The sequence below is a fragment of the Bradyrhizobium sp. SZCCHNRI1009 genome, from assembly GCF_032487575.1.
Taxonomy (GTDB): Bacteria; Pseudomonadota; Alphaproteobacteria; order Rhizobiales; family Xanthobacteraceae; genus Bradyrhizobium.
On sequence record NZ_JAUEUL010000028.1, the window covers coordinates 1 to 57,671 of the forward strand.

The following is a 57,671-nucleotide window of genomic DNA, read 5'->3' on the forward strand; positions in this document are numbered from 1 at the left end:
CATTCAACGCCATCTCCAAGAGCCGCCAAGAAAACGAGAATACCAAGCGTTAATTTGGTAAGTTAGCGCCAATGGGGGTATCTCTCCGCGAGTGTCGCTCATAGAGAAAAACCCCTCACCCAACCGAGCTCGCCGCACTGTCCTACATGCCCTCTCCCGCAAAGGGAGAGGGCGCATTCACGTGCACTCGCCGCGCTCAATCCACCACCGGTGGCCGGGCCAGTTTGAAATGCCTGAGCATGTCGACCAGCGCTCCCAGCCGCTGCTCGCGATAGGCGGCGACGTCCATGCCGGAGTAGTCGAGGAAGCCCGAGCCGGTGCGCAGGCCGATGCGGCCCTCCGCCATGTTGCGCTCGATCACCTCCGGCGCGCGGTAGCGATCGCTACCCAGCGCGCCTTCGAGATAGCGGCTCGCGTAATAGAGGATGTCGCCGCCGCCCCAGTCGATGAATTCGAGCAGGCCGAGCACGGCGTAGCGGAAGCCGAAGCCGTAGCGGATCGCCTTGTCGATCTCCTCGGCGCTGGCGACGCCTTCGCCGACCATGCGCGCCGCCTCGTTCATGGCGAGCGCCTGGATGCGCGGCACGATGAAGCCCGGCGTCGCCGCGCAGACCACCGGCACCTTGCCGATGTCTTCCAGCAGAGCCTTCAGCCGCGCCGTGACGTCGGGATCTGTGGCCTTGCCCGGCGAGATCTCGACCAGCGGGATCAGATAGGCCGGGTTGAGCCAATGGGCATTGAGAAAGCGCTCGGGCCGCTCGACCGCACCGGAGAGATCATCGACCAGGATGGTCGACGTCGTCGAGGCGATGATCACGTCCGGCGCGACCGCGCGCGACGCCGCAGCCAAGACCTCGCGCTTGAGGTCGACGATCTCCGGCACGCCTTCGAAGACGAGCGTGGTCTGCACCAGCACGTCGCTGCTCGCGCCGGCCGGAGCCACGCTGATCTTCGCCATCAGTCTGTCGGCATCCGCGGCCTGCAGCATCCCGAGCCGCGTCAAGGTCGCGAACGTCGCGCTGATCTCGCCGAGCGCCTCGCGCCGCAGCCTGTCGAACTCGGCCGCCGTGCGCGGCTTGATGTCGATCATGGTCACGGGATGGCCGGCATAGGCGAAAGCCACCGCGATCCCGCGCCCCATGCGACCGGCGCCGAGGCAGGCAATATGACCGCGCGTGCTCATGCCGCGAACCCGTCGCGCAGCAGCGCCTGCAAGGCGGTTCGATCGAGACCGCTAAGGCCGAGGCTGGCGAGCGTGCGTCCCGTCGCCCAAAAATCCTCGCCGCAGATTGCGCCGCCGATGGCAAGGAAAGCGCGGGCAAGCGGCACCGGCGTGCCGCTCAGCTCGGCCGCCGAGATCAGGAACGACAGGCCGAGCCGGAGATCCTCGCGCATGTAGCGGTGCTGCGTCAGCACGAGCTGCTCGCGCCAATCGCCGGAATCGGTGAGCCGATCGTGCGAGCCGCGGCCATACATCCAGATCTCGCCCTCCTTGGCGTAGTGATGCGCCAGCGGGAAATGCGGCGCGCCATAGCCGAGCGCTTCGCGTACCGCAATCCGCTCCGCATCGAGCGCATCGGTAACGCGGCGGATCGACGGTTGCGTGCCCTCCTTGTGGATGTCCCAGCGTTCGAAGTGCTCGATCGGCCCTGCATTCATCACGATCAGCGGCGGATGAATGATGCAGCCGGCATTCATCAGTGCGCCCGACAGCGCATCGCCGCACGGCTCGATCACGCCGGGGAACGCCTTGCCGATCATGGCGAGCGCATGCTCGGCCGTCTTCAGCGGAAACACTCCGACGGGCAGCCGCTTGGCGCGAATGGTGATCGCGACCTCGAACGGTCCGTGCTTGCGGGTCAGCCAGGGCAGGGTGCCGGTCTCGGCGTAGCTGACACTGGCTTTGTTGCCGGCATCGCGCGCGGCTGCCGCGAAGATCATGGTGCCGAAGGTCGCCGGCGGCAGGAATACGACCTGGCCGTCGGTCAGATGCGGCGCCAGATGGCGCGCAATGTCGGCCTGTGCGAAGGCCGGCGCGGGGCAGAGGATCAGCTCGGCACCATGGACGGCCTCGCCGATGTCGGTCGTGACCAGCGCGAGCCTGGCCTCATGCCGGCCATTGACGTCCTTGACGACGATCGTCGAGCCCGCCGCTCGATGCTGCGCGACAGCGTCCGCATCGCGGCGCCACAGCCGGACCTCGTGACCTCCGAGCGCGAAATCGCCTGCCGCTGCAAAGGAGCCGTTGCCGCCGCCGAGCACTGCAATTTTCAAGAGCGCGTCTCCGTCTCGCTTATTTCGGGGTCATCGATCTGGCGCAGCAGATGGTGCTGCACCTTGCCGAGCGCGGTGCGCGGCAGGTCGTCGACGAAAACGATGTCCCGCGGCACCTTGAAGCGCGCGAGCTGCGACTGCAGATGCGCGCGCAGGGTCTCGGCGTCCAGCGCGCAGCCCTGGCGCCTGACGACGAAGGCGACCGGCACCTCGTCCCAGCGCGGATCGGGCCGGCCGATCACGCCGCAATCGACGACGTCGGGATGCTCGCTGAGCACACGCTCGATCTCGGCCGGATAGACGTTCTCGCCGCCGGAGATGATCATGTTGTTCTTGCGCTCGAGCACGAAGAAGTACCCCTCCGCATCGCGCTGGGCGATGTCGCCGGTGCGATACCAGCCGTCATGGATCGCCTGCTGCGTGGCTTTGGCGTTGCCCCAATATTCGAAGAACAGATTGGGCCCGCGCACGGCGATCTCGCCCGCTTTGCCCGCCGGAAGCTCGTCGCCGTCTTTGTCGATGATCTTGGCCTCGCAGCACAGCCCGGGCAGGCCGGTCGAGCCTGCGCGCGAGAGGTTGCCGCCGAGCCGCGTGTAGACCGCGATCGGACAGGTCTCGGTCGAGCCATAGACCTGCAGTACCGGCACACCGCGCGCCGTGATACGCGCGATCAGCGCCGGCGGCACGATGCTCGAGCCGGTGGCGACGGCCTTGAGCGACGACAGGTTCGCGGCGGCCCAGCCCGGATGCTCGGTGACGGCCTGGATCGTTGCAGGCACCAGCACGGTCAATGTCGGCCGGTCGCTGACGATCGCGGCCAGCGTCGAATCCGGGGTGAAGCGGGCGTGCAGCGTGACGGTGGCGCCGTGATGCAGCGCCGGCGTGGTCTGGATGTTGAGCCCGCCGACATGGAACAGCGGCAGCACCGTCAGCACGTGATCGTCGGAGGTCAGGCCATGCATGTGCTGGCTCATCACCCCGTTCCACAGCAGCGCCTCCTGCCGCAGCACTGCGCCCTTCGGCCGGCCCGTGGTCCCCGAGGTGTAGACGATCAGCAGCGGGCAGGAGAGATCGATGTGCGGGTTGCGATCGTCGCCGTGGCCACGCGCTAGGAGATCGTCGATCTGCAATCCGTTAGCCGGCGTGAAATCGATGCCGACCGGCACTGTCTCCGGGTGCTGCTCCGCTAGCACCGGCAGCACCGGCGCAAACGCCTGCTCGAGCACCAGCACCTTGGCCGCGGCATCGGAAAGAATGAAGACCTGCTCGGCCACCGCAAGCCGCCAGTTCAGCGGCACCAGGATCGCGCCAAGCCGCGCGCAAGCATAGAGCAGGACCAGATAGTCCGGCCGGTTGAGACTCAGGATCGCGACGCGGTCGCCGCGCCCGACGCCGAACTCCGATTTCAGCGCCCGCGCCGTCAGAGCGATGCGCGCGCTGAAATCGGCATAACTCAGCGTCACGCCTTCGAAGTGGATCGCCGGCTTGTCCGGCGTGAACGCCGCATTGCGCTCGATCAGGTTGCAGAGGTCCACGCTCAGTCGTCCGTCTCGCCGGGCTCGTACAGTGCCTCGCGGCCGATGCGGTCGAGGCACAATTCGGCGGTCCAGGGCAGCATCAGGGAGCCGCAACGGCTGTCGCGATAGATGCGCTCCAGCGGCAGCGTCTTGAGCATCGACTGTCCGCCGCAGGTGCGGATGGCGAGCGCCGCCAGGTCATTGGCCCCCTCCATCACCGAGTATTGCGCCGCATAGGCGCGCAGCACCTGCTCCTTGGTCGGATTGGCGCGCGCCTCGGTCACCGCCTGGAACCAGATGCCCTTGATCTGCTCCAGCTTGATCTGCATCTGCGCCACCGCGATCTGCTTGGTCGGATACATCCGCCGCTTGACCGGCGGCATGCCCGGCACCTCGCCGCGCAGATATTTGACGGTGAAGTCATAGGACGCCTGCGCCAGGCCCATATAGGTCGGCGACAGCGTCATGAACATGTGCGGCCAGCGCATGGCCGCCTGGAAGTAGACGCCGCGCGGCATCAAGGCGGCGTCTTCCGCGACGAAGACATCCTTGAACAGCAGCGTGCGTGACACCGTGCCGCGCATGCCCAGCGGATCCCAGTCGCCGACGACGGAGACGCCCTCCGTTTTCGCCGGCACCGCGAGATAGAGCGTGTTGCGGCGGGACGCCTTCTCGCCCTCGCTGACCTCGGTGCATAGCACACCATAATAATCCGCGTGTCCGGCAAGCGAGGCGAAGATCTTCTTGCCGTTGATCAGCCAGCCGCCATTGACCGGCTTGGCCTCGGTGCCGAAGGCGACGCCGCCCGCCGCGGCTGCGCCGCCTTCCGAGAACGGTTGCGAGTAGATCGCGCCGTCCTCGACGATGCGCTTGTAGTGGATCGCGCGCCGCCGCTCATGCTCGGCGCGGACGTCGTCCTCCATGTCGAGGTCGTCGGCGAGCGGTCCGGACCATAAGGTCGAGCAAACGTGCATGTTCCAGGTCAGCGCGGTCGCGCCGCAATAGCGGCCGATCTCGGCGGCGGTGAGTGCATAGGTCTGGTAGCCGGCGCCGAGGCCGCCGAGAGCCTTGGGAACGGAGATGCCGAGCAGGCCGGCGCGATGCAGGTCCTTGTAGTTCTCAGTCGGAAAGCTCGCCTCGCGATCCCAGGTCGCGGCGCGGCCCGCCAGCACGCTCTGTCCGAGTTGCCGAGCGCGAGTGATGATGTCGGCCTGCTCAGCGGTCAGCCGGTACGCGGCCGGATCGAACATCGGGGCGTCGAGCGCCTCACGGGATGCCGTCGCCGTCTTCTGGACCTGAATGGTCATTGTGCCTCCGCTGCCGTCGTTGTCGCGTGCGCCCTCAGAAAGGCGTCGAGCGCAGTGTTGAATTCGCCGGGCCGTTCGAGATTGACGAGATGGCCGGCGCCTTGGATCTCGACATAGCTCGACGCGGGAATGAAGCTCGCCATCTTCTCCATCATCGGCGCCGGTGCGTTGCGATCCTTCGATCCCGAGAGCACCAGCGTCGGCACCTTGATGTCCCTCAAGGTTTGTCGCCGGTCGAAACCGAGCAGGGCCAGCATGCTCGAGCGATAGCTTGCCTCGGGCACGCCGGCCATGCAGGAGGTTGCAATTTCAAGGCCGTGCGGATCGGGATCGTCGCCGACCAACTCCTCGACCAGGCCCGACGCCAGTGACGCCATCGTCGCTCCGCGATCCAGCGGGCCGAGGCGCGCCTCGATGAACGATTTCTGCCAGTCGCCGTCGGCCTTGCCGAAGGCCGGGCTGGTCTGAGCCAACACCACGGCCGACGCGGCCTGTGGATGCATCGTCAACCATTCCTGTACGATCATTCCGCCGATGGAATGACCAACGAGGATCGGCTGCTTGGCGCCGATCTGAATCAGGAAGTCTTGGAGCGCAGCAGCGAGCGTGGTGATGCTGACCATGTCGAGCCGGGCGGATCGGCCATAGCCCGGCATGTCCCAGGCCACCGCATGGCAGCGCTCGCCGAAATAATCGAGCTGACCACGCCAGGCGCGCGCGGCGCCACCGATGCCGTGCAGGAACACAACGCTCTGTTGCTCGGGCGTCCCCGATGCCTCGTAGCCGAAGCGGCCGTCCTTCGTGGTAACGATTTGCGACGCAGGCACGCAGACCTCCGAGATATGCCCGAGGCCGCTACGTTGCTCGCTCCAGGCCCTTGAACGCTAGTCGCGGTAAACGAGGTGTCAAGCCGCTTCCGGCGTGTTGTTGCAAAAATTTGAAGTTTAAAATAACTTCTCCGTCGAGACGAGCCAACGAAATCAGAGGAGGCGCACGCATGTCCGGACTTCCGCAAGCCGCGCATGCGATGGTGACCGGGGGCGGGCGCGGCATTGGCCGCGAAATCGCGCGCGCCTTGAAGCTTGCGGGCGCAACCGTGACGATCGTCGGTCGCAACCGCGCAACGCTCGATGAGGCCATCGCGGCCGGATGCGCAGATCACGCCGCAATCGCCGATGTTGCCGATCCGGCGGCGCTCAATGCCGCAGCCGCAAGCGCCGCCGCGCATCAGCCGATCGACATTCTGGTTGCCAATGCGGGAAGCGCAGAATCGGCGCCGTTCCTGAAATCCGACACCGCGCTGTTCCACCGCATGATGGACATCAACTTCATGGGCGTCGTACACGCCGTGCAGGCGGTGCTGCCGGCGATGAAGGGCAGGCCCTACGGCAGGATTGTCGCAGTGGCGTCTACCGCGGGCCTCAAGGGCTATCCCTATGTCAGCGCGTACACCGCGGCCAAGCATGCGGTCGTCGGCCTCACGCGATCGCTGGCGCTGGAGCTGGCCGCGACGCGCGTCACGGTCAATGCCGTGTGTCCCGGCTTTACCGATACCGATCTTGTCGCGGAAAGCGTCGACAACATCATGAAAAAGACCGGCCGCAGCCGGGAGCAAGCGATCGCCGAGCTTGCCAAGCACAATCCGCAGGGGCGTCTCATCATGCCGCAGGAGGTTGCCGACACTGTGCTGTGGCTGTGCGGCAGCGGTGCCGGTGCGATCACGGGGCAGGCGATCGCGGTTGCCGGCGGCGAAGTGTGAGCCGCAGCGCCCTGGCCTAACGAAAACAGTTGAACAGAGGGAACTTACATGTCGAGACCGGCCAACCCAGTCACCGTGCCGCTGGCGGACTACAAGCCCAGCCATTTCCTGCTTACGGTCAAGGATCGCGTCGCGACCGTGACGTTGAACCGGCCCGAGCGCAAGAATCCGCTGACGTTCGAGAGCTATCGCGAGCTGACCGATTTCTTCCGGGCCTGTGCCTTCGACGATGAGGTCAAGGCGGTGGTCGTGACCGGCGCCGGCGGCAACTTCTCGTCCGGCGGCGATGTGTTCGAGATCATCGGCCCGCTGGTGAAGATGGACACCAAGGGTCTCACCGCCTTCACCCGCATGACCGGCGACCTGGTCAAGGCGATGCGCGCCTGTCCGCAGCCGATCGTCGCCGCGGTCGAGGGCATCTGCGCCGGTGCCGGCGCCATCGTCGCGATGGCCTCCGACATTCGTCTCGCAGCGACCGGCGCCAAGGTCGCGTTCCTATTCAACAAGGTCGGTCTTGCCGGCTGCGACATGGGCGCCTGCGCGATCCTGCCGCGCATCATCGGCCAGTCGCGTGCGTCCGAACTGCTCTACACTGGCCGCTTCATGAGCGCGGACGAGGGCGAGCGCTGGGGCTTCTTCAGCCGCACCGTCGCGCCCGCCGACGTGCTGGGGCAGGCCGTGACACTGGCAACAGAGATCGCGAACGGCCCGACCTTTGCCAACACGATGACCAAGCGCATGCTGGCGATGGAATGGGCGATGTCGGTCGAGGAGGCGATCGAGGCGGAGGCAGTTGCCCAGGCCTTGTGCATGACGACAGAGGATTTCAACCGCGCCTTCGAAGCATTCGCCGCCAAGTCCAAACCGGTCTTCCAGGGCAATTGAGCGGCCGCGGGAACCAAAGGGACTTGCCAGGAGATATTTTAGGTCTAAAATAATTTTCATTGGCTCGGCTCTCCAGCGGAGGCGCTCATGAAGATCGCGATCATCGGCGGCGGACCTGCCGGTCTCTATGCGGCGATATTGCTCAAGAAGCAGCGGCCCAGCGCCGACATCGCGGTCTACGAGCGCAACCGTGCCGACGATACGTTCGGCTTCGGCGTGGTGTTCTCGGACGCCACGCTCGACAATTTCGAGAAGCACGATCTGCCGAGCTACCAGCGCATCACCCAGGAGTTCGCCTACTGGGATGATATCGCCGTGCACTTCCGCGGCACGGTGCATCGCGTCGGCGGCAACGGCTTCTGCGGCTGCTCGCGCCGCACGCTGCTGCGCATCCTGCAGGAGCGTGCCCACGAGCTGGGTGTCGCTCTGCACTTCGAGGTCGATCTCGAGGACGAGACGCAATTCGCTGATGCCGATCTCCTGATCCTGTCGGATGGCATCAACAGCCGCTTCCGCCAGAAGTATGTCGATCACTTCCAGCCCGAGGTCGACCTGCGCGCCAACAAGTTCGCGTGGATGGGCTCGACCAAGCCGCTCGATGCCTTCACCTTCATCTTCCAGGAGACGGAGTGGGGCCCGTTCATTGCGCACGCCTATCAGTATGAGGCGGGGCACTCGACCTGGATATTCGAGACGGATCCCGAGACCTTCGAGCGCGCCGGCCTGACCGGGCTCGACGAGCGGCAGTCCGCCGATCGCATGAAGGAGATCTTCGGCTGGTTCCTCGGCGACCATCCGCTGCTGATCAACCGCTCGATGTGGCGCAATTTCCCGATGATCCGCAACAAGCGCTGGGTCAGGGACAACATGGTGCTGCTCGGTGACGCCAAGTCGACCGCGCATTTCTCGATCGGTTCGGGCACCAAGCTTGCGATGGAGGACGCGATCGCGCTGGCCGACGCCATGCAGCGCGCGCCCAACATTCCAGCGGCGCTCGATCTTTACGAGCATGGCCGGCGCGAGGAGGTCGAGAAGACCCAGCACGCCGCCGACGTGTCGCTGGTCTGGTTCGAGCATGTCGACCGCTTCTGGGATTTCGATCCGGTTCAGTTCGCGTTCGGCGTGATGACGCGCTCGAAAGCGATCACCTACGACAATCTCACTCTGCGCGCGCCGGACTTCGTGGCCGAGGTTGACAAGGCCTTCGCGCGCCAGGTCCGCGCCAAGGGTTTTGATGTCGATGTCGAGAAGCCCTTGGCGCCGATGTTCCAGCCGCTCAAGCTGCGCGAGATGACAATCGTGAACCGCGCGGTGCTGTCGCCGATGTGCATGTACTCGGCGGAGGAAGGTGTCCCTGGCGATTTCCACTTGGTGCATTACGGCTCGCGCGCGATCGGCGGCGCGGGTCTGCTGTTCACCGAGATGACCTGCGTCAGCCGCGGTGCCCGCATCACGCCCGGCTGTGCCGGTCTGTGGAACGACGCCCAGGAGGCGGCGTGGACGCGCATCGTCGATTTCGTCCATGCGAACTCGCGGGCGAAGTTCGCGCTGCAGCTCGGCCACGCCGGCCGCAAAGGCGCGACCAAGCTGATGTGGGACGGCATCGACCGGCCGTTGGAGCAGGGCGGCTGGGACGTGGTGTCGGCGTCGCCATTGCCGTATTTCCCGGACAGCCAGGTGCCGCGCGAGCTCGACCGCCAGTCGATGGATGCGATCAAGACCGACTTCGTCGCTGCGGCCGAGCGCGGCAACCGCTGCGGATTCGACATGCTCGAACTGCACTGCGCCCACGGCTATCTGCTCGCGAGCTTCATCTCGCCGCTGACCAACAGGCGCACCGATGAGTACGGCGGCTCGCTGGAGAACCGGCTGCGCTTCCCGCTGGAAGTGTTCGCGGCGATGCGCGCGGCGTGGCCGGCGCACAAGCCGATGTCGGTACGCATCTCCGCCACCGACTGGGCCGAGGGCGGCATCACTGGTGACGACGCGGTGCTGATCGCCCGCGCCTTCGGCGAGGCGGGCGTCGATCTCGTCGACGTCTCGACCGGGCAGACCGTGCGCGAGGCCAAGCCGATCTACGGCCGCATGTTCCAGACGCCGTTCTCGGACCAGGTCCGCAATGAGGCTGATGTCGCCACCATGTGCGTCGGTAACATCACTTCGGCCGACCAGATCAATACCATCCTCGCCGCCGGCCGCGCCGATCTCGTCGCGCTCGGCCGTCCGCATCTGGTCGACCCCGCCTTCACGATGAAGGCCGCGGCCTGGTACGGCGCCGACATGTTCTGTCCGCCGCAATATCTGCCGGGCAAGGAGCAGATCTTCCGCAACAGCGTCCGCGACCGGCAGGATTTCGAGGAGCTGAAGATTAAGGCTAAGCCGAAAACGCGGGCCGAGCTGAAGGCCGAGGCTGCGAAGCCGCTTGCGGCGGAGTGAGCCGCTGTGCAACGCTGCCGCCCGGTATGCGAAGTACGAGTGGAGTAGGGAACGATGAAGGCGATCATCGTAGGCGGCGGTATCGGCGGATTGACCACGGCTCTGATGCTGCGGGCGCGCGGCATCGACTGTGAGCTGTTCGAGCAGGCGGATGCAATCCGCGAGCTCGGTGTCGGCATCAACACCCTGCCGCACGCGATCCGCGAGCTCGCCCAGCTCGGGCTGCTCGACCGGCTCGACGAGGTCGCCATCCGGACCTATGAGCTGTTCTACCTGACCCGGCGCGGCCAGGAGGTCTGGCACGAGACCCGCGGGCTCGATGCCGGCCATGACGTGCCGCAATTCTCGATTCACCGCGGCCGTCTGCAGAGCGTGATCCATCAGGCGGTGATGCAGCGGCTCGGGCCTGAGAAGGTCCACACCGGCTGCCGGCTCGGCGCCTTCACCCAGGATGAGGGCGGGGTCACCGCGTATTTCTTCGACCGCACCGGCGCCCATGTCCACACCGCCCGCGGCGACGTGCTGATCGGCGCCGACGGCATCCATTCCAAGGTCCGGCAGACGCTGTTCCCGAACGAGGGCGCGCCGTGCTGGAACGGCCTGATGCTGTGGCGCGGCGCCACCGACTGGCCGGTGTTCCTGACCGGGCGTTCGATGATCATCGCCGGCGGCCTCAACGCCAAGGCGGTGATCTACCCGATCGCCGAGGGCTCCAGCCCCGCGACCCGGCTCACCAACTGGGCGGTGCTGGTGCGCATCGGCGATGCCAACACCGCGCCGCCGCGGCGCGAGGACTGGTCGCGGCTCGGCAAGGCCGACGAGCTGATGCCGCATGTCAACGGCTTCTCCATTCCCCAGGTCGACTTCGCCGCGATGGTGCGGGCGACGCCGGAGTTCTGGGAATATCCCTGCTGCGACCGCGATCCCTTGCCTTACTGGTCGAGTGGCCGCGTCACGCTGCTGGGCGACGCCGCGCATCCGATGTACCCGGTCGGCTCCAACGGCGCCTCGCAGGCCATTCTCGATGCCCGAGCGCTCGCCGATGCCTTGGCCCGCTCCGAGCATCCGCGCCAGGCGCTGATGACCTATGAGCAGAAGCGGCTGCCGATGACGGCCGAGATCGTCGCGTCCAACCGTCGCGGCGGCCCCGAGGGCGTCATCGATGCCGTCGAGCAGCTCGCGCCGCAGGGGTTCAGCGACATCAACACCATCCTCAACTACGAAGCCCGCGAAGGCATCGTGCGCGGCTATGCCAGCCGGGCCGGCTTTGCCGCGCGGATGGTGACGCGACAGGCGTCGTAAGTCAGCGTCGAGCACCGTTTTCCGGGCTGCCCCTCACCCCAGCCCTCTCCCCGTAAGAACGGGGAGAGGGAGCCGACTGCATTCTGTGGTATAGTTCGAACCCAAGCACCAGCCCGCCTCACGCCCCCGGAGGCGGGGGCAGGAAGTGGATGTTGTGCTCGGCGGCGAGCTTCACCACGTCGTCGGGGTTCTGGTCGCGCATGTTGTGGATCGCCCAGAACAGCTCGTAGAGCCGCCGCGTCGGCGACACCCAGAACAGCGTCTTCGCCGTCTGCTGCGACTTGTTGAAGATGCCGTGCGGCTTGCCCATCGGCAGCCGCACCGTGTCGCCGGCGGTGGCGTATTCCTCGGCGCCGTCGAGGAAGAAGTCGAGCCGGCCCTCGAGGATGTAGAGATATTCGTCCTGGTCGGGATGGATGTGCGGCGGCACGAAGGTGCCGACCGGGAACGTCGCATGCCAGGAGAAGCTGTGCTCGGTGCGGCTCTTCGGCACGTAGACCTGGCCGAGGATGTTCCAGGAGATGCCCTGGATGCCCTCATTGGCCCGGGTGATGCCGGCGATTTCCGGATGGTTCATGTTGGTTTCGCTCCCTGTTGTTACTTGGCCGCGCAATCCTTGGCGTAGCGGTCGGCGTAGTTCTCGAACACCTTCTGCACGATTTCGGTCTGGAACTTGCCGTCGGGCCGCTTGGCGACCTTGGTCAGATAGAAGTCCTGGATCGGGTAGCCATTGGTGTTGAACTTGAAGTTGCCGCGCAGCGAGGCGAAATCGGCCTTCTTCAGCGCCGCGGCCACCGCATCCTTGTTGCTGAGGTCGCCATTGACCGCCTTCACGGCGCTGTCGATCAAAAGCGCGGCGTCATAGGCCTGCATGGCGTAGGTGCCGGGCACGCTGTTGTAGGCGGCCTCGTAGCCGGCGACGAACTTCTTGCTTTGCGGATTGTCGAAATTGGGCGCCCAGTTGGCGCCGCCGAACATTCCGACCGCGGCGTCCTGCTGCGCAGGCAGCGTGGATTCGTCGACCGTGAAGGCCGAGAGCACCGGAATGGTGTCGGCAAGGCCGGCCTGCTTGAACTGCTTGACGAGGTTCACGCCCATGCCACCCGGCATGAAAGTGAACACGGCGTCCGGCTTCTGCGAGGAGATCTTGGACAGCTCGGGCTGGAAATCGAGCGTGTTGAGGGGGACGTAGGACTCCTCGACGATCTCGCCCTTGTAGTCGAGCTTGAAGCCGGCGACGGAATCGCGCCCGGCCTGGTAGTTCGGAACCAGCAGATACATCTTCTTGTAGCCGCGGTCCTGCGCGACCTTGCCGAGAACGGCATGCACCTGGTCGTTCTGGTACGAGGTCACGTAGAAGTAGGGACTGCACTCCTTGCCGGCGTAGCTGGACGGACCGGCATTCGGGCTGATCAGGAAGGTCTTGTTCTCGGTGACCGGCCGGTGGATCGCCTGCAGCATGTTGGAGAAGATCGGACCGACGACGAAGTCGACCTTGTCACGCTCGAGCAGGCCCTTGACCTTGGTGATCGCGGCGTCCGGCTTGAGCTCGTCGTCGGCGACGACCACCTCGACGTCCTTGCCGCCCATCTTGCCGCCGAGGTCCTTGATGGCAAGGTTGAAGCCGTCGCGGACCTGGCCGCCGAGCGCGGCGGCGGGGCCGGAGAGGGTGACGATGACGCCGATCTTGATCTTGTCGGCGGCCAGCGTCGGCTGGGCGAGCAGGCTCGCAGCAATGCCAAGACCGACGCCGAGACCGGCCAGCTTCGAACTCATTTTCATGACAACTCCCCCGGGATGCGGAATTTCAGGTTTATGTTTTTTGCACCTGACCAAACGATGGGCCAGACCGCAGCTTGGTCACAAGCCTAGTCTGATGACGCCCTCAGCCGCAAGCGAGCTGCTTGCGGAAAGGGCAGTTTCGGCACGCATGCAAGCGCCGCGCCAATTGCTTGAAGGTTAAAGGAATTGCCGCCTCATCGTCCTGCGCAAAATGACGGTACATTTTTCCTTGCTCCCGGGAGGTCCTGAAGGTCAAACTCACGAGCCTCGCCAGACGAGGCTGAACGTGCCCAAGTGATTCCGTCATGACGCTTGATTCCGAGACCAAGGCCGTCGAGCTGCCCGAGGACCATGCCGAGGAGCTGCGGCTGTGGCTGCGCCTGCTCACCTGCACGACGCTGATCGAAGGCGAGATCCGCAGCCGGCTGCGTGAGCGTTTCGACGTGACCCTGCCGCGTTTCGACCTGATGGCGCAGCTCGACAAGGCGCCTGATGGCATGACCCTGTCCGACGTCTCCAAGCGCATGATGGTCTCGAACGGCAACGTTACCGGACTGGTCGAGCGCCTCGTCGAATCCGGCCATCTGGATCGCCGCACCTCCGATACCGACCGCCGCGTCCAGGTGATCCGGCTGACCAAGCTCGGCCGCGCCGAATTCCGCAAGATGGCGGCCGAGCACGAGACCTGGATCGCGGATATCTTCGGCGATCTCACGGAGAAGGACGTGCGCGAGTTGATGCGGCTGCTCGCCAAGACCAAGGGGTCGGCGCAGAAGGCCGTGCAGCGCCGGCAGGATTGAAGCGGGCCTGACAGGACGTCGCACGCCACGCTGCCACGCGCGGCAAACGCTCAAACAATTTGCGGGCAGTGCACAATCTTCGGCTCTTGCGTCCAGATGTTTTAAGTCTAAAATGTTTAGGACTGAAACGTGCCGGGCGTTCTTCCCTTCAGACAGGAGCGTGTGATGGCCACTGCCGCCAAGGTTCAGCAGCCGGAGAGCGCCACTGCGCATGCGCACAGCGCTCACGTCGACACCTTCGCCCAGGACAATCTGCCGCCACGCGAGCTGTGGCCTGACTTCGTCTTCAGCCGGCCCGAATTCCAATATCCGCCGCGGCTGAACTGCGTGACGCATTTCGTCGATCGCTGGGTGACTGAGGGGCGGGGCGATGCGCCGTGCATCATCAGCGCTGACATCGGCTACACGTATCGCGAGCTGCAGGCCCTGGTGAACAGGATCGCCAACGTCCTGGTCGGCAAGCTCGGCCTCGTGCCCGGCGGCCGCGTGCTGCTCCGCTCCGCCAACAATCCGATGATGGTTGCCACCTATCTGGCCGTCATCAAGGCCGGCGGCATCGTGGTCGCCACCATGCCGCTGCTGCGCGCCAAAGAGCTGTCCTATCCGATCCAGAAGGCGCAGATCGCGCTGGCCTTGTGCGACGGCAAGCTCGCCGACGAGATGGAAAAGACCCGCCCGATCGCGCCGGCGCTGAAGCAGGTGGTCTATTGGGGCAACGGCCAGCCCAGCGCGCTGGAAGCGCTGATCGCCGATGCCAGCCCGGAGTTCACCGCAGTCGACACCGCCTCCGACGATCTCTGCTTGATCGCCTTCACTTCCGGTACGACCGGCGATCCCAAGGGCACCATGCATTTTCACCGCGACATGCTCGCAGTGTGCGACGGCTACGCCCGCAACGTGCTGCGCGCCAGCCAGAGCGACCGCTTCATCGGCACCGCACCGCTCGCCTTCACCTTCGGCTTCGGCGGCGTGCTGTTTCCGATGCATATCGGGGCATCCTATGTCGTGCTGGAAAAGACCTCGCCGGACGATCTGCTCGCGGCCATCGAGCGCACCAAGGCCACGATCTGCTTCACGGCGCCGACCGCCTATCGGGCGATGCTGAGCAAGCTCGAGGGGCGCGACATCTCCTCGCTGCGCAAATGCGTTTCCGCCGGTGAGACCCTGCCGAAGCCGACCTTCGACGCCTGGCTGAAGGCGACCGGGCTGAAGCTGATGGACGGCATCGGCTCGACCGAGATGCTGCACATCTTCATCAGCGCCATCGAGGACGAGATCCGCCCCGGCGCCACCGGCAAGCCGGTGCCGGGCTACGAGGCCAAGATCGTCGACGACGAGGGCCGCGACGTGCCGCCGGGCACGATGGGGCGGCTCGCAGTGCGCGGTCCCACCGGCTGCCGCTATCTCGCGGACGAGCGTCAGCGCAAATATGTTCAGAACGGCTGGAACGTCACCGGCGATACCTATGTGATGGATGAGGACGGCTACTTCTGGTATCAGTCGCGCTCCGATGACATGATCGTCTCGTCCGGCTACAACATCGCCGGCACCGACGTCGAGGCGGCGCTGCTGACGCACGCGGCTGTCGCCGAATGCGGCGTTGTCGGTGCTCCCGACGACGCGCGCGGCATGGTCGTGAAGGCCTATGTCGTGCTGGCGCCGGGAGCCGAAGGCACGCCGGCGCTGGTGGCCGAACTGCAGGAGCATGTCAAACGCGAGATCGCACCGTACAAATATCCGCGTGCGATCGAGTTCGTGACACAGTTGCCCAAGACCGAGACCGGCAAGCTGAAGCGCTTTGCCCTGCGGCAGCTGGCGCAAGGCGTGGCCGCGCCGCCGTCCGGCGCTGACAATCGATAAGGAGGCACAGTCGTGAGCACGACCAAGGCGCCCACGCTGGCCGTGGTGAAGCAGGATGAGGCCGAGGGCATGCGCGTGCTGCAGCCGAGCGGCTGGCCGATGCCAAAGGGCTATGCCAACGGCATCAGCGCCGAGGGGCGCATCGTCGTCACCGGCGGCGTGATCGGCTGGGACGCGAGCGAGACGCTCGCCGACGGCTTCGTCGCGCAGGTGCGGCAGGCGCTGGAAAACATCTCCGCAATCCTGGCCGAGGGCCATGCGCGTCCGGAGCACCTGGTGCGCCTGACCTGGTATGTCGTCGACATGGATGAGTATCTCGGCCATCTGAAGGAGCTTGGGAAGATCTATCGCGAGATCTTTGGCAGTCATTATCCCGCGATGGCCCTGGTGCAGGTCGTCAGGCTGGTCGAGAAGGCCGCGCGGGTGGAGATCGAGGCGACTGCGGTGGTGCCGCGCTGAGGGCGGGTGCTGCCGGCAGGGGCCCGTCTTTGATCGGTCGAATCTGGAATATGACATCGCGCTCTCGCGGCTGGTCGGCCCGAGCTTTGCTGGTCGATCACCCCCGGCGAAAATCGAGGGCGCAGGGAAGGCCGGGTGTCCACCACACCCGCGGCCCCCGTGCGATCAAAAATGCACGGGGCAGGAACCACAGGTGGGCCGAACATGCCGGCCTTCCCTGCGCGATGTTTGACGGCTTATACGTGGTCTCCCTGGTGCGCCGGGCGTTTTGGCCACCTCCGCGCGAGGCGAAGCCTCGTCGCGTTCGCGACAACGCGCGTAGCGCGTTGCGCGGGTGATACCAGCGTCGGGGTATCAGGACATCACGACTTCACCGTACGCCACGACATCACTCGTCCGCGCAACAAGCGCATGATGCAACGGCGTCCACCGCAGCCTGCCCCACGTATCGTGACGACGCGTACGCCCCTCTTCGCCGGAGCAGGTTGGGCGCAAGCATCGTCGTGATTTGCCCGACGACACAAGGCTCGAGCGCTGCGACATGGTAACGCGAAGGGCAGTCACACAGCACATCCCAGTTCGCAGGCATTGCGCTTCGTTCGTCGAACAATTGTGGTCGTCTGATGCGCCCTCTGTCGAACGATGGACGCGGGATCGCCATGTCGCGGCCACCAACCTGTTCGAGCGTGGCCGCCCAGGGGCGGATGAGAGCAGGGGGGCGGACTTGGATTGGAAACTCTTCGTGACGACGGCGCTGGCCGCCGGCATCGGCGCTGCGGCCGGCGCGCTGGCATTGGCGAGCGTCGGTGGCGGCGGCATCGAGCATCAGGCCGATGCCAAGATGCTGGAGATCGGCGTCGCCATTCTGCGCGAGCCGGCGCGGGTGGATGACGATCCGATGCGGTCGTGGGCGGCGCGCGTGGTGGAGAAGAAGTCGGGGGTGAGTTTTACGGACCAGCAGCGTGCGGCATTGTTGAAGCGGGCGGCGGGGGCAAGGTAGCTCCGCCGACGGTGCGTAGGGTGGGCAAAGGCGCGCCCGCAATGCGATTGTTTGTCCGTGTTACATGTTCGCGCCATGCCCGCCGTCTTGCGCGGATGGACTGTCGGTGGGCACGCCATCGCGCGGCTTGCGCCGCACGACGGCTTTGCCACCCTACGAATTTTCGGCGTCATGGTGAGAAGCGCAGCGACGAAGCAATCCAGAGTCCTTGCTCCACCCCTGGATTGCTTGCTTCGCTCGCAATGACGGGGTGAGAGCGGTGGCCTACTGATAGGCCGAGACGATGTCGCTCACGGCGCGCTCGAGCTGCTGGGCCGTCGCGCAGGGGCGGACGACGTTGCAGAAGGTCTGGTAGCGCGGCATCTCTGAATCGCCCCAGCCCCAGGTCATGCGGCCCTCTGGATTGAGCCACACCACGCGCTTGGCGCGCTCCGAGATCGCTTTCAGGATGTCGGCGCGCGGGGCGAGCTTGTTGCTGCGGGCATCACCCAGAATGATCACGGTGGTCTGCGGCGTCACCGAGGCCATGAACTGCTTCTCGAAATCGACCAGCGACGAGCCGTAGTCGGACGAGCCGAAGCCGACCTTGTGCATGATCTCGGCCATGGCCTCCTCGGCCGGCTTCTGCTCCAGGATCTCGCTGACCTCGATCAGGTGGCCGGAGAATGCGAACGAGCGGACATCGCTGACGACGTCGTGCAGGCTGTGGATCAGCAGCAGGAAGAAGTCCGAGACGCGGGCGACGGAGCCGGAGACGTCGCACAGCGCGACGATCTTCGGGCGGTCGCGGTGCCGTCGCTTCCACGCGGTGAGGAAGGGCACGCTGCCCCAGGCGGCGTTGCGGCGGAGCGTGCGGCGGACGTCGAGATGGCCGCGGCGCTGGCGCTTGCGCGGCTTCGCATAGCGCTCGCGCAGGCGGCGCGCGATCTGCCGGATCAGCGCCCGCATCGCCGCGACCTGGCGCGGCTCGATGCGCGAGAGCTGGGCATTGCGCAGGATCTCGTGGCGCAGATTCTCGGTCTCTTCTCGGCCGTACAGCGCCAGCGCCTGCGCGACGGCATCGCGCACGGTGTCGCGCAGGCCGTCGAGCCCGGCCTGCAGCCGCTCCGCCAATGACGGATTGGTTTCGGTGAGCGTATCCAGATCGTCGCGCAGCCGCTGGATGCCCATCGTCTCCAGCATGCGGCTGGAGAACAGGCCGCGCTGGGTGAAGTAGCGGATCTCCGACAGCCCGACGGCGCTGGACGCGTTGGCGATCGCGGCCGAGATGTCAGCCGTGTTCTGCGTCAGCAGCATCTGGGCGAGGGGCCCAAGCTCTGCATCCGCCTCGGCGCCGGCCGGCTGTCCCGATGATGGCGGAGCTGCCTGGGCCTCCTTCGACGCCGCGTCCTGCCGCGTCTCGTCATTCGCCTCGGCCTGCGCCGGATCGACATGGGCGAAGAACAGGTCGAAGCAGGCGCCGAGCGCCTTCTTCTCGTCCTCGCTCTTGGCGAGCGTCAGCAGCAGGCTGTCGCGCAGCACCGTGCGGTCGGCGAGACCGACGCTCGCCACCGCGCGCATGGCGTCGATGCTCTCGGCCGGCGAGACGTGCACGCCGGCGCCGCGCGCCGCCCGGAAGAACCGATGCAGGTTCTCCTGCATGGCGCCTACCCGAAGATGTTCTGGCGCTGCGCCTTGGCGACGAAGGTCGTCACCTGCGGCAGCGCAACCTCGATGTCCGATTCGTATTTCAGCAGCACGTTGAGCGTGTCCTTGACCACCTCGTGGCCGAGTTCAGCGGCCTGCAGCAGCACCAGCACGCGCGCCCAATCGATGGTCTCGCTCACCGAAGGCTGCTTCTTCAGGTCGAGCGTCCTGACGTCGTGGATGAAGGCCACGAGCTGCCGGCGCAGATTCTGCGCGATGCCGGGCACGCGGCTCTCGACGATGCGCTCCTCCAGCTTCTGCTCGGGGAAGCCGATGTGCAGATGCAGGCAGCGCCGCTTGAGCGCGTCGCCGAGATTGCGCTCGGAGTTGGAGGTCAGGATCACCGTCGGCGGCTTTGCGGCGGCGATGCTGCCGAGCTCGGGGATCGTAACCTGGAAATCGGAGAGGATCTCCAGCAGCAGCGATTCGAACTCGGCGTCGGATTTGTCGATCTCGTCGATCAGCAGTACGCAACCGTTTGGCTCGAGCAGCGCCTGCAGCAGCGGCCGCGGCTCGACGAACTCCTTGGAGAAGAACACGTCGCCGAAATCATGCAGCTGGCCGAGCGCGGCATGCAAGGTCTGGGCGCCGCCGAGCACCTCGCCGAGCTTGTCCTTCAGGATCTGGGTGTAGAGCAGCTGCTTGGCGTATTTCCACTCGTACAGCGCCTTGGCCTCGTCGAGACCCTCATAGCATTGCAGCCGGATCATCTTCAGGCCGCGCCAGGCGGCGATCGCCTTGGCGAGCTCGGTCTTGCCGACGCCGGCCGGCCCCTCGACCAGGATCGGCTTGTCGATCGCCTGCGACAGGTAGACGGCGGTGGCGATCTGGCGGCTGGCGATATAGCCCTGCGCGGCGAGGCCGGCTTCGACGGCCGCGATCGAGGCGATGGCTGAAGGGGAGGCCGGGGAATCAGCCACTGACGAAACTCCGTTTCCTGGTATCAGGACCCGGCGCAGATGTGATCGGCGTTCCGGTCCCTGGACGTTGGCATCAGGGCGAAAACCCTGACTTTTCCTCGCATTGTGTTATGTCCTGGCTACGCGCACCCGGCAGCCCTGTCCAGTGCGTGCGTGGGTGCCCAAGCCGCATGGCTGCCGGTCGCCAGCGGATGGACCGAGAACCTCCTCCTGTAAATCACGCCGAGCGGAATATGAACCGATCCATCCTGCATCTCCTCGTCCTGCTGGTCCTCGTGGTCGGAGGCGGCTGGATCATCGGCGCCTCCAACATGCCCGGCGCCTGGTACGGCTCGCTCAACAAGCCCTGGTTCACCCCGCCGGGCTGGCTGTTTCCGATCGCTTGGACCGTGCTCTACATCATGATTGCGGTCGCCGGCTGGCGCACCTATGAGCGGGTCGAAAGCGGCGCCGTGATGCAGGTTTGGTGGGGACAGCTGGTGCTGAACTTCGCCTGGTCGCCGGTGTTCTTCACCGCGCATCTGATGTGGGTCGCGTTCGCGATCATCGCCAGCATGTTCGTGCTGATCGTGATCTTCATCGTGATGCAATGGCGCGAGGATCGGATCGCCGCGTTGCTGTTCGTGCCCTATGCGTGCTGGGTAGGGTTTGCGTCGGTGCTGAATTTTTCGGTGAACGTGTTGAATTGAGATGAGGCGGGTTTGATGAAAGCTCGCTGTCAGATGAGAACAACGGTGCGCTCCCTCTCCCCGTTCTTACGGGGAGAGGGTTGGGGTGAGGGGCAGCCGCGCGGGGGGTGTTCGCGGATAGACCTGTACCCCCTCACCCGGATTGCATCTGACGATGCAATCCGACCTCTCAGCGCGAGCGAAGCTCGTCGCGGCCCCGCAAGCGGGGCGAGGTTGCAGCGCGCTTGCGGCTCCGAGTTCGCGTCACACCACGGGCATTCGCGGGGCCACCGCCCATGAACCTCAAGCAGCTCGAATACTTCGTCCAGGTCGCCGAGCTCGGCTCGTTCAGCAAGGCCGCGTCCGTGCTCGACGTGGCGCAGCCGGCGCTGTCGCGGCAGGTGCGGGCGCTGGAATCGGAATTGAAGCAGCAGCTGTTCGCGCGCAACGGGCGCGGCGTCGAACTGACTGAAGCGGGGAAGCGGCTGCTCGACCACAGCGTCGGCGTGCTGCAGCTGGTGGCGCATGCGCGCGAGGATCTCGGCGCCAGCCGCGATGCGCCGGTCGGCCGCGTCACCATCGGCCTGCCGCCGAGCATCGCGCGGCAATTGACCTTGCCGCTGATCGACCGCTTCCGGAAGGAATATCCGGCCGCGCGCCTCGCCGTGGTCGAGGGCCTGTCGACGCATGTGGTCGAGTGGGTCACCACGGGCCGCATCGATGTCGGCATGGTCTACAATCCGGAAGCCCAGGCCGGCATCGAGATCACGCCGGTGCTGCAGGAGCCGCTCGCCCTCGTCAGCCACGCGCCGAAGGGCAAGCGCCGCGTCACCGCGCCGCTGCCGATGGCCGAGCTGTCGCGCTACAGCCTGATCATGCCGGAGCGGGTGCACGCGATGCGGCGCCTGCTGGAGACGCAGGCCGCGCTCGCCGGGATCAAGCTCGACATCGCCTGGGAGGTATCGAGCGTGCCCTCGATCATCGATCTCGTCTGCGCCGGCTACGGCCACGCGGTGCTGACCCCGAGCGGCGTCGCCGCCTCGGGCCGCGCCGGCGAGCTCGCGATCCGGCCGCTGACCGAGCCGGCCCCGACAAGCGTGCTGTGCTTCGTCACTTCGGCGCACAAGCGCCCAACGCCGCTGGCGCAGCAGACGATCAAGCTGGCGACCGCGTTGATCAGGAAGCTGCCGCGCTGAGCGCTGCGTCAGTTCGGTTCGGGCGGTGCCTTTGTCCCCTGGAGGTTCAAGGCGGGCATGTGAAGATATCGGACTCCTGGGACGAGCAACCCCGCCAGTGAGTTACTCCGTCATGCCCGGGCTCGTCCCGGGCATCCACGTCATTCCCAGGATGCCGACCAACGTCGATGGCCGGGACAAGCCCGGCCCTGACGACTTGGAGACACGCGAGCGCAAAGCTCCGATCTTCAAGTGTAGCAGCGTCGCCTGGGGAGCAAGTGTAGCAGCGTCGCCTGGGGAGGTGGAGGTGTGAGCCTCGACGTTGCGCCCAAGCGGCTGTGGCGGCCTCTCCAGACCCATTCTAAATTCAGCATGGCTCATGTGATATCTTATGCCGTTTCGGAATAGCTGATAGAAGCCGCCGGGCGCTGGTGCGCGCTGTCCCTGTCCGTCACATAGCCTGTCAAGCTGCCGAAGCTGCAAGACCCGACCACGCGAGGAACGGGCGTCTGCGGACCTCGGTTGATGCGCCAGAACAGCACCCCAAGGAAGCAGAAGCGATGCCAACGACCGCCCGTGTCGACGTCCAGGCCTTTCTCGACGACCACCCGTTTTCCGGCTTCCAGTGGCTGATCTTCGCGCTCGGCTTCGTCATCGTGCTGCTCGACGGCTTCGACACCGCGGCGATCGGCTTCATCGCGCCGTCGCTCCTGAAGGAGTGGGGCATCGAGAAGTCGGCGCTGGGACCGGTGCTGAGCGCGGCGCTGTTCGGCCTTGCCGGCGGGGCGCTGTTCGCAGGGCCTATCGCCGATCGTCTCGGCCGCAAGCTGGTGCTGGTCGGCTCCGTGCTGATCTTCGGCATCGCCTGTCTTGCCTCGGCGTTCGCGAGCAACCTCACCGAGCTCACCGTGCTCCGCTGCGTCACCGGTATCGGCCTCGGTGCCGCCATGCCGAATGCCGTGACCCTGCTCAGCGAGTATTGCCCGGGCCGGCTGCGCGCGACCATGACCAATTTGATGTTCTGCGGCTTTCCGCTGGGCGCGGCATGCGGCGGCTTTCTCGCGGCGTGGATGATCCCGCAATGGGGCTGGCGCAGCGTGCTGGTGCTCGGCGGCGTCACCCCGCTGGTGCTGACGGTGCTGCTGATCGCGATCCTGCCGGAATCGGTGCATTACCTGTTGTCGCGAGGCGCCAGTGTGGAGCGTGTCCGTAAGGTCATGCGCAGGGTCTCTTCTGCCGCCTCCGAAGTCGGCCAGTTCGTGATGCTGGAGCCGGAGCATGCCGAGACCACCCGGCGCGTCAATGCCACCGGCATCGGCATGGTGCTGTCGCCGGTGCTGCGTGTGGGCTCGCTGATGCTGTGGGTCACCTATTTCATGGGCCTGGTGATCTTCTATTCGCTGATCAACTGGATGCCGATCCTGTTCAAGGATGTCGGGCTGAACCCGCAGACCGCGACCTTGATCTCGGCGCTGTTCCCGCTCGGCGGCGTCGGGGCGGTGTTCTTCGGCCTGCTGATGGACCGCTTCAACGCCAACCGCATCGTCGCGGTCGGCTATGCGCTGACGGCGGTCACGATCTTCCTTATCGGGCAGGCGGCCGGCAACATGGGCTTCCTGGTGGTGATCGTGTTCGTCGCCGGCGTGGTCATGAACACGGCGCAGTCGTCGCTGCCGGCGCTGGCCGCGGCGTTCTATCCGACCCAGGGCCGCGCCACCGGTGTCGCCTGGATGATGGGCATCGGTCGCTTCGGCGGTATCGCCGGGTCGTTCCTGGTCGCCGAATTGACCGCGCGGCACCTGACCTTCAGCGAGATTTTCACCGTGATCGCAGTTCCCGGCTTGATCGCGGCGCTCGCCCTTGTGGTAAAGCAGGTCGTGGGACCGGGAGGCCGCGCCAGCGGCAAGGATGTCGGCGCCCCCGTGGCGGCGCATTGAAGGCGCTAGCTGGCTCGCGAGACAATCTGAGGGAGAGACTGACGTGATCATCGACGTGCACGGCCATTACACGACGGCTCCGAAGGCGCTCGAAGAGTGGCGCAACCGGCAGATCGCGGGCATCAAGGATCCCTCCGTCATGCCCAAGGCGTCGGAGCTTTCGATCAGCGACGACGAGCTGCGCGAGAGCATCGAGAGCAACCAGCTCAAGAAGATGAAGGAGCGCGGCAGCGACCTCACCGTGTTCTCGCCGCGCGCGAGCTTCATGGCCCACCATATCGGCGACTTCCAGGTGTCCTCGACCTGGGCTGGGATCTGCAACGAGCTCTGCTACCGCGTCAGCAAGCTGTTCCCGGACAATTTCATCGGCGTCGCCATGCTGCCGCAGTCGCCGGGCGTGGACCCCAAGACCTGCATTCCCGAACTCGAGAAGTGCATCAAGGAGTACGGCTTCGTCGGCATCAATTTGAACCCGGACCCGTCCGGCGGCCACTGGACCTCGCCGCCGCTGTCGGACCGGCACTGGTATCCGATCTACGAGAAGATGGTCGAGCTCGACATCCCCGCGATGATCCACGTCTCGACCAGCTGCAATGCCTGCTTCCACACCACCGGCGCGCATTATCTCAACGCCGACACCACCGCGTTCATGCAGTGCCTGACGTCGGACCTGTTCAAGGACTTCCCGACCCTGAAGTTCCTGATCCCGCATGGCGGCGGCGCGGTGCCGTATCACTGGGGCCGGTTCCGCGGCCTCGCCCAGGAGCTGAAGAAGCCGCTGTTGAAGGACCATCTGCTCAACAACATCTTCTTCGACACCTGCGTCTATCACCAGCCGGGCATCGACCTCCTGACCGGCGTGATCCCGATCGACAACATCCTGTTCGCGTCGGAAATGATCGGCGCCGTCCGCGGCATCGATCCGGAGACCGGCTTCTACTACGACGACACCAAGCGCTACATCGAGGCCGCCAAGCTGACCCCAGAGCAGCGCCACCAGATCTACGAAGGCAATGCGCGGCGCGTGTTCCCGCGTCTCGACGCCGCGTTGAAGGCCAAGGGCAAGTAATCTAAAGGGCAGGCGATATGAGCACCCCCATGAACAATCTCGGCATCGTCAAGACGAAGATCAACCGCGCCGACAAGGCGGCGGTGGAGAAGCTGTCGAAGTTCGGCGTCGCCACCATCCACGAGGCGATGGGCCGCGTCGGCCTGATGCAATGCTACATGCGCCCGATCTATCCGACGGCGAAGATGTGCGGCACGGCCGTCACGGTGCTGCTGCAGCCCGGCGACAACTGGATGCTGCATGTCGCGGCCGAGCAGATCCAGCCCGGCGACGTCGTCGTCGCGGCCTGCACGGTCGAGAACACCGACGGCTTCTTCGGCGATCTCCTGGCGACCAGCTTCCGCGCCCGCGGCGCGCAGGGCCTCGTCATCGACGGCGGCGTCCGTGACGTCGCCGATCTCACCGACATGCAGTTCCCGGTGTTCTCGCGCGCGATCTCCGCGCGCGGCACGGTCAAGGCGACGCTCGGCTCGGTCAACATTCCGATCGTCTGCGCCGGCGCAGCCGTCAATCCCGGCGACGTGATTGTCGCCGATGTCGACGGCATCGTCGTGGTGCCGGCTGCTGTCGCGCACCAGGCGGCGGACGCGGCCGCGGCGCGCGAGGCCAACGAGGCCGACAAGCGCGAGAAGCTGGCGTCGGGCGTGCTTGGCCTCGACATGTACAAGATGCGCGAGCCGCTGGCGAAGGCCGGGCTCAAATACGTCGATTGAGCAGCGATGACCGCGGCGTCGAACCAGTGGCATGTCGGGCTGATCGGCTACGGCGAGGTCGGCAAGATCCTCGCCGAGGATCTGCGCAAGGACGGCGTGCGTGTCTCGGCCTATGATGTGAAGCTTGCCGACAGCCGCGGCGACGCCATGCGCAGCCATGCCGACGGCATCGGCGTGACGCTCGCGGCCTCGCATGCCGAACTGGCGGCGCAGGCCGACTTCATCGTCTCGGCAGTGACCGCCAGCCAGGACGTGGCGGTGGCGGAAGCCTGCGCTCCGAAGATCAAAACAGGCGCGTGGTTCCTCGACTTCAACTCGGCTTCGCCCGGCGCCAAGCAGCGCGCGGCCGCGTTGATCGACGGCGCCGGCGGCCGCTATGTCGAAGGCGCGGTGATGACCTCGGTGCCGCCCTATCGCATCAAGGTGCCGCTGCTGCTGGGAGGCGCCGGCGCGCGCGAGCTGGCGCCGCTGCTCAACGATCTGGGCTTTGCCGCGAAGCCCGCCAGCGACAAGCTCGGCGTGGCCTCGGCCACAAAGATGTGCCGCAGCATCATGATCAAGGGCCTGGAGGCGATGGTGATCGAGAGCTTCACCACCGCCCGCGCCTATGGCGTCGAGGACGCGGTGCTGGCCTCGCTGAAGGAGACCTTTCCCGGGATCGACTGGGAGAAGCAGGGCGCCTATTTCTTTCAGCGGGTCATCGAGCATGGCCGCCGCCGCGCCGAGGAGGTGAGGGAGGTGGCCGAGACCGTACGCGACATCGGGCTGACGCCGTGGTCGGCGGAAGGCACCGCCGAGCGCCAGGCCTGGGTCGCCGATCTCGCCGATGACGGCCTGTTCGGCACGCGCGGCACCAAGGAATTCGCGCGCAGCCCGGACTGGCGCACCGAGGCCGATCGTATCATCAACAAGATCAAGTCCAAGGAGTAGGGAACCTCATGGAGTTCCAGAAGACCCCGGGATGGCTCGACTGGTACGACGGCCCGTCGAAGCCGCGCTTCAAGGTGCCGGCCGGCAGCGTCGACGCGCATTGCCACGTGTTCGGCCCTGGCGCCGAATTCCCCTATGCGCCCGAGCGCAAGTACACGCCCTGCGACGCCTCCAAGCAGCAGCTCTACGCGCTGCGCGACCATCTCGGCTTCGCCCGCAACGTCGTGGTGCAGGCGACCTGCCACGGTGCCGACAACCGCGCGATGGTCGATGCGCTGGCGCATTCGAACGGCAAGGCGCGCGGTGTCGCCACCGTCAAGCGCAGCGTCACCGACGCCGAGTTGCAGGCGATGCACGACGCCGGCGTGCGCGGCGTCCGCTTCAACTTCGTCAAGCGCCTGGTCGACTTCACGCCGAAGGACGAGTTGATCGAGATCGCCAACCGCATCAACAAGCTCGGCTGGCACGTCGTGATCTATTTCGAAGCCGTCGACCTGCCCGAGCTGTGGGACTTCTTCACGTCGCTGCCGACCACCGTCGTCGTCGACCACATGGGTCGTCCTGACGTGACCAAGCCGGTCGATGGCCCGGAGTTCGAGCTGTTCGTGAAGTTCATGCGCGAGCATTCCAACGTCTGGTCCAAGGTGAGCTGCCCGGAGCGTCTCTCGGTCAAGGGACCGCCAGCGCTGAACGGCGAGCAGAACGCCTATCGCGACGTGGTGCCGTTTGCGAAGCGCATCGTCGAGACTTTCCCGGATCGCGTGCTGTGGGGCACCGACTGGCCGCACCCGAACCTCAAGGACCACATGCCCGATGACGGCCTGCTGGTCGACTTCATTCCCCACATCGCCGTCACCGCGGAGCTGCAGCAGAAGCTCCTGGTCGACAATCCGATGCGGCTGTACTGGCCCGAAGAATCCTGAAGGAGGGAAGCGATGTCGCTCGACAAACCCTATACCGACGTTCCCGGCACGACCATCTTCGACGCGGACATGTCGCGGATGGGCTATCACCTCAACCAGTTCTGCATGTCGCTGATGAAGGCGGAGAACCGCGCCCGCTTCAAGGCCAACGAGCGCGCCTATCTCGACGAATGGCCGATGAGCGAGGAGCAGAAGCAGGCCGTGCTCGACCGCGACCTCAACCGCTGCATTGCGCTTGGTGGCAACATCTACTTCCTCGCCAAGATCGGCGCGACCGACGGCAAGAGCTTTCAGCAAATGGCCGGCAGCATGACCGGCATGACTGAAGACCAGTATCGCGAGATGATGATCAAGGGCGGCCGCTCGGTTGAGGGCAACCGCTACACCGGGGAGAAGAAGTAAATGGCAAAAATCTCCGCAAGCGTTTTCACCTCGCACGTGCCGGCGATCGGCGCCGCCCTCGACCTCGGCAAGACCGGCGAGGATTATTGGAAGCCGGTGTTCGCCGGCTACGATTTCGCCAAGCAGTGGGAGAAGGAGCAGAAGCCGGACGTGGTGTTCCTGGTCTTCAACGACCACGCGACCGCCTTCAGCCTGGACATGATTCCCACGTTCGCGATCGGCACCGCAGCCGAATATCAGCCGGCCGACGAGGGCTGGGGGCCGCGCCCGGTGCCCAAGGTGATCGGACATCCGAAGCTCGCCGCGCATATCGCGCAGTCGGTGATCCAGGACGATTTCGATCTCACCATCGTCAACAAGATGGATGTCGACCACGGCCTCACCGTGCCGCTCAGCCTCGTGTTCGGCCAGGTCGATGCCTGGCCGTGTCCGGTGATCCCGTTCGCCGTCAACGTCGTGCAATATCCGGTGCCGTCGGGCCGCCGCTGCTTCATGCTGGGCAAGGCGATCCGCAAGGCGATCGAGAGCTATGACGAGCCGCTCAACGTGCAGATCTGGGGCACCGGTGGCATGAGCCACCAGCTGCAGGGTCCGCGCGCCGGCCTGATCAACCGGGAATGGGACAACGCCTTCCTCGACAAGCTGATCAACGATCCCGAAGGCCTGTCCAAGGTGCCGCATATCGACTACGTCCGAGAGGCCGGCAGCGAGGGCATCGAGCTCGTGATGTGGCTGATCGCGCGCGGCGCCATGAGCGACGTCAACGAGACCAAGAAGGGCAACGCGCCGACCGTGCGCCACCGCTTCTATCATGTGCCGGCCAGCAACACCGCGGTCGGCCATCTCATCCTGGAGAACAACTAAATGGCCAAGACGATCAAGGTCGCGCTCGCCGGCGCCGGCGCCTTCGGCATCAAGCATCTCGACGGCATCAAGAACATCGATGGCGTCGAGGTGGTGTCGCTGGTCGGCCGCCGCTTCGACCAGACCAAGGAAGTCGCCGACAAATACGGCATCAAGCACGTCGCGACTGAGCTCGCCGACAGCCTCAAGCTGCCGGAGGTCGACGCCGTCATTCTCTGCACGCCGACGCAGATGCACGCTGCGCAGGCGATCGACTGCCTCAAGGCCGGCAAGCACGTGCAGGTCGAGATTCCGCTCGCCGACTCCTTGAAGGACGCCCAGCAGGTCGTCGAGCTGCAGAAGGAGACCGGCTTGGTTGCGATGTGCGGCCACACCCGCCGCTTCAATCCGAGCCACCAGTTCGTGCACAAGAAGATCAAGGCCGGCGAATTTCACATCCAGCAGATGGATGTGCAGACCTACTTCTTCCGCCGCACCAATATGAATGCGCTGGGCCAGCCGCGCAGCTGGACGGACCATCTGCTGTGGCACCACGCCGCGCACACCGTCGACCTGTTCGCCTACCAGGCGGGCTCGCCGATCGTGAAGGCCAATGCGATCCAGGGGCCGATCCATCCGACCTTGGGCATCGCGATGGACATGTCGATCCAGCTCAAGGCCGCCAATGGCGCGATCTGCACCTTGTCGCTGTCGTTCAACAATGACGGCCCGCTCGGTACCTTCTTCCGCTACATCGGCGACACCGGCACCTACATCGCGCGCTACGACGATCTGGTGAACGGCAAGGAGGAGAAGATCGACGTCTCCAAGGTCGATGTCTCCATGAACGGCATCGAGCTGCAGGACCGCGAGTTCTTCGCCGCGATCCGCGAGGGCCGCGAGCCCAACGCGTCCGTTGCCCAGGTGCTGCCCTGCTACCAGGTGCTGCACGACCTCGACGCGCAGCTCGCGAAGGGCTGAGCCGATTCCCTCCTCGCGTCTCGGCGCGCGGGGAGGGGACCCTCGGCGGCGCCTGGAAGATCCGCCGACGAGCGTTGCACTCGTATGGCGGCTTCGCTTACCATCGGCTTCAGCAAGATGAGGCCGCCCTTGACCGTGCAATCGCCGCAACCGTTCCAGACCGAAAGCTTTACCGACGCGGCCGCCGCGGTGGCCCGGCTCGAGGAGATCTACGAGCGCAACACGGCGTTTCTGCGCGGCCATTTCGAGGCCTATGCCAACGGCCTCGTGCCGGCGACACGGATCCGCGCCACCTATCCCTTCGTGCGGCTGACGACCGCAAGTCATGCCCGGCTCGACTCGCGTCTGGCCTATGGCTTCGTCGCAGGGCCCGGCGTGCACGAGACCAGCGTGACGCGGCCAGACCTGTTCCGTTCGTATCTCACCGAGCAGATCCGTCTGCTGGTGGAGAACCACGGCATGCCGGTCGAGATCGGCGAGTCGGCCGAGCCGATCCCGGTGCATTTCGCCTATCGCCGCGACATCAACATCGAGACGGCGCTTCCGCACCATGAGAGCCCGTTGGTGACGCGCTCGCTGCGCGACGTGTTCGACGCTCCGGATCTCGCGACCATGGACGATGCGATCGCCGACGGCACGCTCGAGCTGAAGCCCGGCATGCCGGAGCCGCTGTCGCTGTTCCGCGCCGCGCGCGTCGACTACTCGCTGCGTCGGCTCTATCACTACACCGGGACCGACCCGGACCATTTCCAGAATTTCGTGATCTTCACGAACTATCAGTTCTATGTCGACGCCTTCGCCGATTGGGGCCGCCAGCAGCTGGCGGCCGCGCAGGGGGCAGCCGAGGCCTTCGTCGAGCCGGGCAATGTGATCACGCGAACCGCGCGGCTCGGCGGCGGAACCACGGGCTCCGCGCCGGCGCGCACGCCACAGATGCCGGCGCTTCATCTGGTCGAGCCAGGCCATCAGGGGATCACACTGATCAACATCGGCACCGGCCCGTCGAATGCGCGCAACGTCACTGACCACATTGCGGTGCTGCGGCCGCATGCCTGGCTGATGGTCGGCCACTGCGCGGGACTGCGCAACACTCAGCGGCTCGGCGACTACGTCCTCGCGCACGGCTACGTCCGCGAGGACCACGTGCTCGACCAGGAGCTGCCGCCCTGGGTGCCGATCCCCGCGCTGGCCGAGGTGCAGGTCGCGCTCGAAGAGGCCGTGGAGACGGTGACCGGCTATTCCGGCTTTGAGCTGAAGCGGGTGATGCGGACCGGCACGGTGGCCAGCGTCGATAACCGCAATTGGGAGATCTCCGGCCCTGGGGTGATCCGCCGCTTGTCGCAGTCGCGCGCCGTCGCGCTCGACATGGAGTCCGCCGCCATCGCCGCCAACGGCTATCGCTTCCGCGTGCCCTACGGCACCTTGCTCTGCGTCTCCGACAAGCCGCTGCATGGCGAGATCAAGCTCGCCGGCATGGCCGGCGACTTCTACCGGCAGCGCGTCGGCCAGCATCTCCAGATCGGGCTGAAGGCGCTGGAGCTGCTGAAGCACCAGGAGTCGGAGCGGCTGCATTCGCGCAAGCTGCGCAGCTTCGCGGAAGTCGCCTTTCAGTAGCGGTCTGCGACCGCCGTCGATCAGCGGTTGCGGCGCTCGTCGAACGCCTGACGCGCCTGCTCGACTTCCGGCATCTTGGCGATGGTCCAGGCATAGAGCGCGCGGAACGGCGGCTGCAGGGTCCGGCCGAGCGGCGTGATCTCGTACTGGACCGCGACCGGCGAGTCCGCGATCACCTCTCGCGCAACGAGGCCGTTGCGCTCGAGCCGGCGCAGGCATTGCGTCAGCGCCTTCTGGGTGACGCCCTCGAGCTGCTTCTTGACTGCGTTGAAGCGCAACGGCCCGCCGTCCAGCACGGCCAGCACCATCATCGACCATTTGTCGGCGATCTGGTCGATCAGCACCCGGCTCGGGCACTCCGACGAGAAGTGCTGCGGCTTGCAGCGGAGCGGGGCGGTCTCTGATGTCGACGCGACGGTCACGACGCGGTTTCCTCTGATATACCTGAGCGACTTCGGGTGCCTGATTGACTTCAGGTTTACGAAGTATACTGGAGCGGTTCCGAACGCAATGGAGCCCTCTGAATGTCCGACCTCGATACCAGCGTGCTGTTTCGTCCGTTTCGCCTGAAGTCGCTGGAGCTGAAGAACCGCATCGTCATGGCGCCGATGACCCGCAACGCGGCGCCGAATGGCGTTCCCGGCGAGGCCAATGCCGCTTATTACCGTCGCCGCGCCGAAGGCGGCGTGGGGCTGATCCTGACCGAGGGCACTGTCGTTAACCGTCCGGCCTCGCGCAACGAGCCCAATATTCCCTTCTTCCACGGTGACGCAGCCCTGGCCGGCTGGCGGAGCGTGGCGAGCGCCGTACACGCGGCCGGCGGCCGCATCGCGCCACAGATCTGGCACACCGGCTCGACCAAGGGCATGAGCCGCTGGGAGCCTGATGCGCCGGTCGAGAGCCCGTCCGGGCTGGTTGCGCCTGGCAAGCCGCGCGGCAACGCGATGACCGAGAACGACATCGCCGACACCGTCGCCGCATTCGCGCAGGCCGCGGCCGACGCCAAGCGCACCGGCTTCGACACCGTCGAGATCCACGGTGCGCACGGCTATCTGATCGACGAGTTCTTCTGGTCCGGCACCAACCAGCGCGAGGATCGCTATGGCGGCGCCAGCATCAAGGAGCGCTCGCGCTTCGCCGGCGAAATCGTCGCCGCGATCCGCAAGGCGGTGGGGCCGGATTTTCCGATCATCCTGCGCGTCAGCCAGTGGAAGCAGCAGGACTATGCGGCGCGCCTCGCAGAGACGCCGGCGCTGATGGCCGACTGGCTGCAGCCGCTGGTCGCGGCCGGCGTCGACATCCTGCACTGCTCGCAGCGCCGTTTCTGGGAGCCGGAATTCCCGGACGTCGACGGCGAGAAGGGCCTGAACTTCGCCGGCTGGGCCAAGAAGATCACGGGCGCCGCGACCATCAGCGTCGGCTCGGTCGGCCTGTCCGACGAGTTCTTCTCGGCGTTCGCCGGCAAGCCGTCGACGACAGCCGATCTCGATGCGCTGCTGGAGCGCATGGCCAAGGAGGAGTTCGACCTGATCGCAGTCGGCCGCGCGCTGATCAGCGATGCCGAATGGGTCGCCAAGATCAAGTCCGGCGACAAGGCCGGCCTGAAGGGCTTCAGCGCGGCGGATCTCGGCGCGCTGGTGTGAGCTGTGTCGCGGCTCCTTCATCCAGTCTGTTCGCGTCCTCCTTTCGCAGAGCAGGCTATCTGCGCTGTTAGTTGAGTTCGAGTAGTCGCTACGAGCCCGGTGCACCCTCTCCCACAAGGGGAATGGGTGCACCGCCGTTGTCGCTCGTTCGTCCTTCCTCTCGACGAAGTGGAACGCTTGTTGTTGTCTCGTGAGGGGCAGTCACCTTGCGCCTTGCTCGACTGAGCTTGCAACCCCCGCAACTAATGCACCGTCAGCTCCAGGTACATCGGGCTGCGGAAGGTCGATGACGGCATCCAGGGCAGTTGCTCCTGGGTGCGGCGATAGTCCGGCACGACCTTGTGCAGCTCGTCGAACGCGATCCTGATCGCCATGCGCGCGATCGCCGATCCCAGGCAGGCATGCACGCCGCCGCCGAAGCCGAGGTGGCCGCGCGGCTTGCGCGTGATGTCGTAGACGTCGGGATTGGGAAACTGCCGCTCGTCGCGATTGGCGGAGCCGTAGGCGAGGCAGACGAAATCGCCCTCGCGCATGGTCTGGCCGTGCAGGGTGAGATCCTTCTGCAGGCAGCGGCGGAAACGCTGCGCCGAGGTGTTGAAGCGCAGCGACTCCTCCACGGCGTCCGCCAGCAGATCGGGATTGGCGACGACCGCACGGCGGGCGTCGTCGTGATCGGCGAGATTGTACGCCAGCATCGTCATGAAGCCGCCGAGAGACTCGATGCCGGCCATGATCAGCGTGGTCGTCGTCAGCAGCACCTCGCGCTCGTCGAGCTTGTCGCCGTCGATCTCGGCCATGCTGAAATGCGAGATCAGATCGTTCTGCGGCCGCGCCCGGCGCTCCGCGATGATGCCGGCCGCATAGTCCTGCATCCAGTTGTAGGCTGCGATGTGCTGCGGTCCCTTGGCGCGGCTCACCGGATCGCTCTGCACCATCAGCACCGCCTTGTCGCGCACCGTCTGCTCGTCGCCGAGCGGCAGGCCGAGCGCGGCGAACAGCACGCGCACCGTGAACTTCGACGAGAAGGCGTCGATGAAGTCGAACCGGTCCTGGCCGCGCAGCGCCTCGGCGCTGTCGCGCGCGATGTCGCGGATCGGGCCGGACAGGCTCTCCAGATTGCGCTTCATGAAGGCATGCTGGACGAGGCCACGCAGCCGGTCATGGCGCGGCGGATCGGTGGTGCCGAGCGTCGCGCCGGCGCGGTTCGGCAGCTCGGTCATCAGGTTGCCCTTGGCCGACGAATAGGTCTGCCAGTTCGTGCCCGCCGCTGCCACGTCGGCATAGCGCGACAGGATCCACATCTGGGCTTGCTGGCTCCAGAAGCAGGGGTGCTCGTCGCGCAGCGTCTTGTAGAACGGGAACGGGTCGGCATCGACCGCCGGCGAATACGGGTCGAACGTGAACATGTCGGGCCTCCTCTCCATTGAGTGTGGTCGTTGTTGTTCTTTTCACTGATCTAGCCGAGCCGTGGCCGCGGCGTGAGACACGAAAGCCGGTCAAGACTTGTACTTTTCCGACATTCGGGGTTAGCTCTCGCTCATGCCCCGCTTTCGCACCAAGCCGTCGATCCCGGCCTTCGCGCTGTACGGCGAAGCCTCCGCCGCGCAGCCGGACATGCTGCATGTCGAGCCGATCCAGGTGCGCAGCAAGCTGTATCGCTGGGAAATCGAGGCGCATACGCACCAGGGCCTGCATCAGATCCTCTGGGTCGCCTCCGGCCCGGCCGAGATCGCCTTGGACGAAAGCCGCGAGCGCTGCACCGGCCCGGTGGCGGTGATCATTCCGCCCGGCGTCGTCCATGCCTTCCGCTTCTCGCGCGAGACCGACGGCTACGTGCTCACCTTCAATCCGCGGGCGGTGGTGGAGGGCGACGTGCCGGCGACCGGCGAGGCGCTGCGCGACCTGTTTGCAGCGCCGCAAATCCTGCATCTGGAGCCGCAAGCCGTTGCGACGGGCCGGATCGGCACGCTGTTCGTCGACCTCGCCGGCGAGTTCGCCGCGGCCGATTCCGCGGCCTCCCCGGTGCCGCACTGGCTCGGGCGCTCGATCGTGTGGCGGCTGGCGCAGCAGAGCGCGCGGCAGTCGCAAGGCGGGCGGCGCGGCAGTGGGCACGCTGATCTGTTCACCCGCTTCATCGTGCTGGTTGAGGCGCATCACCGCGATCACTGGTCGGTGGCGCGCTACGCCGACGAGCTCGGCATGACGCCGGAGCGGCTCAATCGGTTGACGCGGGCCGAGACCGGCCAGTCCGCGCTCGACATCGTGCATGCGCGTCTGGCCCGTGAGGCCTGTCGTCGGCTGACCTATATTGCAGCGCCGGTGTCGAAGCTGGCGTTCGAGCTCGGTTTCAAGGACCCGGCCTATTTCTGCCGCTTCTTCAAGCGCCACACCGGCGCGAGCCCGCGCGACTATCGGCGCGCAATGGGTGTCGGAGACGGCGCGGCGCCGCCGGCCGGCTGACCGGCGCCGCCCGATACCACCGTCGCATTCGTTTTGCGTCGCGGCATGGTGTTGGAAAAGTACAAGAGAATGCCGCGTCCATCCAAGTGATCCTGCGCATTTCTTGGTAAAATCCGCCACTGAAAAGCATACCCAACAAACCTGCGTCTGCGAATCCGGGAGAACGCGCCCATGAAAGTCCAAGTCTGCATCATCGGCGGAGGCCCCTCGGGGCTGATGCTGTCGCAGCTCCTGCATCTGCAGGGCATCGATACGATCATCCTGGAGAAGTCCAGCCGCGACTACGTGCTGTCGCGCATCCGTGCCGGCGTGCTCGAGCACGGCTTTGCCGAGTTGATGCGCGAGGCGCAGTGCGGCGAGCGCATGGATCGCGAGGGCGAAATCCATCACGGCTTCTACATCGCCCATGACGGCAAGCTCGACCGCGTCGACCTGCACAAATATTCCGGCGGCAACTCGGTGATGGTCTACGGCCAGACCGAGCTGACGCGCGATCTCTACGAGGCCCGCGACAAGCTCGGCGGCAAGGTCGTGCACAACGCGGCCGACGTCACGCCGCACGACATCGCCTCCGACAAGCCCTACGTCACCTATCGCAGCGGCGAGGAGGTGATCCGCGTCGACTGCGACTACATCATCGGCGCCGACGGCTTTCACGGCGTCAGCCGCAAGTCGATCCCGCACGACAAGCTGACGGAATACGAGCGGGTGTACCCGTTCGGCTGGCTCGGCGTGCTGTCGCGCACCAAGCCGGTGTCGCCGGAGCTGATCTATGCCAAGCACGAGCGTGGCTTCGCGCTGTGCTCGCTGCGCTCCCAGGTGCTGAGCCGCTATTACGTCCAGGTGCCGCTCACCGACAAGGTCGAGGACTGGAGCGACGATGCGTTCTGGGAGGAGCTGAAGCGCCGCCTGCCCAATGAGATCGCGGCCAAGCTGATCACTGGCCCGTCGATCGAGAAGAGCATCGCGCCGCTGCGCAGCTTCGTCGCCGAGCCGATGCGCTACGGCCGGCTGTTCCTGGCCGGCGACGCCGCCCACATCGTGCCGCCGACCGGCGCGCGCGGGCTGAACTCGGCGGCGTCCGACATCTACTATCTCTATCATGCGCTGCTCGATCACTACAAAAAAGGCGACGACGCCGGCATCGACGGCTACTCCCAGCGCGCGCTGGCGCGGATCTGGAAGGCGCAGCGCTTCTCGTGGTGGATGACGACGCTGCTGCATCGCTTCCCCGACCGGCTGTCCTACGACGACAGACTGCAGGACACCGAGCTCGCCTATCTGTTCTCGTCCGAGGCCGCGCAGCGATCGCTGGCGGAGAACTATGTCGGGCTGCCGTTCTGAGCGAGCGCGGCGCGCTTCGTCGGCGTCAACTGATGGGCGTAACCGCATCAGCAAACTCTCCTGTCGTCCCGGCCTTGAGCCGGGACCCATAATCACAGGGCATAGTTCGGGGCAGGCGCGTCGGCCATCCCGCGCCTCACACCCGCCGCGGACCATGGGTCCCGGGTCGGCGCCGCGACGCGCTTTGCGCGTCACGGCTTGCCCGGGACGACGGTGGTGGGTGGGGTAGGCTTCACGGCTCAAACAACGAGGACATAGCAGCGCGTTCTCGCGGCATCTGATGCCCGAGGCCTGCAATTGGTTCGTCCCTCCAAGTGAGAGGGCGCAGGGAATGCCGGGTGAAGGCCTCACCCATGGCCCGCCTGCGAAAAAAATGCAGGCGGCAGGTACCACAGGTGCAGCCGAGCATCCGGCATTCCCTGCGCGGTGTCTTCACGCTTATACGCAGTCGCCCTGGTGCGCCGGGCTTGTTGGCCACCATCCCCAACGCAATGCGTTAGCATTGCGCCAGGTTGACACCAGCTTCGGGGTGTCAGGCCGCTGCGATTTCGCGTCCGCAAGCGATCGTTCGTCCGCACCCTCGTGAAAGAGAATGCTGCGATCTCTCGCGGCCACCGCATCCCCGCCTCGCGTGTCGTGACGATCGCGCGCAACGCCCCTCTCGTTGAGGCGGGATGGCGAGAGATAATCACGAATTCGGATAAATGGCAAGATGATTATTTTTATCGGAAGATGGCGCCGGCTGGCCGGCCGATGGCAGGCAGGCCGGCCCTCGGGCGGTTCCCCCGCCGGACGTCGTGCTTCCTGTTAGGAATTTGCTCATTCTCCTCCTAAATCCGGCGTTAAGTCCCTCCGCGAGAAGCTGTCGGCGAGGAGTTGCCGATGTCAGCCGACCACCACGACGATGCCCGCCGCCTGGAAGCCCTTGCCGAACTCGACATCCTTGATACACCCAGCGAGCTCGCCTTCGACCGTCTCACCGGCCTGTGCCGGAAGGTCTTTGGCGTCCCGATGTCGACACTCACCCTCATCGACGGCCATCGCCAATGGTTCAAGGCGGCCACAGGGATGGCCGACCGTGAGGGCGAGCGGCGGCCCGCGCTGTGCAACTATGCCATTCAGGAAAGCGAGCCGCTGATCATCCCCGACACGCATCAGGATGCGCGGCTGGTGGACAACGTCCTCGTCCATGGCAAGCCGTTCATTCGGTTCTACGCTGGTGCGCAGCTTCGCATCTCCGGCGTGAACGTCGGCACGCTATGCGCGATGGACACGGCGCCGCGCGAGTTCAGTGCGCACGATGTCGACATGCTGAAGGATCTCGCCGCGATCGCCGTCGACGAGCTGATGCTGCGCAAGCTGAGCATGCGCGACGCTCTCACCGGCGCGCTGTCGCGCCGCGCCTTTCACAACGAAGGCGAGCGGTTGCGGGCGCTGGCCGAGCGTCACGGCCACAAGCTGACATATGCGATGGTCGACATCGATCACTTCAAGTCGGTGAACGACACTTACGGCCACGCCGTCGGCGATCTCGTCCTTTCCAGGCTGGTCGAGACCTGGCGGTCGGTGCTGCGGAGCTCCGACGTCATCGGCCGTCTCGGGGGCGAGGAGTTCGGCATCCTGCTGCCGCATACGGGCCTGCACGACGGGCTGGCGGTGCTGGAGAAGATGCGGTCGGCGGCTGCCGGCCTGTCGATCGACACGCCATGCGGACCGATCAGGGTCACCGCCAGCTTCGGCGCCGCGGATCTGACTTCCCGTCTGGGCTTCGATGCCATGCAGGAGCGGGCGGACATGGCGATGTACTCCGCCAAGAACAACGGCCGCAATCAGGTCATCGCCTGGGTGGAGGCGTCGCCCTCGATCGCGCCCGCGCTGCGCCGCGTGTTCAAGGCGGGACAGATCGCGTTCAACGCCGGACGGTCGACGTTCGACTGCACGGTCCGTGCACTGTCCGAACACGCGGCTGCACTGGACGTGATCTCGACGGCGGAGTTGCCGGAGCACTTCAAGCTCGCGATCGCCAGCGACGGCTTCTCACGCGCCTGTCGCATGACGGCGCGGTCCGACAAGCGGATCGAGGTCGCTTTCGTCTAGCTCCCTCGGGGCTTCCAGGCGCGGCCGGGCGCGCCGCCCCTCAAAAATGAGTTGCGCACCTCAAAAACCGCGTTATGGTCCTCAACCCAAAGGGGAGGACCATGAACGCGCCGCTGACATTGCGGGACATTGCGCGACAGGCGGGTGTGAGCCTCGCCACCGTCGACCGCGTGCTGCACAACCGGCCGGGCGTGCGCCCGGACACGGTGCGACGCGTCAAGGACGCCATGGCGCGTAGCGCGTTCCAGCCGCATGCGGCGGCCTCCGAACTCGCCCGTGCCCGCGCGCGGCGCTTTGCCTTCGTGATGCCGTCCGGCATCAATCCCTTCATGCAGCAGATTCAGGCGCATCTCGGCGATCTGGCGAGCTGGATGGCCGCGCGCCGGCTCACGGTCGATGTCGTCACGACCGACGTGTTCGATGCCGCCGTGCTGGCCGCGAAGCTCGAGCAGCTCGTCGGTCAGGTCGACGGCGTCGCGGTGGTGGCGCTCGATCATCCGGGCGTGCGCGCGGCGATCAACGATCTCGTCGAGTCCGGCGCCAAGGTGGTGACGCTGGTGTCGGACGTGCCATCGTCGCGGCGGCAGCATTATGTCGGCATCGATAACATCGCCGCTGGCCGCACCGCGGGGGCGCTGGTCGGACGCTTCGCCGGCGGCAAGGCGGGGCGGATCGCGATCATGGCGGGCTCGCAAGGCCTGCGCGATCATGCCGAGCGCATCTTCGGCTTCGGCCAGGTTCTCGCGGCGGAGTTTCGGCAACTTGAGGTTTTGCCGGTTGCTGAGGGGCATGACGTGGACGATCGCTCAGAGCACCTCATGCGCAAACTGCTGACCGAGCACCGCGACATCGTCGGGCTCTACAATGTCGGCGCCGGCACGGCCGGCGTCGCCAAGGCGCTGACCGAGGCGGGGCGCGCCGACGACATCGTGTTCGTCGGCCACGACGTGACGGCACTGACGCGCAAGCTGCTTTTGAGCGGCGTGATGGATGCGGCGATTTCGCAGAACCCGGGCCACGAGGCGCGCTCCGCGGTGCGCGTGCTGCTGGCGCTGGCGCGCGGCGAGCCGATCCTGAGCGAACAGGAGACGATCCGCATCGACATCGTGATGCGGGACAATCTGCCGTGAGCGGGCGGCCGCGGTGACGCGGTCGTTTGCGTACGGAATGAGAAAGACCGAGGTGCTGGTTTCGAGGCGACAGCAGATCGCCGAAGCGCCTGGCGGTCGGTGGGAGGAGTGGAGTCGTGTTTCTCGGACTGGATGTCGGCACATCCGGCGTGAAGGCCGTGCTGGAGGACGAGGCGGGCGCGCTGATCGCAAGCGCCGGGCGTCCGCTGGCGCTGTCGCATCCGCAGCCGCTGTGGTCCGAGCAGAATCCGGATCATTGGGTCGAGGCCGTCATCGGCGCGGTCGATGATCTCGCGCGGGAGCGTCCGCGCGAGACCGCTGCCGTCAGCGGCATCGGCCTGTCCGGCCAGATGCACGGCGCGACGTTGCTGAACCGCGACGGCCGGCCGCTGCGGCCGGCGATCCTGTGGAATGACGGCCGCTCGCAAGCCGAATGCGCCGAGCTCGAACGCCGCTGCCCCGAACTGCATGCGATCGCCGGCAACCTCGCGATGCCCGGCTTCACCGCGCCGAAGCTCGTCTGGGTGGCGAAGCACGAGCCGAGGATATTTGCCGAGGTCGCGAAAGTGCTGCTGCCGAAGGCCTATGTGCGCTATCGGCTGTCCGGCGAGATGGTCGAGGACATGTCGGATGCGGCCGGCACCCTGTGGCTCGACGTCGGCGCGCGGCGCTGGTCGGAGAAACTGCTGGCGGCGACCGGGCTCGGTCTCGATCACATGCCGCGCCTGGTCGAGGGCAATGAGCGCAGCGCCGTGTTGTCGCCCGAGCTGGCGCGGCGCTGGGGCATGGGCGCTGTCGTCGTGATCGCGGGCGGCGCCGGCGACAACGCGGCGAGCGCGATCGGGCTCGGCGCCATCACGCCCGGCGATGCATTCCTGTCGCTCGGCACATCGGGCGTGCTGTTCCGGGTGACCGACCGCTTCGCGCCGGTGCCGGAAGCGGCCGTGCATGCGTTCTGCCATGCGCTCGGCGGTCTCTGGCATCAGATGGGCGTGATGCTGTCGGCCGCGGCCTCGCTGGCGTGGCTGGCGCGCATTCTCGAGACGCCGGAAGCCGCGCTGCTGGCGCCGCTCGGTATCAGCGTCGAACGTCCGAGCCCGGTGCAGTTCCTGCCTTATCTCGACGGCGAGCGCACGCCGCACAACGATGCCCATGCCGCCGGCGCCCTGGTCGGGCTGCGCAGCGCCGCCGGCCGCGCTGATCTCGTGCAGGCGGTGCTGGAGGGCGTGGCGTTCGCCTCACGCGACATGTTCGCCGCGCTCGCGCGCAGCGCGCAGCCGATCACAGAGCTCGATCTCGTCGGCGGCGGCTCGCGCTCTTTGTTGTGGGCGCAGATCATGGCCGACGTGCTCGGCGTCACCGTGCATCGCGTCGAGGAGGGCGAGGTCGGCGCCGCCATCGGTGCGTCCAGGCTCGGCCGTCTGGCCGCGACCGACGAAGCCCCGGCCGATGTCTGCCGCAAGCCACAGCGGCTGCAGAGTTTCGAACCCCGCGCGCCGCAGCGCGCCGCCTACGACGACGCCTACGCGCAATGGCGCAAGCTCTATCCCGCTCTCAAGGAGTGCATCTCGTGAACGTCCAGGCTCCCTTCTTCCAGACCGGCGCGACCGTCAGCTATGTCGGGCCCGAGTCACGCAGCCCGCTGTCGTTCCGCTGGTACGACAAGGACCGTGTCATCCGGGGCAAGCGGATGGAGGATCATCTGCGCTTCGCGGTCTGCTACTGGCATTCGTTCTGCTGGCCGGGCAGCGATCCGTTCGGCGGCGAGACCTTCCTGCGGCCGTGGCAGCATGGCGACGATGCGCTGGCGATGGCGCGCGCCAAGGCCGATGTCGCGTTCGACTTGTTCCGGCTGCTCGACGTGCCGTTCTTCACCTTCCACGACGTCGACGCGGCGCCGGAAGGGGCGACGCTGAAGGAGTCGGTCGCCAATCTCAATGCGATCGGCGACCTGTTCGAGCAGAAGATGGCGTCTGCCAAGGTACGGCTGCTATGGGGCACGGCCAATCTGTTCTCGCACCGCCGCTACATGGCGGGCGCCGCGACCAATCCGGATCCCGATGTCTTCGCCTATGCCGCCGGGCAGGTGCGCGCCGCGCTCGAGCTGACGCACCGCCTCGGCGGCGCCAACTACGTGCTGTGGGGCGGCCGCGAGGGCTATGAGACCCTGCTCAACACCGACATGAAGCGCGAGCTCGATCAGCTCGGCCGCTTCGTCTCGATGGTCGTCGAGCACAAGCACAAGATCGGCTTCAAGGGCCCGCTGCTGATCGAGCCGAAGCCGAAGGAGCCGACCAAGCACCAGTATGATTTCGATGTCGCCACCTGCTACGGCTTCCTGCAGCGCTATGACCTGCTCGACGACGTCAAGCTCAACATCGAGCAGAACCACGCCATCCTCGCCGGCCATTCGTTCCAGCACGAGATCGCACTGGCGCAGGCGCTCGGCGTGTTCGGCTCGCTCGACATCAACCGCGGCGACGATCTCTTGGGCTGGGACACCGACCAGTTCGCGATGAACGTGCCGGAGCTGGCGCTGGTGTTCCACGACATGCTCAAGGCCGGCGGCTTCACCACCGGCGGGCTGAACTTCGATGCCAAGATCCGGCGGCAGTCGATCGATCCGGATGATCTGCTGCACGCCCATGTCGGCTCGATGGACGCCTGCGCGCGGGCGCTGATCGCGGCCGACGAGATGCTGACCGACAGTGCGCTGACGGCGCCGCTCGCAGCCCGCTACGCCGGCTGGGACGGCGAGGAGGGGCAGGCGATCCTCGCCGGCCGCCGCTCGCTTGCCGAACTCGCCGACCGCGCCGCCGACACCGGCCTCGATCCGCAGCCGCGCTCCGGCCGGCAGGAATATCTCGAAAGCGTGGTGAACCGCTATGTCTGACGACAGCAGCCTGCGCATGTCCACGAACGAGGTTGGGCGCGCCGCGATGAGCACCGCCGCGCAGCCGGTGCTGGAGCTGAAGGGCCTCGGCAAGCAGTTCGGCGCGATCCGCGCGCTGCAGGGCGTGGATCTGACAATCGGCGCCGGCGAGGTTGTCGGCCTGATGGGCGACAACGGTGCCGGCAAGTCGACCCTGGTGCGTATCATCGCCGGCAACTTTCCGCCGAGCCAGGGCGCCATCCATTTCGGCGGCCGCGAGGTGCATTTCCATCGCCCGATGGATTCGCGCAGCGTCGGCATCGAGGTCGTGTACCAGGACCTCGCGCTCGCCAACAATCTCACCGCCGCCGCCAACGTGTTTCTCGGCCGCGAGCTGAAACGCAATTTCGGTCCCCTCGTGCTGCTCGACCACAAGGGCATGGAGGCGCGCGCGCTGGAGCTGTTCCGCGAGCTGCGCTCCGAGACGCGGCCGCACGATCTCGTCAAGGACATGTCGGGCGGCCAGCGCCAGGCGGTGGCGATCGCGCGCACGCGGCTGTCGAACGCCAAGCTGGTGATGATGGACGAGCCGACCGCGGCGATCTCGGTGCGCCAGGTCGAGCAGGTGCTGAGCCTGATCCATCGGCTGAAGGAGCAGGGCATCGCGGTGATCCTGATCTCGCACCGCATGCCCGACATCTTCGCGGTCTGCGATCGCGTCGTGGTGATGCGCCGCGGCGAGAAGAAGGCCGACAAGCCGGTCGGCGAGACCAGCCCCGAGGAAGTGACCGCGCTGATCACCGGCGCCAAGGAGGCGGCGTGATGTCCGTTCCATCCGAGACCAGCTCCGCCGGCACCGACGTCACCTTCACCAATGTCGGCGCCATCAGATGGTGGCATCGCGGCGTGTTCGCCTCGCAGACGGCCTACGTCACGCTGGCGCTCATCGCCCTCATCATCGTGATGAGCTTCGCCAGTCCCTATTTCCTGACCGAAGGCAATCTGCAGAACGTCGCCAAGAACTTCTCCTTCATCGCCATCGCCACCCTCGGCATCACCTTCGTCATCATCACCGGCGGCATCGACCTGTCGGTCGGCTCGATGATGTGCTTCGCGGCGATGATCACCTCGATGGTGATGACGACGCTGTCGACGCCGGGCATGCCGTTGTCCTCGCTGTTCGTGCATCTCGCCGCGGACGGCAAGACCGTCGTCGCCAACGTGCCCGGCCTGATCCTGATCGTCTCGGTGCTGGCCGGCCTTGCGGTCTCGCTGGTCGTCGGCCTCATCAACGGCGTCTGCATCGCCTTGCTCGGGCTGTCGCCGTTCGTGACCACGCTCGGCATGCTCTCGATCGTGCGCGGCCTGAGCTACGTGATCTCGAACGGCAAGGGCAGCTTCCCCGGCGGGCCGGACGCCGATTATTTCTACGCGCTGACGCAGGGTGACGTGTACGGCGTGCCGGCGCCCTTCATCTATCTGATGGCGCTGGCGCTGGTGATGGCGCTGGTGCTGCACCACACCGCGTTCGGCCGCCACGTGTTCGCGATCGGCGGCAACGAGAAGGCCGCGGAGCTCACCGGCGTCTCCGTGCCCCGCGTGAAGATCGAGGTCTATGTGATCGGCGCGCTGGCAGCCGGCCTGCAGGGCATCATCATCTCCGGCTGGCTCGGCTCGGCGCCTGCCAACATGGCAACGTCCTACGAGCTCAACGTGATCGCGGCGGCCGTGATCGGCGGCGCCAACCTCGCCGGCGGCCTCGGCGGCCCGCTCGGCGCCATCGTCGGCTGCGTGCTGCTCGAGGTGATCCGGAACGGCCTGGTGCTGGCGCAGGTCAACTCCTACTGGCAGCAGACCCTGGTCGGCGTGATCATCATCGCCGCCGTGCTGGTCGACCGCATCCGCGCCCGCCTGCTGTGACGAATACTGGCCGGGATGACAATCACGTCTATCCTCACCCGGAACAGACAATCATCAGGGATAGACATGGAGGAGGGAACCCATGAAGAAGCTGCTCTTTGCGGTCGCGTCGCTCGCGATCATGCTGGCCCCGGCGCAGGCCGAGACCAAGTACCGCTTCGCCATCGTGCCGAAGGCGATGAACAACCCGTTCTTCGACGTCGCGCGCGACGGCTGTTTGAAGCGCGCCAAGGAGCTCGGCAATGTCGAGTGCATCTACAAGGGCCCGGTCGAGCACGAGCCGGCCACGCAGGCGCAGATCATCCAGGACTTCATCACCCAGAAGGTCGACGGTCTCGCCATCTCGGTCGCCGACGTTCCATCGATGACGAAATCGATCGAGGCGGCGACCGCCGCCGGCATTCCCGTCATCACCTTCGACGCCGATGCGCCGGGCTCCAAGCGCCTCGCCTATATCGGCACCAACAACAAGGACTTCGGCCTCGCGCTCGGCAAGCAGCTGCGGGAGCTCCGGCCTGACGGCGGCAAGTACGCCATCGTCTCCGGCGGTCCCGGCGCCAAGAACCTCGCCGAGCGTGTCGACGGCGTGCGCGAGGCGCTGAAGGGCTCGAAGTGGACGGAAGTGGCCGGTTCGCCGACCTTCTGCAACGACGATCCCGCGCTCGCCGTGCAGCAGATGGCCGACCTGCGCACCGCGACGCCGGACCTCGGCGCGATCGTGCCGATCGGCGGCTGGCCGATGTTCGCACCCGAGGGCTACAAGGCCTTCGTCAACAAGAACAAGAAGGACATCGACGCCGGCAAGCTGACGCTGGTCGTGGCCGACACGCTGAAGATGCAGCTCGAGCTGCTGCGCGACGGCTATTCCAACGCGCTGACCGGCCAGCGTCCGTTCGAGATGGGCGAGAAGGCGATGGACACGCTGCTCGCGATCAAGAAGGGCGAGAAGGTGCCTGAGGTGATCTACACGGGTCTCGACCTCGTCACCAAGGACAACGTCGCCAAGCTTCTGAACTGAGTTCCTCCCGGGGAAAACCTGGCGGTCCGGCATCCGGCTTCGGCCGGCGGCTGGGCCGCCCTTTTTGTTTGCAGTCGGCGTGATTGTCTCCGCGTTGACATAGCGAGATGTCTGACTTAAGTCAGGTATCATGCTGGACCCAATCTCCCGCGTCCGCCGCTTCAACCGCGCCGTCACCTCGGAGGTCGGCGCGCTCGACACCTCCTTCCTCGGGCGCGGTCGGCCGCTCGGCGCGGCCCGCGTGCTCAACGCGATCGGCCATGGCCGTAGCGACGTCGCCGAGCTGCGCGACTATCTCGCGCTCGATTCCGGGCTGATGAGCCGGCTGCTGCGCGGCCTGGAGGAGGAGGGGCTGGTAACGACCCGGCCGCATCCCGACGACGCGCGCCGCCGCGTCGCCAGGCTCACGGCCGCCGGCCGGCGCGAATTCGACGCCTATGAGACGCTCTCCAATGCCCAGGCGGAATCGATGCTGGCGCGCCATGGCCAGCCCCAGGCGTTGCTTGCCGCGATGGACATGGTCGCGGCCGCGCTCGGGCGCAGCCGCATCACCATCGAGGAGACCGATCCCAGGAGCGAGCAGGCGCGCTACTGCCTCGGCGAATACTACGCCGAGCTGTCACGCCGTTTCGAGCGCGGCTTCGATGTTTCGCTGTCGCGCGATCCCGACGCCTTGGACATGATGGCGCCGCGCGGCGCCTTCTTCGTCGCGTTGTCGGACGGCCTGCCGCTCGGCTGCGTCGGGCTGAAGGGCAGCGGCGGCGATGCCGCCGAGATCAAGCGGCTCTGGGTCGCGCCCGCCGCGCGCGGCCTCGGCCTCGGCCGCCGCCTGATGGATGCGGCCGAAGCGGCTGCGCGCAAGCTTTCGATCAGCCTTCTTCGCCTCGACACCAACAGCGCGCTCGCCGAGGCCATGCAGCTCTATCGCCGCACCGGCTGGACCGAGATCGACCGCTTCAACGACGACCCCTATCCGGACCTGTTCTTCGAGAAGCGGATTTCAGATTGATCTCGCGGCGCCTGCGCCTCGCCGTTCTCCAGGCCGAGCCACGGACCCGATCGCCCTGTTCGGCGTTAAGCGATGGGCAACCGGTGGGGTGGTGGAATGCGGGTCTTGGGGGCGTGCTACGGAAGGGCGCGTCCCGAGTCCGATTCGTTGCCCGATCCTGCCCCAATTGCGGCGAGCGGAATGTCGATGACATCAGGACGCGCCTTCGCCTCACTTCACCCCAAGACATGATCGAGCGTATAGATCGTCCTGCGCCGATCGCGCCGGCGGAACAGCAATGACGATTCGGGAAACAGCATGGTGACACGATCCACGGCGGCTCAGAACCTTGCAGCGATGCGGCGTCGGGGAGCGCTCCTGACGACTCTCGCGGCTGCCACCGTGCTGGCGCTGGCCGGATCCGAGGCTGGTGCACGGCAGGCGCGTCCGGCGCCGGTGACCGAGGCGACGGCGCCGCGCGCGCATGGCGATCCGATCATGGCGATCGTGTCCATCAAGGCGCAGAAGGTGACGTTCTACGACGCCGATGGCTGGATCTGGCGCGCGCCGGTCTCGACCGGCGTCTCCGGCCGCGAGACGCCGGCCGGCGTGTTCGCCATCATCGAGAAGGACAAGGACCACCACTCGACGCTCTACGACGATGCCTGGATGCCGAACATGCAGCGCATCACCTGGAATGGTGTGGCGCTGCACGGCGGGCCGCTGCCTGGCTATGCCGCCTCGCATGGCTGCGTCCGCATGCCCTATGGCTTTGCCGAGAAGCTGTTCGACCGGACCTGGATCGGCATGCGGGTGATCATCGCGCCGGGTGACCCGGCGCCGGTCGAGTTCTCCCATCCCGCCTTGTTCGTACCAAATGCGCAGGCGCTCGCCGCGGTGCCCTCGCGGGCCGCGACGCTTGGCCACGAAGCCGAGGACGCCGCCAAGAGCGCCGACGAGGCCAAGGCGGCGGCCGCCGCGGCCGAGCGCGAGGCCAAGGCGCTGAAGACGTCCTTGCGCAAGCTGGAGCAGGCCAAGGCACGCGCCGAGGCCGAGCTCAAATTCGCCGACAGGAAGCTGGCTGCCGCCAAGACCGATCAGGCCAGGACGCTGGCCGAGGATGCGAAGCAGAAGGCCGCCGCCAAGGCGACCGACGCGGCAGCGCAGCTCGAGGCCGCGAAGTCGGACGCGACCGTGAAGCTCGCAGCGGCGACCTCGACCAAGGACGCCGCCAAGGCGGCGGCGGCCAGGAAGACCGAGACGAGCAAGGCCGCGACCGACGCCAGGCTCGCGACCGAGCCGGTCTCGGTCTATATCAGCCGGTCGACGCAGATGCTCTATGTCAGGCGCAACACGCACAAGCCGGCCCCCGATGGCGGCGGCGAGGTGTTCGACACCTCGATCGAGGCCCCGGTGACCATCCGTGATCCCGACCGGCCGATCGGAACGCATGTGTTCACCGCGGTGGCGCAGGACGGCGCGGGGCTGCGCTGGACGGCGGTGACCATCGACGACGGCGACACCGCCAAGGACGCGCTCGACCGCATCACCATTCCGAAGGACGTGCTCGACCGCATCGCGCCGACGGCGGTGCCGCGCTCCTCGATCATCGTCTCGGACGAGCCGCTGTCGAGCGAGACCAACTACCGGACCGAGTTCGTGGCGGTGCTGAGCAACCAGCCGCAGGGCGGCTTCATCACGCGGCGGCCGACGACCAATGCCGATGTCGTCGCCAGCGGGGACGAATATGACGACGGCTTCGGCAGCTTCTTCCAGCGCAGCTGGGATGGCCAGCCCGTCGCGGCGCCGCGTCGTCGCGGGCCGCCTCCGACCTACTACCGGCCGGTGCAGCCGGGCTGGTGGTGACCAGCCGGGCTGATGCCTGACCGCGATTCGCGGGTCAGGCCGGGTGGCACTTCAAATCAGTTGCGGCCTGCGGGGAGGACGCCGGGCCACTGCATCAGGAAGGGCTGCGGCTCGTGCTGCGCCTCGGCCGCGCGCGCTACGCGCCTGACACGGTGAGGCCTGCGGGAGATCGAGCTGGTCGCTTCGCGCGCGGTCTCGATGCGCGCCAACTGCTGACGCATCTCGCCGGTGGAGGTCCGGAGCTGCTCGATGGACATGTCGCTGTTCGCGGCGGCGGTGCGCAGCCCGCTCAGCTCGGTCGCCGCATCTTCCTGGGCGCCGCGGAGGCGGACTGCCTGGCGCTTCAGCAGCGCGAGATCGGACTCGATCTTGTCGGCCGTATCGCGGCGGCGCGCCTCGGTCTCGTCGGCGGCGGTGCGCAGAGTGGCCAGGCCGGTCTCGGTCGTGGTGAGGCTGGCGCGCAATTGCATGAGCTCGCCGGAGGTGTCGCTCTGGCGGTCGCGCAACTGGGCGGTCTCGGCCTTGAGCTGCGCCAGCTCCGATGTCAGCGTGGCGACGCGGGTCTCGAGCGAAGGCGCTCCGTTACCGAAGGAGAAGCTGTTGGCGCCGCCGCTGCTCCACCACATCGCGCCGGCGCTGGCAACGAGCGCCAGGCTCAGGACAATTCGTAGAGAGGCCGTGCCGCTGCTCGGCGGGGCGTCCGGCGTCTTGGTGGATCTGCGCATCGACGGGGTCTCCGGGATTTGATGGAGACAATTATGATCATATTAAGGTTGCCAATGTTCTAAGCGCGCCGCGCCGGTGGAACATTTCATCCACGTAGTTTTGCGGAATGCGGTCCCGGCGCCGAGCTGCAAGGCCGTGCGGTGCGCGCTGCTGCACGTCGGTCTCGCGGCGCGCGTCGTGAACGTCGTCGGCGGTGCAGAACGGTGCGGAGGCGGGAGCAGCGGTGGTCCGGGGCGGATCGTTCGCACACAAAGCAGATGTGCCGGAAAAAGACTTCGTGCCTCCGTGCGATCATGCTCTAAATCGCGCATGTCCCACATTCCGCCCACCGCCGCACCGCCGGCATTCGACGCGCTCGCCGAGGCCATCAGGAATCGCCGCTCGGTCTATGGCCATATCAGCGGGCTCAGGATGGACCGCTTCGCGCCCGGCGAGGCCTGGTCGACCCTGCCTTATCGTCCCGTGTTCGTCGGCGACAGCGAGACCGGCGTCATCCACGGCGGCGTGGTCACGGCGATGCTCGACGAGAGCTGCGGAATGGCGGTGCAGCTCGCGCTCGACGGCAGCCGGGCGATCGCCACGCTCGATCTGCGCATCGACTATCAGAAGCCGGCGACCCCCGGGCTCGACATCAAGGCGCATGCCGTATGCTTCCGCGTCACGCGCTCGATCGCCTTCGTGCGCGCCACCGCCTATCAGGAGGAAGAAAGCGAACCGGTCGCGACCGCGACGGCCTGTTTCATGATCGGCGCCAACCGCACCAACATGCTGACCGATCGCCCGGCGTTCAACGGCGCGCCGCCACCGCTCGAGGCGCCTAAGGATCCGACGGGGCCGTTCGCCACCAGTCCGTTCGCGCGCTGTCTCGGCATTCGTCTCGCCGAGAACGAGACGCTGATGATGCCGTTCTCGCAGCAGATCATCGGCAATCCCGTGTTGCCGGCGATCCACGGCGGCATGACCGGCGCATTCCTCGAAACCGCGGCGATCATCACCGTGATGCGCGAGCTCGGCGCGTCGGCGCCGCCGAAGCCGATCGGCCTCACCATCAACTATCTCCGTTCGGGGCGCGCGCTCGACAGCATCGCATCGGCGTCGATCGTCAAGCAGGGCCGCCGCGTCGTCGCCTTCGAGGCCCGCGCCTGGCAGGACGATGATACGAAGCCGATTGCCACCGCATTCGGGCATTTCATGCTGCGGCAGGCGCCGGGGCAGGAGCAGGACTGAGGCTTGGGTTTGCACGACCGCCGCCGCGCGCTTGGCGCTCACGGCGTGCGCAGGATCTTGTCCATCGCCTTTCCGCGCGCCAGCTCATCGACCAGCTTGTCCAGGTAGCGGATTTCGCGCATCGTCGGCTCCTCGACGTCCTCCACGCGGACGCCGCAGACCACGCCCTTGATCAGGGAGCGCGCCGGATTCATGGCCGGCGCCCGCGTAAAGAAGGTCTCGAAGTCCGTCTGTCGGTCCACCTCGGCGTCGAGCTGTTTCTGATCGTAGCCCGTCAGCCAGCAGATGATCTGATCGACCTCGGCCTTGGTTCGTCCTTTCTTTTCCCCCTTCGCGACGTAGAGCCGGTACACGCTCGCGAAGCTCGTCGTGTAGATGCGGTGTTTCGCCATGACCACCCCCTGTCCGAGTCTGGCGCCCATGCAGCACGGAACTGCGCGAATTCGGTGTGCCAGCGCCGCCGAAGCTAACCGGCGCGGGGCTGCCCGTCGTCAGGATTTTGTCTGCCGGTCGAGCGAGTCCAATGCCCAGCGCAATTGCCGGTCGGTGGCGCGCAGCCGGATCTCGTCGGACGCCAGCGCCGCCAGCGCGAGCAGCGTCTTTTCCTGCTCGGCGTCGAGCCTGCGCGGTTCGTAGTCGATGACGCAAAGCGCGCCGACGGCGAAGCCGTCCGGGTCGGTGACGGGGGCGCCGGCGTAGAAGCGAAAATGCGGAGCGCCGGCGACGGCGGGATTGGTGTCGAACGGGGGCTCGCGGGCCAGGTCGTCCACGGCGAACACGCCCTTCTGCAGAATGGTATGGTTGCAGAACGACCAGCTTCGCGGCGTCTCCGTCATCTCCAGCCCGACACGCGACTTGAACCATTGGCGGCTGTTGGTCAGCAGTGTCAGCAGCGCCACCGGCGCCTTGAGGCTGCGGCTCGCAAGCCAGGTCAGGCGGTCGAAGGCGTCTTCCGGCGCGGTGTCGACCAGGCCTGAGCGCTTCAGCGCCGCCAGACGCCGGCCTTCATTGGGGGCGAGCGGAAAGGACGCGCCGTCCACCACGATGTCACGGGGCCCCTCCTTGTCCTTCAATACGCCGTGCAACGCAGCCGCCAACTGGTCGGGCGGCGTCACGGTCACGCGCCGCAAGGCGGCGAGATCGCCGCGCGCGATCACACCGGCGCCTGCCGATGCAAACACGGCGATCGCGCCGAACGCGGGAGTCATGTCGATGTGCTTCAGGAACCCCAGCCGGTCGGCATAGGCGTCGTCGAGGTCGACGATCACCGCGGCCGGCAGCCGCGAGCCGATGACGAAGGCCGCGGTGTGGACATCCTCATGGATCGCGACGGTGCATTCCGGCACCGCCGCCAGCATCGCTTCGTAGGCCGCCCGGCGGTCCGGCGAGCACACGACGATGACGAGCGCGGATTCCAGGACAAGGGCGGGCTTGGTGCGGGCGATGAGCGCTTCGACCTCGGTGCGGTAGACCCGGCGGTGCCCTCCTGGCGTCTTCCATGAGGTCAGCGTGCCGCCCTCGATCAGCAACTGCGCCGTGCGCACGGAAATCCCCAGCAGCTTCGCCGCCTCGGATGTCGTCAGAACGTCCTTCTCCATGGACTGCACCGTATCGGCTCGCCGCATCGTTTGCAGCCCCCGCTGAACGGCCCGCGCCCGCGCGTGGATCGCCGCAGGGTCCGCTTCGGTTCAAACGCAGGCGCGTTCCTCCGATCACAAAACAATCATATTTGGTGATATTGATATATTCGATAGATTTGATAGTTTCAATCCCGCAGCGCGGCATTGAGATACCGAGATTCGGTGTCGTCCGGCCGCAGATGCACGTTGTGGCTGTGTTGAGTCCATTTCAAACGGAAAGGGAGTAGATGATGGCGACCGGTACCCGCGAAGACGATCCGCAGCGGATCACCATGGCGAGGCCTGGAGAGAGTTCGGGGCGATACGATTTCATCGTCTGCGGCGCCGGCTCGTCCGGCTCCGTTGTGGCCGCACGGATGGCGGAAGATCCGGCGGTTCGCGTGCTCCTGCTCGAGGCGGGCGGCAGCGACGACGTTCCCGAGGTCATGACCCCCGGACAATGGCCGCTCAATCTCGGCTCGGCGCGCGATTGGGCCTTCCAGGCCGAGCCGAATCCGCATCTGAACGGGCGGGCCATTCCGCTCAACATGGGCAAGGTGCTGGGCGGCGGCTCGAGCATCAACGTGATGGTGTGGGCGCGCGGCCATCGCAACGATTGGGAGCGCTTCGCTGCGGAGGCGCAGGATCCGGCGTGGGGTTATGAGTCGGTGCTGGAGATCTATCGTCGCATCGAAAGCTGGCAGGGCATTCCCGACCCGCGGCGGCGCGGCACCGGCGGGCCGGTGCATGTGGGACCTGCGGCCAATCCGCAGCCGGTCGCGCTGACGATGATCGAGGCCGCGCAATCCCTCGGTCTGCCGGCGTTCGACAGTCCGAACGGCGCCATGATGGAGGGCCGTGGCGGGGCCGCCATCAACGACCTGATCATCAAGGATGGACGGCGCTCGTCGATCTACCGCTCCTACGTGCACCCGCGTCTCGCGCAGCCGAACCTCACGGTCCTGACGGATACGATGGTCACGCGGCTGATCCTCGACGGCAGTTCCGTCGTCGGCGTGGAAGCGATGCAGGATTCGAAACGGTGTGTGTTCATGGCCGGCCGTGAAGTCGTGCTCTCGCTCGGCGCCATCAACACGCCGAAGGTTCTGATGCAATCCGGCATCGGTCCGGAGGACGAACTCCGGCGCCACGGCATTGCGGTGATCCAGCATCTGCCGGGCGTCGGCCGCAATCACCAGGACCACATCGCGTTCGCCTGCGTGTTCGAATATCGCGAGCCGCAGGACGTCGGTCACGGCGGCTCGGAGGCCACGCTGTACTGGAAGAGCGATGCGGCCCTCGCTTGTCCCGACATGTTCCACTGCCAGGTCGAGTTTCCGGTGGTCAGTGCCGAGACCATGGGGCCGGACGTTCCGGAGCATGGCTGGACGATGTTCGCAGGCCTCGCGCATCCCAAGAGCCGCGGCACGCTGCATCTGTCCGGCCCGGGTCCGAACGACCCGATCCGCATCGCAGCCAACACGCTGTCGCATCCGGATGACCTCGCGGCGGCTTATGCCAACATCGAGCTGTGCCGCGCCCTGGGCGGCGACCCGGCCTTCAACAAGCTCGTCAAGCGCGAAGCGCTTCCCGGCAAGCGTGACGCGGCCGCGATGGAAAGCTTCGTGCGCAACGCCGCGGTTACCTACTGGCATCAGTCGTGCACGGCCAAGATGGGGCACGATGCGATGTCGGTGGTGGACGGCAAGCTGAAGGTCTACGGCATCGACAGGCTGCGCATTGCCGATGCGTCGATCATGCCGGAGATCACCAGCGGCAACACGATGGCGCCGTGCGTCGTCATCGGCGAGCGCGCCGCCGACATCATCAAGGCGGCGCATGGCCTGAATTAGTTCGGCAGGCCGGCCCGTCGTGTTCTGGCGGGCCGGTCGCCAGTCTGATCGCAATTTCAATCGCGTCGGACTGCAGGTGGCATGCTCACCTGAGATCGCAGTCCGCCATTGTGAAGAGAATTTTTGATGACAAACGAGTTGACCCTGCTGGTCATCCATGCCCGGCTCTGGCTCGACCTGCGCGTTGCGCTCTATCTTCGGCGACGCGCTGCGAAACTCCAGGCGCGCGACGGCGTGGACGCGCGCGAAGATGCTCGCCTGATCGAGGGCGAGACGGTGCCGCTGTCCTCAGGCGGGCCAAGGCGGCTCGTGCTGGTTCTCATCTGACCCGATCGCCCAGGCCTCGCTGACGATGCACCGCTCCGCGTGGTCTGGACACGCTATCCCGGCAGGAACATCGGGAACGATACGCCGAGCGACCACGCCAGGATCAGGCCGAGACCGATGCCCTCGGCCATCGGCGAGCCGGTCCGGCGGCCGACGCAGCCGCCGATCAGTCCGAACACGACGAAGAACAGCACGATCACCGGGACGATGATGAGCAGGAAGAACAGCCGCCTGAAATCGAGCGCGACCGCGCCGCCGAGCGAGGCCAGCAACGCGGTCCGGATCCACACCGTGCGCCACAGCGCGGCGTGCCCGCCCTGGTTGGCGATGCTGTCGGCCAGCATGCAGGGCACTGCGCCCACGGCGATCGCCGCGATGATCGGCAGGCGGGCGGCGATCGGCATGAACGAGGCGACGTAGCGGTCGAGCGCGCCACCGAAACCGAAGATGCCATAGGCGGCCAGCACCAGCGCCGCGAGCCGGGCTACGCGGCCGAAGCGAACACCCTGCATGCGCAGCAGCGACAGCGACAGCGCGCCGTATACGAAGAGATGAACGGCGAGGTAGTCGGCGACGAGCACGGGCAGGAAATGCGTGTCGACGAATCGCAGCACGACCGGAGTGACTGCCGCGGGCACGAGCGTGGCGATCGCAAGCTGACGCGGCGGAATCGAAGGCGGCGGCGCATCGCCCTTCGGCAGCAGCGCGGCCAACGGCCAGGCCAACAGTACGATGCCGGCCAGCAGCAGCGCGATCGGGCCGCCGGTCGCCGCCACCGGCCCGCTGCTGGTGCGCCCGAACACGCGATCCAGCCAGTCGCGCGCCTCGCGCAGCGCGGTCGTCGAATACAGCACGCTCACGTGTTCGACTCCGGGCGCGACGACGGTGCGGCGTCCGCCGTTGTCCGCGGGATCGCCCACGGTGTCGCCCTCGCGCGCGGCGGGATCGGCGAGCCGGAGGTTACGCAGCGCGTCCCTGCGCAGGGCCGTCTCCCATTCGCCGGTGATGATCAGCAGATTGCGCGGCGCGCTCGGCGTGACGGCCTCGGAAAACATCGAGATCGCCACCGTTGCCCTGATCCGTGGGTCGGCCAGGGCCTGGCGTACGATGATGTCGGAAGCCATCGAGTGCCCGAGCAGGGCCACCCGGCCGTCATTGCCCGGCAGGGACAGCGCGGCGTCGGTGACGCGGCCGATCTCGCTCATCAGCTTCCTCGTCGTGCCGTCGATGCGGGTGACGTCGCCCGACATCGGCGTCGGATTGCGGCCATGCCCCTCGAAATCGAACGAGACCGCGACATAGCCGGCGCGCGCCAAGGTCAGCGCATAGGCCTCCATGAATTGGCGCGAGCCCGCAAAGCCGTGGGCAATGACGACGACGGGCGACGCAGCCGCTCCGTCGCGCCGATAGACGGTGACGGGAGTGGAGCCCGCCTGCAGCGGGGTGATCGAGATGCCCATGCGCTCGGCTTCGAGGCGCCAGAGTCCGGCGACGCAGAGCGCGAGGCCGGCAAGCGCTGCAGCCAGCAGGGCTGCCCCGCGCAAACCGATGGCGTCCCGTCTGCGCGCCGCAGCGTCCATGATTGGCTCCGTTTGCAGCCGAAACTAGCGCAGGAATGTGCGCCATAACAACGACGCCGCAGGCGAGCGGCGTGGCCGCGATCGAACGAAACGCACGCCGCTTCGTTGACAACGCCGCCGCACCGATATTCGGTGACCCCCGTTTGGTGGCGACAAGGAGGATGCATGAAACCGGAAGTCATCTGCCTGATGGCGTCGAGCGTCGACGGCCGCACGTTGCCGAGCCGCTGGCGTCCGAAGGGATCGGGCGATCTGTTCGAGCAGGTGCATGACCAGCTCGGCGGCGACGCCTGGCTGATCGGCCGCGTCACCGGCCAGGAATTCGCCAAGGGCTCGGCCTATCCCGCCGAGACCACCGAGCGCTTCCCGCGCACCCATTGGATCGCGCGACGCGGTGCCAAGGCCTACGGCATCGTGCTCGATCCCCATGGCAAGATCTGCTGGGGCCGCTCCGACATCGGCGGCGATCCGATCGTCGTCGTGCTGACCGAGGCCGTGTCCGATGCGCATCTCGCGGGCCTGCGCGGCGAGGGCGTGTCCTATGTTTTCGCTGGGCAGGCGAAGCTCGATCTTTCGCGCGTGCTCGACATCGTCGCGCAGGAGCTCGGCGTGAAACGGCTGCTGCTCGAAGGCGGCGGCGGCGCCAACGGCGCGTTCCTGCGCGCCGGTCTGGTCGACGAGTTCAACCTCGTTCTGTGTCCGGCGGTGGATGGCGCCAAGGGGGCGCCCAGCGTGTTCGATTCGACGGAAGCCGAGTCCGGCATGCGCGCGCCGATCACGGCGATGACGCTCGAAAGCAGCACGGCGCTGGAGGGCGGCGCGCTGCGGCTGCGCTACAAGATCACCAACGGCTCGGCCATGCCGGCCCAGGCAAGTCATGGCTGAGCGGCCAATGCACATCATCATCGTCGGTGCCGGTGCCGCAGGCCTGATGGCGGCGCGCGAGCTGGCCCGCGCCGGCCAGCGGGTGACGCTGCTGGAAGCGCGTGCCCGCTGCGGCGGACGCATCCATCCGCTGCCCGCGAGCAGGTTCGGATATCGCGCGGATGCCGGCGCGGAATTCATCCATGGCGAGGCGCCGGTCACCCATTCGCTGATGGCGGAGGCGGGGCTGGCCTCGACGCCGGTCGATGGCGCGCGCTGGTACGTGACGGACGGCGCGTTCTTGCGCGACGATCCCGCCGATCGGCAGATGCGCCAGTTGCACCGCGTGGCGCGGCAACTCGACGAGGACATGACCGTGACGGCGCTGCTCGACCGGCATTTCGCCGGTGCGGAGTTCGCCGCCCTGCGCAAATCCGTGCTCGGGATGGTGCAGGGCTATGACGCCGCCGATCCTGGCCGTGCCAGCGTGTTCGCGCTGCGCGACGAATGGATGGGCGGCGAGCGCGGCGCTCAGGCGCGCATCGTCGGCGGCTACGCGGCGCTGCTCGATCATCTCCTGGCGGAGTGCCGGGCGCATGGCGTGGCGATGCAGCTCGAGGCGGTGGTGCGCGCGGTGGAGAGCGCCGATGATGGTGTCGTCGTGCGCTGCGCCGACGGCCGCGCGCAGCGCGGCGATCGCGTCATCCTGACCGTGCCGCTGCCGCTGCTGCGAACCATCGCGCTGCCGCCTTCCATGCGTCCGCAATTGGCCGCCGCCGAAACCATCGGCTTCGGCAACGTCATCAAGCTGCTGCTGCGCTTCGAGCGGCGGTGGTGGCGCGAGGCCCGGACCGAGGATCTTTCGGACATGCTGTTCGTGCTGTCCGATGCCGAC

At 66.5% G+C, this 57,671-nt stretch carries 51 protein-coding genes (1 of these 51 running past the window's edge); 36 read left to right on the forward strand and 15 right to left on the reverse strand.

The window, feature by feature from the left end; genetic code table 11:
- Positions 1-196 precede the first annotated feature (196 nt).
- Genes QX010_RS29530 through QX010_RS29550 form a run of 5 tightly spaced genes read right to left on the reverse strand, consistent with a single transcriptional unit; the run spans position 197 to position 5,925 of the window.
- The gene (locus QX010_RS29530; protein ID WP_315802412.1) at positions 197-1,183 is read right to left on the reverse strand and encodes a 3-hydroxybutyryl-CoA dehydrogenase; all 987 of its coding nucleotides are present in this window, start codon (positions 1,181-1,183) and stop codon (positions 197-199) included.
- The gene (locus tag QX010_RS29535) at positions 1,180-2,274 is read right to left on the reverse strand and encodes an NAD/NADP-dependent octopine/nopaline dehydrogenase family protein (RefSeq protein WP_316183222.1); all 1,095 of its coding nucleotides are present in this window, start codon (positions 2,272-2,274) and stop codon (positions 1,180-1,182) included. Before QX010_RS29535 ends, QX010_RS29530 begins: the two co-directional genes overlap by 4 nt.
- Complete coding sequence (locus tag QX010_RS29540) at positions 2,271-3,809, reverse strand: class I adenylate-forming enzyme family protein (protein WP_316183223.1); 1,539 nt, start codon at positions 3,807-3,809, stop codon at positions 2,271-2,273. The genes QX010_RS29535 and QX010_RS29540 overlap by 4 nt, the downstream gene beginning before the upstream one ends.
- A 2-nt stretch (positions 3,810-3,811) precedes the next feature.
- A complete protein-coding gene (locus QX010_RS29545; protein ID WP_316183224.1) occupies positions 3,812-5,098 on the reverse strand; it encodes an acyl-CoA dehydrogenase family protein in 1,287 nt (428 codons plus the stop codon).
- Entirely contained in the window at positions 5,095-5,925 is an 831-nt protein-coding gene (locus tag QX010_RS29550) for an alpha/beta hydrolase (protein WP_316183225.1), read from the reverse strand. Before QX010_RS29550 ends, QX010_RS29545 begins: the two co-directional genes overlap by 4 nt.
- Before the next feature lie 170 nt (positions 5,926-6,095).
- On the opposite strand from QX010_RS29550, the gene QX010_RS29555 reads away from it, so the two are divergent.
- The 4 genes from QX010_RS29555 to QX010_RS29570 all read left to right on the forward strand — a co-directional run bounded on the left by QX010_RS29555 (position 6,096) and on the right by QX010_RS29570 (position 11,480).
- The gene (locus QX010_RS29555; protein WP_315802545.1) at positions 6,096-6,857 is read left to right on the forward strand and encodes an SDR family oxidoreductase; all 762 of its coding nucleotides are present in this window, start codon (positions 6,096-6,098) and stop codon (positions 6,855-6,857) included.
- A 48-nt stretch (positions 6,858-6,905) separates the two neighbouring features.
- Positions 6,906-7,742 carry an enoyl-CoA hydratase family protein gene (locus QX010_RS29560; RefSeq protein ID WP_315802417.1) on the forward strand — a complete coding sequence of 279 codons (837 nt, stop codon included), beginning with the start codon at positions 6,906-6,908 and terminating at the stop codon, positions 7,740-7,742.
- 87 nt (positions 7,743-7,829) lie between these two features.
- Positions 7,830-10,178, forward strand: coding sequence for a bifunctional salicylyl-CoA 5-hydroxylase/oxidoreductase (locus tag QX010_RS29565; protein WP_316183226.1), 2,349 nt, complete (start codon positions 7,830-7,832; stop codon positions 10,176-10,178).
- Between the two features lie 54 nt (positions 10,179-10,232).
- Positions 10,233-11,480, forward strand: a complete 1,248-nt coding sequence (locus tag QX010_RS29570) for a flavin-dependent oxidoreductase (protein ID WP_315802419.1) — start codon at positions 10,233-10,235, stop codon at positions 11,478-11,480.
- A gap of 118 nt (positions 11,481-11,598) precedes the next feature.
- Here the strand turns inward: QX010_RS29570 and QX010_RS29575 are convergent, their stop codons facing one another.
- Both QX010_RS29575 and QX010_RS29580 read right to left on the reverse strand, forming a co-directional pair.
- Entirely contained in the window at positions 11,599-12,057 is a 459-nt protein-coding gene (locus QX010_RS29575; RefSeq protein ID WP_316183227.1) for a cupin domain-containing protein, read from the reverse strand.
- 20 nt (positions 12,058-12,077) lie between these two features.
- Complete coding sequence (locus tag QX010_RS29580) at positions 12,078-13,262, reverse strand: ABC transporter substrate-binding protein (protein ID WP_316183228.1); 1,185 nt, start codon at positions 13,260-13,262, stop codon at positions 12,078-12,080.
- Between the two features lie 305 nt (positions 13,263-13,567).
- Here QX010_RS29580 and QX010_RS29585 point away from each other — a divergent pair, with 305 nt between their 5' ends.
- From QX010_RS29585 to QX010_RS29600, 4 genes are all read left to right on the forward strand, one after another.
- Positions 13,568-14,062 carry a MarR family transcriptional regulator gene (locus tag QX010_RS29585; protein WP_315751998.1) on the forward strand — a complete coding sequence of 165 codons (495 nt, stop codon included), beginning with the start codon at positions 13,568-13,570 and terminating at the stop codon, positions 14,060-14,062.
- A 165-nt stretch (positions 14,063-14,227) separates the two neighbouring features.
- Positions 14,228-15,922, forward strand: a complete 1,695-nt coding sequence (locus tag QX010_RS29590) for a benzoate-CoA ligase family protein (protein WP_316183229.1) — start codon at positions 14,228-14,230, stop codon at positions 15,920-15,922.
- A gap of 12 nt (positions 15,923-15,934) precedes the next feature.
- The gene (locus QX010_RS29595; RefSeq protein ID WP_315802423.1) at positions 15,935-16,381 is read left to right on the forward strand and encodes a RidA family protein; all 447 of its coding nucleotides are present in this window, start codon (positions 15,935-15,937) and stop codon (positions 16,379-16,381) included.
- 724 nt (positions 16,382-17,105) lie between these two features.
- A complete protein-coding gene (locus QX010_RS29600) occupies positions 17,106-17,381 on the forward strand; it encodes a hypothetical protein (protein ID WP_316183230.1) in 276 nt (91 codons plus the stop codon).
- Positions 17,382-17,645: 264 nt separating this feature from the next.
- On the opposite strand, the gene QX010_RS29605 is transcribed toward QX010_RS29600, so the two are convergent.
- Positions 17,646-19,022, reverse strand: coding sequence for a vWA domain-containing protein (locus QX010_RS29605; RefSeq protein WP_316183231.1), 1,377 nt, complete (start codon positions 19,020-19,022; stop codon positions 17,646-17,648).
- Positions 19,023-19,027: 5 nt separating this feature from the next.
- On the reverse strand, positions 19,028-19,987 hold the full coding sequence (locus QX010_RS29610; RefSeq protein WP_315802426.1) for a MoxR family ATPase: 960 nt from the start codon (positions 19,985-19,987) through the stop codon (positions 19,028-19,030).
- Positions 19,988-20,262: 275 nt separating this feature from the next.
- Between QX010_RS29610 and QX010_RS29615 the strand changes: the two genes are divergently transcribed.
- The 11 genes from QX010_RS29615 to QX010_RS29665 all read left to right on the forward strand — a co-directional run bounded on the left by QX010_RS29615 (position 20,263) and on the right by QX010_RS29665 (position 31,242).
- Positions 20,263-20,676, forward strand: a complete 414-nt coding sequence (locus QX010_RS29615; RefSeq protein WP_315802546.1) for a TspO/MBR family protein — start codon at positions 20,263-20,265, stop codon at positions 20,674-20,676.
- Positions 20,677-20,951: 275 nt separating this feature from the next.
- Positions 20,952-21,851 carry a LysR substrate-binding domain-containing protein gene (locus QX010_RS29620; RefSeq protein WP_315802427.1) on the forward strand — a complete coding sequence of 300 codons (900 nt, stop codon included), beginning with the start codon at positions 20,952-20,954 and terminating at the stop codon, positions 21,849-21,851.
- A 539-nt stretch (positions 21,852-22,390) separates the two neighbouring features.
- The gene (locus QX010_RS29625; RefSeq protein WP_316183232.1) at positions 22,391-23,767 is read left to right on the forward strand and encodes an MFS transporter; all 1,377 of its coding nucleotides are present in this window, start codon (positions 22,391-22,393) and stop codon (positions 23,765-23,767) included.
- A 43-nt stretch (positions 23,768-23,810) separates the two neighbouring features.
- Positions 23,811-24,836 carry an amidohydrolase family protein gene (locus tag QX010_RS29630; protein ID WP_316183233.1) on the forward strand — a complete coding sequence of 342 codons (1,026 nt, stop codon included), beginning with the start codon at positions 23,811-23,813 and terminating at the stop codon, positions 24,834-24,836.
- Between the two features lie 29 nt (positions 24,837-24,865).
- A complete protein-coding gene (ligK, locus tag QX010_RS29635) occupies positions 24,866-25,549 on the forward strand; it encodes a 4-carboxy-4-hydroxy-2-oxoadipate aldolase/oxaloacetate decarboxylase (protein ID WP_316183234.1) in 684 nt (227 codons plus the stop codon).
- A gap of 6 nt (positions 25,550-25,555) precedes the next feature.
- The gene (locus QX010_RS29640; RefSeq protein ID WP_316183235.1) at positions 25,556-26,479 is read left to right on the forward strand and encodes a DUF1932 domain-containing protein; all 924 of its coding nucleotides are present in this window, start codon (positions 25,556-25,558) and stop codon (positions 26,477-26,479) included.
- Positions 26,480-26,487: 8 nt separating this feature from the next.
- Positions 26,488-27,402 (forward strand): amidohydrolase family protein, encoded by a 915-nt coding sequence (locus QX010_RS29645; protein ID WP_316183236.1) that lies wholly within the window; start codon positions 26,488-26,490, stop codon positions 27,400-27,402.
- 12 nt (positions 27,403-27,414) lie between these two features.
- Positions 27,415-27,804 (forward strand): protocatechuate 4,5-dioxygenase subunit alpha, encoded by a 390-nt coding sequence (gene ligA, locus QX010_RS29650; RefSeq protein ID WP_257168873.1) that lies wholly within the window; start codon positions 27,415-27,417, stop codon positions 27,802-27,804.
- The gene (locus tag QX010_RS29655; protein ID WP_316183237.1) at positions 27,805-28,668 is read left to right on the forward strand and encodes a class III extradiol dioxygenase subunit beta; all 864 of its coding nucleotides are present in this window, start codon (positions 27,805-27,807) and stop codon (positions 28,666-28,668) included.
- Positions 28,669-29,628 (forward strand): Gfo/Idh/MocA family oxidoreductase, encoded by a 960-nt coding sequence (locus QX010_RS29660; protein ID WP_316183238.1) that lies wholly within the window; start codon positions 28,669-28,671, stop codon positions 29,626-29,628. It begins immediately after the preceding gene.
- 117 nt (positions 29,629-29,745) lie between these two features.
- Complete coding sequence (locus QX010_RS29665; RefSeq protein WP_315802547.1) at positions 29,746-31,242, forward strand: AMP nucleosidase; 1,497 nt, start codon at positions 29,746-29,748, stop codon at positions 31,240-31,242.
- Between the two features lie 20 nt (positions 31,243-31,262).
- Here QX010_RS29665 and QX010_RS29670 read toward each other — a convergent pair whose 3' ends face one another.
- Positions 31,263-31,586 carry a winged helix-turn-helix transcriptional regulator gene (locus tag QX010_RS29670; RefSeq protein WP_410051991.1) on the reverse strand — a complete coding sequence of 108 codons (324 nt, stop codon included), beginning with the start codon at positions 31,584-31,586 and terminating at the stop codon, positions 31,263-31,265.
- A gap of 180 nt (positions 31,587-31,766) precedes the next feature.
- Between QX010_RS29670 and QX010_RS29675 the strand changes: the two genes are divergently transcribed.
- The gene (locus tag QX010_RS29675) at positions 31,767-32,885 is read left to right on the forward strand and encodes an NADH:flavin oxidoreductase (RefSeq protein WP_316183240.1); all 1,119 of its coding nucleotides are present in this window, start codon (positions 31,767-31,769) and stop codon (positions 32,883-32,885) included.
- 242 nt (positions 32,886-33,127) lie between these two features.
- Here QX010_RS29675 and QX010_RS29680 read toward each other — a convergent pair whose 3' ends face one another.
- Positions 33,128-34,291 carry a cytochrome P450 gene (locus tag QX010_RS29680; RefSeq protein ID WP_316183241.1) on the reverse strand — a complete coding sequence of 388 codons (1,164 nt, stop codon included), beginning with the start codon at positions 34,289-34,291 and terminating at the stop codon, positions 33,128-33,130.
- A gap of 133 nt (positions 34,292-34,424) precedes the next feature.
- Here QX010_RS29680 and QX010_RS29685 point away from each other — a divergent pair, with 133 nt between their 5' ends.
- The 11 genes from QX010_RS29685 to QX010_RS29735 all read left to right on the forward strand — a co-directional run bounded on the left by QX010_RS29685 (position 34,425) and on the right by QX010_RS29735 (position 48,580).
- Positions 34,425-35,345 (forward strand): helix-turn-helix domain-containing protein, encoded by a 921-nt coding sequence (locus QX010_RS29685; protein ID WP_316183242.1) that lies wholly within the window; start codon positions 34,425-34,427, stop codon positions 35,343-35,345.
- A 171-nt stretch (positions 35,346-35,516) separates the two neighbouring features.
- Positions 35,517-36,689, forward strand: a complete 1,173-nt coding sequence (gene pobA, locus QX010_RS29690) for a 4-hydroxybenzoate 3-monooxygenase (RefSeq protein ID WP_315802439.1) — start codon at positions 35,517-35,519, stop codon at positions 36,687-36,689.
- Between the two features lie 882 nt (positions 36,690-37,571).
- Positions 37,572-38,786 carry a sensor domain-containing diguanylate cyclase gene (locus QX010_RS29695; RefSeq protein ID WP_315802440.1) on the forward strand — a complete coding sequence of 405 codons (1,215 nt, stop codon included), beginning with the start codon at positions 37,572-37,574 and terminating at the stop codon, positions 38,784-38,786.
- Between the two features lie 101 nt (positions 38,787-38,887).
- Positions 38,888-39,916 carry a LacI family DNA-binding transcriptional regulator gene (locus QX010_RS29700; protein WP_316183243.1) on the forward strand — a complete coding sequence of 343 codons (1,029 nt, stop codon included), beginning with the start codon at positions 38,888-38,890 and terminating at the stop codon, positions 39,914-39,916.
- A 116-nt stretch (positions 39,917-40,032) separates the two neighbouring features.
- Positions 40,033-41,490 (forward strand): xylulokinase, encoded by a 1,458-nt coding sequence (gene xylB / locus QX010_RS29705; protein ID WP_316183244.1) that lies wholly within the window; start codon positions 40,033-40,035, stop codon positions 41,488-41,490.
- The gene (gene xylA / locus QX010_RS29710; RefSeq protein WP_316183245.1) at positions 41,487-42,809 is read left to right on the forward strand and encodes a xylose isomerase; all 1,323 of its coding nucleotides are present in this window, start codon (positions 41,487-41,489) and stop codon (positions 42,807-42,809) included. The genes xylB and xylA overlap by 4 nt, the downstream gene beginning before the upstream one ends.
- Before the next feature lie 16 nt (positions 42,810-42,825).
- Complete coding sequence (locus QX010_RS29715; protein WP_316183246.1) at positions 42,826-43,611, forward strand: ATP-binding cassette domain-containing protein; 786 nt, start codon at positions 42,826-42,828, stop codon at positions 43,609-43,611.
- The gene (locus tag QX010_RS29720) at positions 43,611-44,708 is read left to right on the forward strand and encodes an ABC transporter permease (RefSeq protein WP_315802445.1); all 1,098 of its coding nucleotides are present in this window, start codon (positions 43,611-43,613) and stop codon (positions 44,706-44,708) included. The genes QX010_RS29715 and QX010_RS29720 overlap by 1 nt, the downstream gene beginning before the upstream one ends.
- Positions 44,709-44,790: 82 nt before the next feature.
- Positions 44,791-45,726, forward strand: coding sequence for a sugar-binding protein (locus QX010_RS29725; protein WP_315802446.1), 936 nt, complete (start codon positions 44,791-44,793; stop codon positions 45,724-45,726).
- A gap of 130 nt (positions 45,727-45,856) precedes the next feature.
- Positions 45,857-46,735 carry a bifunctional helix-turn-helix transcriptional regulator/GNAT family N-acetyltransferase gene (locus QX010_RS29730; protein WP_316183247.1) on the forward strand — a complete coding sequence of 293 codons (879 nt, stop codon included), beginning with the start codon at positions 45,857-45,859 and terminating at the stop codon, positions 46,733-46,735.
- Positions 46,736-47,032: 297 nt separating this feature from the next.
- Entirely contained in the window at positions 47,033-48,580 is a 1,548-nt protein-coding gene (locus QX010_RS29735) for a L,D-transpeptidase (protein WP_316183248.1), read from the forward strand.
- 56 nt (positions 48,581-48,636) lie between these two features.
- On the opposite strand, the gene QX010_RS29740 is transcribed toward QX010_RS29735, so the two are convergent.
- Positions 48,637-49,305 carry a hypothetical protein gene (locus QX010_RS29740; protein ID WP_315802449.1) on the reverse strand — a complete coding sequence of 223 codons (669 nt, stop codon included), beginning with the start codon at positions 49,303-49,305 and terminating at the stop codon, positions 48,637-48,639.
- A 310-nt stretch (positions 49,306-49,615) separates the two neighbouring features.
- Between QX010_RS29740 and QX010_RS29745 the strand changes: the two genes are divergently transcribed.
- Entirely contained in the window at positions 49,616-50,533 is a 918-nt protein-coding gene (locus tag QX010_RS29745; RefSeq protein ID WP_316183249.1) for a PaaI family thioesterase, read from the forward strand.
- Positions 50,534-50,571: 38 nt separating this feature from the next.
- Here the strand turns inward: QX010_RS29745 and QX010_RS29750 are convergent, their stop codons facing one another.
- Entirely contained in the window at positions 50,572-50,925 is a 354-nt protein-coding gene (locus QX010_RS29750; RefSeq protein ID WP_315802451.1) for a DUF2200 domain-containing protein, read from the reverse strand.
- 99 nt (positions 50,926-51,024) lie between these two features.
- A complete protein-coding gene (locus tag QX010_RS29755; protein WP_316183250.1) occupies positions 51,025-52,131 on the reverse strand; it encodes an excisionase family DNA-binding protein in 1,107 nt (368 codons plus the stop codon).
- Positions 52,132-52,445: 314 nt separating this feature from the next.
- On the opposite strand from QX010_RS29755, the gene QX010_RS29760 reads away from it, so the two are divergent.
- Together QX010_RS29760 and QX010_RS29765 are read left to right on the forward strand one after the other, a co-directional pair.
- Positions 52,446-54,005, forward strand: a complete 1,560-nt coding sequence (locus tag QX010_RS29760; RefSeq protein WP_316183267.1) for a GMC family oxidoreductase — start codon at positions 52,446-52,448, stop codon at positions 54,003-54,005.
- A 138-nt stretch (positions 54,006-54,143) separates the two neighbouring features.
- Entirely contained in the window at positions 54,144-54,332 is a 189-nt protein-coding gene (locus QX010_RS29765; RefSeq protein WP_316183251.1) for a hypothetical protein, read from the forward strand.
- Between the two features lie 53 nt (positions 54,333-54,385).
- On the opposite strand, the gene QX010_RS29770 is transcribed toward QX010_RS29765, so the two are convergent.
- On the reverse strand, positions 54,386-55,912 hold the full coding sequence (locus QX010_RS29770) for an alpha/beta hydrolase (RefSeq protein ID WP_316183252.1): 1,527 nt from the start codon (positions 55,910-55,912) through the stop codon (positions 54,386-54,388).
- 165 nt (positions 55,913-56,077) lie between these two features.
- Here QX010_RS29770 and QX010_RS29775 point away from each other — a divergent pair, with 165 nt between their 5' ends.
- Together QX010_RS29775 and QX010_RS29780 are read left to right on the forward strand one after the other, a co-directional pair.
- Positions 56,078-56,797: a RibD family protein gene (locus QX010_RS29775; RefSeq protein WP_316183253.1), complete on the forward strand. Its 720-nt coding sequence runs from the start codon at positions 56,078-56,080 to the stop codon at positions 56,795-56,797.
- On the forward strand, positions 56,790-57,671 hold the 5' portion of the coding sequence (locus QX010_RS29780) for an NAD(P)/FAD-dependent oxidoreductase (RefSeq protein WP_316183254.1). Its footprint extends 396 nt past the window's final position; the window shows 882 of its 1,278 coding nt (coding positions 1-882); its start codon is at positions 56,790-56,792; its stop codon lies beyond the right edge, outside the window. Before QX010_RS29775 ends, QX010_RS29780 begins: the two co-directional genes overlap by 8 nt.

Bases quoted from the DNA above. Each gene is read 5' to 3' on its own strand.
- QX010_RS29530 (WP_315802412.1), bottom strand. From the start codon at position 1,183: ATGAGCACGCGCGGTCATATTGCCTGCCTCGGCGCCGGTCGCATGGGG.
- QX010_RS29545 (WP_316183224.1), bottom strand. From the start codon at position 5,098: ATGACCATTCAGGTCCAGAAGACGGCGACGGCATCCCGTGAGGCGCTC.
- QX010_RS29555 (WP_315802545.1), top strand. From the start codon at position 6,096: ATGTCCGGACTTCCGCAAGCCGCGCATGCGATGGTGACCGGGGGCGGG.
- QX010_RS29560 (WP_315802417.1), top strand. From the start codon at position 6,906: ATGTCGAGACCGGCCAACCCAGTCACCGTGCCGCTGGCGGACTACAAG.
- QX010_RS29565 (WP_316183226.1), top strand. From the start codon at position 7,830: ATGAAGATCGCGATCATCGGCGGCGGACCTGCCGGTCTCTATGCGGCG.
- QX010_RS29570 (WP_315802419.1), top strand. From the start codon at position 10,233: ATGAAGGCGATCATCGTAGGCGGCGGTATCGGCGGATTGACCACGGCT.
- QX010_RS29575 (WP_316183227.1), bottom strand. From the start codon at position 12,057: ATGAACCATCCGGAAATCGCCGGCATCACCCGGGCCAATGAGGGCATC.
- QX010_RS29580 (WP_316183228.1), bottom strand. From the start codon at position 13,262: ATGAAAATGAGTTCGAAGCTGGCCGGTCTCGGCGTCGGTCTTGGCATT.
- QX010_RS29585 (WP_315751998.1), top strand. From the start codon at position 13,568: ATGACGCTTGATTCCGAGACCAAGGCCGTCGAGCTGCCCGAGGACCAT.
- QX010_RS29590 (WP_316183229.1), top strand. From the start codon at position 14,228: ATGGCCACTGCCGCCAAGGTTCAGCAGCCGGAGAGCGCCACTGCGCAT.
- QX010_RS29605 (WP_316183231.1), bottom strand. From the start codon at position 19,022: ATGCAGGAGAACCTGCATCGGTTCTTCCGGGCGGCGCGCGGCGCCGGC.
- QX010_RS29620 (WP_315802427.1), top strand. From the start codon at position 20,952: ATGAACCTCAAGCAGCTCGAATACTTCGTCCAGGTCGCCGAGCTCGGC.
- QX010_RS29625 (WP_316183232.1), top strand. From the start codon at position 22,391: ATGCCAACGACCGCCCGTGTCGACGTCCAGGCCTTTCTCGACGACCAC.
- ligK (WP_316183234.1), top strand. From the start codon at position 24,866: ATGAACAATCTCGGCATCGTCAAGACGAAGATCAACCGCGCCGACAAG.
- QX010_RS29640 (WP_316183235.1), top strand. From the start codon at position 25,556: ATGACCGCGGCGTCGAACCAGTGGCATGTCGGGCTGATCGGCTACGGC.
- QX010_RS29645 (WP_316183236.1), top strand. From the start codon at position 26,488: ATGGAGTTCCAGAAGACCCCGGGATGGCTCGACTGGTACGACGGCCCG.
- ligA (WP_257168873.1), top strand. From the start codon at position 27,415: ATGTCGCTCGACAAACCCTATACCGACGTTCCCGGCACGACCATCTTC.
- QX010_RS29655 (WP_316183237.1), top strand. From the start codon at position 27,805: ATGGCAAAAATCTCCGCAAGCGTTTTCACCTCGCACGTGCCGGCGATC.
- QX010_RS29660 (WP_316183238.1), top strand. From the start codon at position 28,669: ATGGCCAAGACGATCAAGGTCGCGCTCGCCGGCGCCGGCGCCTTCGGC.
- QX010_RS29665 (WP_315802547.1), top strand. From the start codon at position 29,746: ATGAGGCCGCCCTTGACCGTGCAATCGCCGCAACCGTTCCAGACCGAA.
- QX010_RS29675 (WP_316183240.1), top strand. From the start codon at position 31,767: ATGTCCGACCTCGATACCAGCGTGCTGTTTCGTCCGTTTCGCCTGAAG.
- QX010_RS29680 (WP_316183241.1), bottom strand. From the start codon at position 34,291: ATGTTCACGTTCGACCCGTATTCGCCGGCGGTCGATGCCGACCCGTTC.
- QX010_RS29685 (WP_316183242.1), top strand. From the start codon at position 34,425: ATGCCCCGCTTTCGCACCAAGCCGTCGATCCCGGCCTTCGCGCTGTAC.
- pobA (WP_315802439.1), top strand. From the start codon at position 35,517: ATGAAAGTCCAAGTCTGCATCATCGGCGGAGGCCCCTCGGGGCTGATG.
- QX010_RS29695 (WP_315802440.1), top strand. From the start codon at position 37,572: ATGTCAGCCGACCACCACGACGATGCCCGCCGCCTGGAAGCCCTTGCC.
- QX010_RS29700 (WP_316183243.1), top strand. From the start codon at position 38,888: ATGAACGCGCCGCTGACATTGCGGGACATTGCGCGACAGGCGGGTGTG.
- QX010_RS29715 (WP_316183246.1), top strand. From the start codon at position 42,826: ATGTCCACGAACGAGGTTGGGCGCGCCGCGATGAGCACCGCCGCGCAG.
- QX010_RS29720 (WP_315802445.1), top strand. From the start codon at position 43,611: ATGTCCGTTCCATCCGAGACCAGCTCCGCCGGCACCGACGTCACCTTC.
- QX010_RS29725 (WP_315802446.1), top strand. From the start codon at position 44,791: ATGAAGAAGCTGCTCTTTGCGGTCGCGTCGCTCGCGATCATGCTGGCC.
- QX010_RS29730 (WP_316183247.1), top strand. From the start codon at position 45,857: ATGCTGGACCCAATCTCCCGCGTCCGCCGCTTCAACCGCGCCGTCACC.
- QX010_RS29735 (WP_316183248.1), top strand. From the start codon at position 47,033: ATGGTGACACGATCCACGGCGGCTCAGAACCTTGCAGCGATGCGGCGT.
- QX010_RS29740 (WP_315802449.1), bottom strand. From the start codon at position 49,305: ATGCGCAGATCCACCAAGACGCCGGACGCCCCGCCGAGCAGCGGCACG.
- QX010_RS29745 (WP_316183249.1), top strand. From the start codon at position 49,616: ATGTCCCACATTCCGCCCACCGCCGCACCGCCGGCATTCGACGCGCTC.
- QX010_RS29750 (WP_315802451.1), bottom strand. From the start codon at position 50,925: ATGGCGAAACACCGCATCTACACGACGAGCTTCGCGAGCGTGTACCGG.
- QX010_RS29755 (WP_316183250.1), bottom strand. From the start codon at position 52,131: ATGGAGAAGGACGTTCTGACGACATCCGAGGCGGCGAAGCTGCTGGGG.
- QX010_RS29760 (WP_316183267.1), top strand. From the start codon at position 52,446: ATGGCGAGGCCTGGAGAGAGTTCGGGGCGATACGATTTCATCGTCTGC.
- QX010_RS29770 (WP_316183252.1), bottom strand. From the start codon at position 55,912: ATGGACGCTGCGGCGCGCAGACGGGACGCCATCGGTTTGCGCGGGGCA.
- QX010_RS29775 (WP_316183253.1), top strand. From the start codon at position 56,078: ATGAAACCGGAAGTCATCTGCCTGATGGCGTCGAGCGTCGACGGCCGC.